45 protein-coding genes and 1 pseudogene (2 of these 46 cut by a window edge) are annotated in these 57,671 nt (G+C 52.5%); 35 read left to right on the top strand and 11 right to left on the bottom strand.

Annotation, left to right across the window (positions count from 1 at the left end):
• From ACMHXH_RS08685 to ACMHXH_RS08655, 7 genes are all read left to right on the top strand, one after another.
• Window positions 1-229 carry the final stretch of an HlyD family secretion protein gene (locus ACMHXH_RS08685; protein WP_082014192.1) on the top strand. 848 nt of this gene lie to the left of the window's left edge, so 229 of the gene's 1,077 nt are visible here — the last part of the coding sequence; the start codon falls outside the window, past its left edge; it ends in the stop codon at window positions 227-229.
• On the top strand, window positions 216-1,379 hold the full coding sequence (locus ACMHXH_RS08680; RefSeq protein WP_413737967.1) for an efflux RND transporter periplasmic adaptor subunit: 1,164 nt from the start codon (window positions 216-218) through the stop codon (window positions 1,377-1,379). The genes ACMHXH_RS08685 and ACMHXH_RS08680 overlap by 14 nt, the downstream gene beginning before the upstream one ends.
• Complete coding sequence (locus tag ACMHXH_RS08675) at window positions 1,376-2,596, top strand: efflux RND transporter periplasmic adaptor subunit (protein WP_039032757.1); 1,221 nt, start codon at window positions 1,376-1,378, stop codon at window positions 2,594-2,596. The genes ACMHXH_RS08680 and ACMHXH_RS08675 overlap by 4 nt, the downstream gene beginning before the upstream one ends.
• Window positions 2,593-3,840 carry an ABC transporter permease gene (locus ACMHXH_RS08670; protein WP_039032758.1) on the top strand — a complete coding sequence of 416 codons (1,248 nt, stop codon included), beginning with the start codon at window positions 2,593-2,595 and terminating at the stop codon, window positions 3,838-3,840. Before ACMHXH_RS08675 ends, ACMHXH_RS08670 begins: the two co-directional genes overlap by 4 nt.
• 232 nt (window positions 3,841-4,072) lie before the next feature.
• Window positions 4,073-6,289, top strand: a complete 2,217-nt coding sequence (locus ACMHXH_RS08665; RefSeq protein ID WP_052247892.1) for a DUF2157 domain-containing protein — start codon at window positions 4,073-4,075, stop codon at window positions 6,287-6,289.
• Window positions 6,286-6,804, top strand: a complete 519-nt coding sequence (locus ACMHXH_RS08660) for a GDYXXLXY domain-containing protein (RefSeq protein ID WP_071475967.1) — start codon at window positions 6,286-6,288, stop codon at window positions 6,802-6,804. The genes ACMHXH_RS08665 and ACMHXH_RS08660 overlap by 4 nt, the downstream gene beginning before the upstream one ends.
• 254 nt (window positions 6,805-7,058) lie before the next feature.
• On the top strand, window positions 7,059-9,896 hold the full coding sequence (locus ACMHXH_RS08655) for an ExeM/NucH family extracellular endonuclease (protein ID WP_039032760.1): 2,838 nt from the start codon (window positions 7,059-7,061) through the stop codon (window positions 9,894-9,896).
• Window positions 9,897-9,986: 90 nt separating this feature from the next.
• Here ACMHXH_RS08655 and ACMHXH_RS08650 read toward each other — a convergent pair whose 3' ends face one another.
• Window positions 9,987-10,880 carry a TIGR01777 family oxidoreductase gene (locus ACMHXH_RS08650; RefSeq protein WP_039032761.1) on the bottom strand — a complete coding sequence of 298 codons (894 nt, stop codon included), beginning with the start codon at window positions 10,878-10,880 and terminating at the stop codon, window positions 9,987-9,989.
• Window positions 10,881-10,926: 46 nt separating this feature from the next.
• Complete coding sequence (gene folX, locus ACMHXH_RS08645; RefSeq protein ID WP_039032879.1) at window positions 10,927-11,295, bottom strand: dihydroneopterin triphosphate 2'-epimerase; 369 nt, start codon at window positions 11,293-11,295, stop codon at window positions 10,927-10,929.
• 67 nt (window positions 11,296-11,362) lie between these two features.
• Here folX and ACMHXH_RS08640 point away from each other — a divergent pair, with 67 nt between their 5' ends.
• Together ACMHXH_RS08640 and ACMHXH_RS08635 are read left to right on the top strand one after the other, a co-directional pair.
• Complete coding sequence (locus tag ACMHXH_RS08640; protein ID WP_335911581.1) at window positions 11,363-12,442, top strand: AI-2E family transporter; 1,080 nt, start codon at window positions 11,363-11,365, stop codon at window positions 12,440-12,442.
• A 27-nt stretch (window positions 12,443-12,469) separates the two neighbouring features.
• Window positions 12,470-13,396 carry a class I SAM-dependent methyltransferase gene (locus ACMHXH_RS08635; RefSeq protein WP_335911579.1) on the top strand — a complete coding sequence of 309 codons (927 nt, stop codon included), beginning with the start codon at window positions 12,470-12,472 and terminating at the stop codon, window positions 13,394-13,396.
• Here the strand turns inward: ACMHXH_RS08635 and ACMHXH_RS08630 are convergent.
• Window positions 13,390-13,614 (bottom strand): hypothetical protein, encoded by a 225-nt coding sequence (locus ACMHXH_RS08630; protein WP_071475964.1) that lies wholly within the window; start codon window positions 13,612-13,614, stop codon window positions 13,390-13,392. The two genes, ACMHXH_RS08635 and ACMHXH_RS08630, sit on opposite strands and share 7 nt — an antisense overlap.
• A gap of 561 nt (window positions 13,615-14,175) precedes the next feature.
• The gene (locus ACMHXH_RS08625) at window positions 14,176-15,246 is read right to left on the bottom strand and encodes an alpha/beta hydrolase (protein WP_335911577.1); all 1,071 of its coding nucleotides are present in this window, start codon (window positions 15,244-15,246) and stop codon (window positions 14,176-14,178) included.
• Between the two features lie 234 nt (window positions 15,247-15,480).
• Between ACMHXH_RS08625 and ACMHXH_RS08620 the strand changes: the two genes are divergently transcribed.
• Both ACMHXH_RS08620 and tadA read left to right on the top strand, forming a co-directional pair.
• Window positions 15,481-17,394: a TonB-dependent receptor domain-containing protein gene (locus tag ACMHXH_RS08620; RefSeq protein ID WP_335911575.1), complete on the top strand. Its 1,914-nt coding sequence runs from the start codon at window positions 15,481-15,483 to the stop codon at window positions 17,392-17,394.
• A 363-nt stretch (window positions 17,395-17,757) separates the two neighbouring features.
• The gene (gene tadA, locus ACMHXH_RS08615; protein ID WP_039032766.1) at window positions 17,758-18,270 is read left to right on the top strand and encodes a tRNA adenosine(34) deaminase TadA; all 513 of its coding nucleotides are present in this window, start codon (window positions 17,758-17,760) and stop codon (window positions 18,268-18,270) included.
• 235 nt (window positions 18,271-18,505) lie between these two features.
• Here tadA and mltF read toward each other — a convergent pair whose 3' ends face one another.
• Window positions 18,506-19,954 (bottom strand): membrane-bound lytic murein transglycosylase MltF, encoded by a 1,449-nt coding sequence (gene mltF, locus ACMHXH_RS08610; RefSeq protein WP_071475962.1) that lies wholly within the window; start codon window positions 19,952-19,954, stop codon window positions 18,506-18,508.
• A gap of 290 nt (window positions 19,955-20,244) precedes the next feature.
• Between mltF and purL the strand changes: the two genes are divergently transcribed.
• The 6 genes from purL (at window position 20,245) to ompW (ending at window position 30,031) form a co-directional block, all read left to right on the top strand.
• Complete coding sequence (purL, locus tag ACMHXH_RS08605; RefSeq protein ID WP_071475961.1) at window positions 20,245-24,126, top strand: phosphoribosylformylglycinamidine synthase; 3,882 nt, start codon at window positions 20,245-20,247, stop codon at window positions 24,124-24,126.
• Window positions 24,127-25,303: 1,177 nt separating this feature from the next.
• Window positions 25,304-26,878 (top strand): cytochrome ubiquinol oxidase subunit I, encoded by a 1,575-nt coding sequence (locus ACMHXH_RS08600; RefSeq protein WP_039032769.1) that lies wholly within the window; start codon window positions 25,304-25,306, stop codon window positions 26,876-26,878.
• A gap of 16 nt (window positions 26,879-26,894) precedes the next feature.
• Complete coding sequence (gene cydB, locus ACMHXH_RS08595) at window positions 26,895-28,034, top strand: cytochrome d ubiquinol oxidase subunit II (protein WP_039032770.1); 1,140 nt, start codon at window positions 26,895-26,897, stop codon at window positions 28,032-28,034.
• Window positions 28,035-28,046: 12 nt separating this feature from the next.
• Complete coding sequence (cydX, locus tag ACMHXH_RS08590) at window positions 28,047-28,160, top strand: cytochrome bd-I oxidase subunit CydX (protein ID WP_039032771.1); 114 nt, start codon at window positions 28,047-28,049, stop codon at window positions 28,158-28,160.
• Window positions 28,161-28,226: 66 nt separating this feature from the next.
• On the top strand, window positions 28,227-28,853 hold the full coding sequence (locus ACMHXH_RS08585; protein ID WP_256213879.1) for a nucleotidyltransferase family protein: 627 nt from the start codon (window positions 28,227-28,229) through the stop codon (window positions 28,851-28,853).
• Window positions 28,854-29,350: 497 nt separating this feature from the next.
• On the top strand, window positions 29,351-30,031 hold the full coding sequence (gene ompW, locus ACMHXH_RS08580; RefSeq protein WP_071475960.1) for an outer membrane protein OmpW: 681 nt from the start codon (window positions 29,351-29,353) through the stop codon (window positions 30,029-30,031).
• A 100-nt stretch (window positions 30,032-30,131) separates the two neighbouring features.
• Here the strand turns inward: ompW and ACMHXH_RS08575 are convergent, their stop codons facing one another.
• On the bottom strand, window positions 30,132-30,878 hold the full coding sequence (locus ACMHXH_RS08575; protein WP_039032773.1) for an SDR family NAD(P)-dependent oxidoreductase: 747 nt from the start codon (window positions 30,876-30,878) through the stop codon (window positions 30,132-30,134).
• Window positions 30,879-30,995: 117 nt separating this feature from the next.
• On the opposite strand from ACMHXH_RS08575, the gene ACMHXH_RS08570 reads away from it, so the two are divergent.
• The 12 genes from ACMHXH_RS08570 (at window position 30,996) to ACMHXH_RS08515 (ending at window position 43,259) form a co-directional block, all read left to right on the top strand.
• A complete protein-coding gene (locus tag ACMHXH_RS08570) occupies window positions 30,996-31,409 on the top strand; it encodes a YbaY family lipoprotein (RefSeq protein ID WP_071475959.1) in 414 nt (137 codons plus the stop codon).
• A gap of 51 nt (window positions 31,410-31,460) precedes the next feature.
• Window positions 31,461-32,405: a homoserine O-acetyltransferase MetA gene (gene metA / locus ACMHXH_RS08565; RefSeq protein WP_071475958.1), complete on the top strand. Its 945-nt coding sequence runs from the start codon at window positions 31,461-31,463 to the stop codon at window positions 32,403-32,405.
• A 362-nt stretch (window positions 32,406-32,767) separates the two neighbouring features.
• Window positions 32,768-33,949 carry an acetyl-CoA C-acyltransferase gene (locus tag ACMHXH_RS08560; RefSeq protein ID WP_319619384.1) on the top strand — a complete coding sequence of 394 codons (1,182 nt, stop codon included), beginning with the start codon at window positions 32,768-32,770 and terminating at the stop codon, window positions 33,947-33,949.
• A gap of 125 nt (window positions 33,950-34,074) precedes the next feature.
• Window positions 34,075-35,568 carry a CoA-acylating methylmalonate-semialdehyde dehydrogenase gene (locus ACMHXH_RS08555; protein WP_025009786.1) on the top strand — a complete coding sequence of 498 codons (1,494 nt, stop codon included), beginning with the start codon at window positions 34,075-34,077 and terminating at the stop codon, window positions 35,566-35,568.
• Between the two features lie 123 nt (window positions 35,569-35,691).
• Entirely contained in the window at window positions 35,692-36,849 is a 1,158-nt protein-coding gene (locus tag ACMHXH_RS08550; RefSeq protein WP_025009787.1) for an acyl-CoA dehydrogenase family protein, read from the top strand.
• Between the two features lie 37 nt (window positions 36,850-36,886).
• Window positions 36,887-37,660 carry an enoyl-CoA hydratase gene (locus ACMHXH_RS08545; protein WP_335911571.1) on the top strand — a complete coding sequence of 258 codons (774 nt, stop codon included), beginning with the start codon at window positions 36,887-36,889 and terminating at the stop codon, window positions 37,658-37,660.
• A 13-nt stretch (window positions 37,661-37,673) separates the two neighbouring features.
• Window positions 37,674-38,786, top strand: a complete 1,113-nt coding sequence (locus ACMHXH_RS08540; protein WP_335911569.1) for an enoyl-CoA hydratase/isomerase family protein — start codon at window positions 37,674-37,676, stop codon at window positions 38,784-38,786.
• A gap of 77 nt (window positions 38,787-38,863) precedes the next feature.
• Window positions 38,864-39,763, top strand: coding sequence for a 3-hydroxyisobutyrate dehydrogenase (gene mmsB / locus ACMHXH_RS08535; RefSeq protein ID WP_039032780.1), 900 nt, complete (start codon window positions 38,864-38,866; stop codon window positions 39,761-39,763).
• Between the two features lie 10 nt (window positions 39,764-39,773).
• Entirely contained in the window at window positions 39,774-40,529 is a 756-nt protein-coding gene (locus ACMHXH_RS08530; RefSeq protein WP_039032781.1) for an SDR family oxidoreductase, read from the top strand.
• Window positions 40,530-40,633: 104 nt separating this feature from the next.
• Window positions 40,634-40,810 (top strand): hypothetical protein, encoded by a 177-nt coding sequence (locus ACMHXH_RS08525; RefSeq protein WP_160289552.1) that lies wholly within the window; start codon window positions 40,634-40,636, stop codon window positions 40,808-40,810.
• A 102-nt stretch (window positions 40,811-40,912) separates the two neighbouring features.
• Complete coding sequence (locus tag ACMHXH_RS08520) at window positions 40,913-41,134, top strand: hypothetical protein (protein ID WP_039032782.1); 222 nt, start codon at window positions 40,913-40,915, stop codon at window positions 41,132-41,134.
• A 67-nt stretch (window positions 41,135-41,201) separates the two neighbouring features.
• Window positions 41,202-43,259, top strand: coding sequence for an alpha/beta hydrolase family protein (locus ACMHXH_RS08515; protein WP_144360744.1), 2,058 nt, complete (start codon window positions 41,202-41,204; stop codon window positions 43,257-43,259).
• A gap of 5 nt (window positions 43,260-43,264) precedes the next feature.
• On the opposite strand, the gene ACMHXH_RS08510 is transcribed toward ACMHXH_RS08515, so the two are convergent.
• Window positions 43,265-43,663 (bottom strand): MerR family DNA-binding protein, encoded by a 399-nt coding sequence (locus tag ACMHXH_RS08510; RefSeq protein WP_144360745.1) that lies wholly within the window; start codon window positions 43,661-43,663, stop codon window positions 43,265-43,267.
• 190 nt (window positions 43,664-43,853) lie between these two features.
• On the opposite strand from ACMHXH_RS08510, the pseudogene ACMHXH_RS08505 reads away from it, so the two are divergent.
• The 5 genes and pseudogenes from ACMHXH_RS08505 to ACMHXH_RS08485 all read left to right on the top strand — a co-directional run.
• Window positions 43,854-44,507: pseudogene (locus tag ACMHXH_RS08505) on the top strand (heavy-metal-associated domain-containing protein); the annotation flags it as partial.
• A 216-nt stretch (window positions 44,508-44,723) separates the two neighbouring features.
• Complete coding sequence (locus ACMHXH_RS08500; protein ID WP_335911644.1) at window positions 44,724-46,928, top strand: heavy metal translocating P-type ATPase; 2,205 nt, start codon at window positions 44,724-44,726, stop codon at window positions 46,926-46,928.
• Between the two features lie 283 nt (window positions 46,929-47,211).
• The gene (locus ACMHXH_RS08495) at window positions 47,212-47,598 is read left to right on the top strand and encodes a hypothetical protein (protein WP_319619387.1); all 387 of its coding nucleotides are present in this window, start codon (window positions 47,212-47,214) and stop codon (window positions 47,596-47,598) included.
• Window positions 47,599-47,802: 204 nt separating this feature from the next.
• Entirely contained in the window at window positions 47,803-49,395 is a 1,593-nt protein-coding gene (locus ACMHXH_RS08490) for an ABC-F family ATPase (RefSeq protein WP_025009796.1), read from the top strand.
• Window positions 49,396-49,761: 366 nt separating this feature from the next.
• The gene (locus tag ACMHXH_RS08485) at window positions 49,762-51,711 is read left to right on the top strand and encodes an acyltransferase family protein (protein ID WP_039032784.1); all 1,950 of its coding nucleotides are present in this window, start codon (window positions 49,762-49,764) and stop codon (window positions 51,709-51,711) included.
• A gap of 147 nt (window positions 51,712-51,858) precedes the next feature.
• Here ACMHXH_RS08485 and ACMHXH_RS08480 read toward each other — a convergent pair whose 3' ends face one another.
• The 4 genes from ACMHXH_RS08480 to ACMHXH_RS08465 all read right to left on the bottom strand — a co-directional run bounded on the left by ACMHXH_RS08480 (window position 51,859) and on the right by ACMHXH_RS08465 (window position 55,638).
• Window positions 51,859-53,583, bottom strand: coding sequence for a SulP family inorganic anion transporter (locus ACMHXH_RS08480; protein WP_162206277.1), 1,725 nt, complete (start codon window positions 53,581-53,583; stop codon window positions 51,859-51,861).
• A gap of 33 nt (window positions 53,584-53,616) precedes the next feature.
• Window positions 53,617-54,027: a TIGR01244 family sulfur transferase gene (locus ACMHXH_RS08475; protein WP_162206276.1), complete on the bottom strand. Its 411-nt coding sequence runs from the start codon at window positions 54,025-54,027 to the stop codon at window positions 53,617-53,619.
• Between the two features lie 15 nt (window positions 54,028-54,042).
• The gene (locus tag ACMHXH_RS08470; RefSeq protein WP_039032787.1) at window positions 54,043-54,906 is read right to left on the bottom strand and encodes an MBL fold metallo-hydrolase; all 864 of its coding nucleotides are present in this window, start codon (window positions 54,904-54,906) and stop codon (window positions 54,043-54,045) included.
• A gap of 117 nt (window positions 54,907-55,023) precedes the next feature.
• Window positions 55,024-55,638 (bottom strand): peroxiredoxin, encoded by a 615-nt coding sequence (locus tag ACMHXH_RS08465; RefSeq protein WP_162206275.1) that lies wholly within the window; start codon window positions 55,636-55,638, stop codon window positions 55,024-55,026.
• Window positions 55,639-55,956: 318 nt separating this feature from the next.
• Between ACMHXH_RS08465 and ACMHXH_RS08460 the strand changes: the two genes are divergently transcribed.
• Window positions 55,957-57,671 carry the 5' portion of a DNA topoisomerase III gene (locus tag ACMHXH_RS08460; protein ID WP_162206274.1) on the top strand. 322 nt of this gene lie beyond the right edge of the window, so 1,715 of the gene's 2,037 nt are visible here — the first part of the coding sequence; it begins with the start codon at window positions 55,957-55,959; the stop codon falls past the right edge of the window.

The raw sequence follows: 57,671 nt of genomic DNA, 5'->3' as shown, positions 1-57,671 counted from the left end.
GGATCGCCTGAAACCCGGGCAAGCCGTGATCATGCGTCTGGATGCGGAAATTGAGCGCGCCTTTCCCGGACAAGTTGCCAGTATCGGTCGCCAGGCCATCAATCTACCGGCCTGGGGCCGCAGTAACTGGTTTGAAGTGGGGATCCGTTTCAAGGCGCCTGATGATATCGCCATGATCCCCGGCATGAGTGTACTGGTGGAAACCGGAGGCAAACATGAAGCGCTTTAGTTTGGCCTGGCTGGCACTGCTTGCGCTGAGCGCGTGCAGTGATGGGGTGAGCACTCAGGTAGTGCAGGGGCCTTTGAGTCAAAAAATAGAAGTCACCGGCGAGCTGGTGGCGGCCGATACCGTGTCTTTAATGCCGCCTGTAATGCGGCGGATCTGGCAATACCAGGTCAAGCAGCTGGCGCCGGAAGGCAGCGAGGTGGAAAGTGGCGAGATGGTGGCTCAGTTGGATACCTCGGAACTGACTCAAAGGCTGTCGGTCAAATCGGCCGAGCTTGAGGCTACGGTGCAGGACTTGCAGACCTCCAAGCTGCGTAATGCCAAGAAGATGGAGGAGCTCAAGTTGCAACTGGCTGAGGCCAAAATGGGTTTGGACAAGGCCGAGCGTAAGTTTGCCCTCTCTGATGACACTGTTGCGGCGCTGGATAAAGAAAAGTACCAGCGTGACGCGGTGATCGCCCGTGACAAGGTGGCTCTGGTGCAGCAGCAACTGGTACTGGAGGCCCAGAGCGCCAGGCAACGGGAAGCCATGCTCGACGGAGACAGGCAGAAGTTCGCCGCCGAAGTGGCGGCGCTGAAAAAGGGTATCGCCTCGATGACCTTGGTGGCGCCCCGTGCCGGTATGGTGGTCTATGGCAACGATCCTCAGGGCAACAAGCTCAAAGAGGGCCAATCTGTGTTTGCCGGTGATGTGATGTTGTCCATTCCTGAACTCGACAGCATGCAGGTCAATATGGCGATCCCTGAGGTAGAAGCCCGCAGAGTCAAACTGGGCCAGCAACTCAAGATCCGTCTGGATGCCAATCCTGATAAAGTCTTTACAGGAAAAATCAAAGAGTTGGGTGCAGTTTTTCGTAACAAAAGCCAGGAGGTTCCTCTGGTGGTGTTCGATGCGGTTGCCAGTATAGACGAGCCGGATACCGAGTTGATGCGCCCGGGAATGACCGCCAAGATCAGCATAGAAATTGCCGATGACAGTCAGCGTACTCTGGTGGCTCAGGATGCGGTGCATTACGAGGCCGGTCATCCTTATGTGCTGCTGGACGGGCTCTTGGGGGCTCGCAAACAGTGGGTGCGGGTCGGTGCCATGGGGGGCGATCAGGTTGAAATACTCACCGGCTTGCAAGTGGGCGATGAGGTATTGCTGCCATGAAGAATCATTTGCTAATCACCTTTGCCTTGATAATGCAGGCCTTGATAGCCTTGGCCTTGAGTGGCTGCCAACCGAGCAGTAATGATGGTGTGCTCACCATGACAGTCAGCCGTGGCGAGTTTCAGGTTAATATCCCCGCCAGCGGTGAGCTGGAAGCGGCGCAGTCCACTCCCGTTGTGGTGCCCACGGGGTTACGTGGGCCTCAGTCCCTGGCCTGGATCCAGAACAACTTTACCCAGGTCAAGGCCGGTGATGTGGTGGCCAGGCTCGATGATACAAGGGAGTCGTTTCGCTTGCAGATGGAAGCCTTCGACTTTGAGCGCCTGGCGCAGGATGCCAAGATCCAGACAGAGAAAGATCTCACCTTGAGCCAGAGTTTGACTTTGGGAAGCAAGGTCACAGGTAATGAGCGGCAGTTGGCCGAGCGCTTTTTCAGTGCGGATGAGCGGGTTTACACCAAAATCAACATCATAGATCAGATGCGCAACAAGGAATATTTGGATGCCAAGCTGGATTATTTCCAGTGGGGCGGCACTCAGCACCAGGCGCAGGCCGATGCCGAGCAGGCGCTTATCAAGCTGAAACAGAAAGGCCATCAGGCCAAGATTGACAGGTATCAGGGTAATCTGACACAGATGGAGATTATCGCGCCGCACGACGGGCTGTTTGTCTATCAGGCAGGCTGGGATGGCGCCTTTCCCGTGGTGGGGGACATGATCTGGTCCGGATTCCCCATAGGCATATTGCCGGATACTTCCGTGATGCAGGCAAGAGTCTATGTGCTTGAATCGGAAGCTGTGGGGCTGGCCATCGGCAAGCAGGCCACAGTGACTCTGGATGCCTATCCTGAGCGACCCTTTAGCGGCACTGTGACCCAGGTCGATGCGCTGGCCAAGCCCAAAGACAGAGATAGCCCGGTGAACTATTTCCAGTTCACCATCAGCCTGGAGCAAACTCTGCCGGCCATTATGCAGCCGGGAAGGCAAGTGAATGCCAAGGTGCAGGTGCTGGATCTCAATGATGTATTGACTGTGCCCAATCAGGCCCTGTTTCAAAAAGACGGCCGCTACTGGGTGTATCTTAAGCAGGGCGGCGGCTTTATGCGCCGGGATGTGACTCCGGGGCACAGATCCCTTAACCGCACCGAAATTATCGCCGGGCTCAATCCCGGTGATGTAATAGCCCTGACAACTCCACCCAAGAGGAGTCAGCTATGAGTTCGATAATAGGACTATGGCAAGGATTTACCCAGGCGTTCGATGAGATGCGCCACCACAAACTGCGTACCGCCTTGACACTGCTGGGGATGATATTCGGTGTCGGCGCCGTTATAGCCATGCTCAGCGTCGGTGAAGGTGCCGAGCGTGAAGCCTTGAAGATGATTGAATCCATGGGGGTTCGCAATCTGGTGGTCAACAGCCGCAGCAATGACGGCGAGGCGCTGAAATCGATTCGTGAACATAGTGTCGGCCTGAGCCTGCGTGATATCGACAGTGCCAGAGACACCTTGCCTTTTATTCAGGATTGGGGCGCCGCCAAGGAAGTAAAAGTCTTCAGTCTGTTTTCCGCCGAAGGGCGTAGCGATGCCAGTGTGATGGGGGTGACTCCCAGCTATTTTGGGTTGACGTCGCTAAAGCTCAATGAAGGGCAGATTTTTACCGAGCAGGATGAGGTCTACTACCGCCAGGTCGCCGTGTTGGGACCAGAGGCGGCTCGCAGCCTGTTTCCCAAGGGCAACGCCCTTGGCAAGCACATCAAGATTAATCATCAATGGTTTACCGTGGTGGGTATCTTGGCCGATGCCAATCGCGGTAAGTCTAAAATCCAGGGCGTCAAGCTTGGGGGCGAGCGCAATCAGGTGTTCATTCCACTGTCGAGCGCCCTGAAAAAGATGCAGTTCAAGGCGCTTGAAGATGAGCTGGACATGATCAAGCTGTCGCTCAGGGAAGAGGTTGAGCCTTCGCTGGCGGCCAAGAGCCTGAATCATTTGTTGCAGCGCCGTCATGGCGGTGAGAAGGACTATGACATAGTGGTGCCGGCCGACCTTTTGGCCCAACATCAGAAGACCCAACAGATCTTCAATATCGTCATGGCCTGTGTCGCCGGGATCTCGCTTCTGGTGGGCGGGATTGGCATTATGAACATTATGCTGGCCACCATTTTGGAGCGTACCGCCGAGATAGGTTTGCTGCGGGCGCTGGGGGCCAGGCGCAAGGATATCGCCCGGCAGTTTTTGATTGAAAGTATCGCTATTTCTGCTACCGGCGGTCTGTTTGGCATAGTTGTGGGGCTGGGACTGGCGCTGCTTATTTCAACAGCGGCCGGTTGGCCTGTGGCTTGGTCTCCCTTTGCGATACTGCTGGCGCTCGGGGTTTGTATGAGTATCGGGGTCGGCTTCGGCCTCTATCCGGCGCAGAAGGCGGCCAAACTGGATCCCATAATTGCCTTGCAACGGGACTGACAGAGGTTTCTTTCTTCGCTGTCAGAGGTTTTGGCGCCATGGCCGGCGCTCGCAAGGGCGTGTTCTGCAAAAGCGGCAACGGTTAGACAGGCGCTTTATTGTCATTGTGTCGATGTTCCTCTGGATAGAAACTGTCGGCACACAGGCTCTGCCTACAACTGTGCTGATCTGTTTGATCTTGTGATTAAATATAGGAACCTAATTCTTTCAAGGAAAGTGGGCAGGTCATTTCATGGATGCTTTGCAACAACACAGAGCCCAGGCCAAGCAGCGACTCTATTTATGGCATTCGCAACATCTTGTCTCGGGGACGGCGTGGCGCAAAGCTTTGGGATTGCTGCCATCACCAGGGGCCAAGCAGAGTCTGAGCTTTTTTAACCCTCTGCTGCTGGGGTGTGCTGCGCTCTGTTTTGCTTCGGCGCTTATCTGCTTTTTTGCCTACAACTGGGCCGCTTTGCCGCGCATGGGCAAGTTGGCGTTATTGGAAACCGGTTTGCTGGGCTGTTTGTTGCTGGCCTTTGCATTGAGCCGATGGTTAAAGTCACCCCTTGCCGACAAGGCACAAGCCGCTTTGCCCTGGCTCCTGTTTGTGGCCTGTGTGTTTGTCGGCGTCTTGCTGGCCTTTATCGGCCAGAGCTATCAGCAAGAGGCCGACAACTGGCAGTTGTTTGCCGTGTGGGCACTGCTTATTCTGCCCTGGGTGGTATTTTTGAAACTGGAAGCCGGTTATCTGCTGCTTATCTTGCTGTTGAACCTGACCCTGTACTTGTTATTGCAGATAACCTCATTGCCGTTTGCAGACCTGTTTAGCTTGCTGGGGGATGACAGGCTCGCCATCCCTTGGTCACTGTTTGCGCTTAATTGGCTGCTGCATCAATGCCTGCTTCGTTTTGCGCTGACAGACAAGCAAGGCATCCCCCTCAGCGAGGTAACCAGCGGGTTGCTCGGTTGGGGCTTTTTGTTGCTGGCGAGTTGTTGGACACTGTTCGACTCCTTGAGCGCAGAGCAGTTTATTGCTGTGGTTCTCTACGGGGTGGTTGCCGCGGCGCAGATACGAGGCTACCACACAAGGCGTAAACTCTACGGCATGGCGCTCGGGCTTTTCAGCACGGCAGCGCTGTTTGATCTCTGGTTGCTGCGCTTGCTGTCTGAAGTGTTTGACGGTGATGCCGTGGTACTGCTGTTTGCCCTGATGACGCTTTGCGTGCTGCTCAGTGCCTCAGTCGCCGCCTTGCTGCTAAAGCGCTTGCAGGCTGACTATCTGGCCGCGGTACCGGAGCAACAGGCCCAAAAACACAAAGATGCGACTGCCGACACAGAGCCTAGGGAGGATGAGCAAATCGTCCCTAATGCGGACAGCCTTTTCTGGCAACGGCTGCAGCAGGCAGGCATTGTCTCGGGGGATGTGGCACAAGAGACTCCAGAGTTGCAAAGTCCCTGGTATCTCAAGGCGATGCTTATCCTGTTTGGCTGGTTAGCCGGGATCTGTTTGCTGGGTTTCATCGGCACCGGCCTGGCGTTATTGTTGGACGATATTCAGCCTGGGTTGCTGCTGAGCCTCGCGCTGGCGGCATCTGCAGTGGCCTTTGGTTTGAGCCGAGGTCAAAGTGGACTGTTTATCTCTCAGTTTGCCTTGAGCTTTGCCGTGGCCGCCTTGGTGCTCTATGGCATCGCCTTTGATGAGCTGCTGTTTGAAGTGGCTTCCTGGCGCTGGTGGTTGATGCTGGCTCTGGCGGCCTCGCTTCATTGGTATCTGCTGCCACCTTATTTGACCCGGTCCAGTTGCGCGCTGCTGGCATTATTGGCCTTGATTGCGCTGCTGCAGACACTTTTATTATTACCCTTGGTGACGCCGGCACTGCTACTGGGCTTTGTGCTGCTCTGGCGCCATGAGGCCGACTGGGGCAAGGCGCCGCTTCGCTGGCGCTCCCTTGCCATGGCCATGACCTTGGCACTGCTCTTTTGTCAAACGCCGCAATTGGTTTGGCTGGAAGGCGTCTGGGAGTTAAAGGATCCCGGTATGAGCCCGGCTATGTTGCAGGGCGCGCAATGGTTACTTGAAGCTTTGCTGCTGTGGCAACTTTGGCGTCTTTTCGGCAGTCGAATGAACGCAATCCGGCATCAATTGGATGGGCGTTCGCAGATGCTGTTGCTACTGGGACTGCTGTCGGCCTTGGTTTGGTTTTGGTGGATCCCCGGGCTTATCGCCGGCGCATTGGTGGCGGTTTTCGGCTTTGTGCTGGCCGAGCGCTTGCTGCTCTGGCTCGGGGTACTGGCGATGCCGGTTTACTGCGGTTATTACTATTACTCGTTGCAGCAAACCTTGTTGGAAAAATCCTTGCTGCTGATGCTGCTTGGCGTGAGCCTGCTACTGCTTTGGTTTGCGCTGAAGCCTTTGAGCGACAGGCCTGAGTGGCTGGCGGCGCAGAATGGGGGTGAGCAGTGGTGAAACCCAAATTGACGCCCAAAATCATGGGGTTGTGCCTCGTGTGGGGGCTGCTTTGTTTGCTGGTCATCAACATTTCCGTGTGGCAGAAAGAGCAACTCTGGCAGCACGGTGAGCCCATCTTACTTGAGCTGGCCCCGGTGGATCCCCGTTCGCTGATGCAGGGGGACTATATGCAACTCGACTATAAATTGGCCCGGCAATTGGCCAATGAGCTGCGCGCAAAAGGGCAGTTTCAGGACAATATGCAGGGCTGGCTCAGAGTGAGTCTCGATGAGCAGCAGCGCGCCGCTTTTGTGGCGCTGGAGAGTGACCCAGAGGCTCCTTTGTTGCAGCAGCAAAGACGCTTGCCGTTTAAAGTCCGTCAGGGAGATGTGCAATTGGCGAGCCAGGCTTTTTTCTTTGAGGAGGGCCAGGCGGAGCATTTCAGTCAGGGACGTTATGGCGAGCTTAGATTGGGCACTGACGGGGAGCTGATGTTAGTGGGCCTGCGTGACGGCCAACTTAAACCGCTTTGAACCTAAGAGTGGTAAGGCCGTGTTCATTAGACCACTAGAGTGACTTAGGTTTTTTTACGGTTTACTCCAAGCTAACTCATTGATAAGACTAATTAACTAACACTAAAGTTTGATAAATATTTTACATATTGCAACTTGATTGTAACCTGTGGCCTTTATAGTGGCTGCTTCTCCGGATGCGGAGATGTGGAAATAACATTACTTATTGATAAATAAGAAAATCACTATAATCAGGATATATTTCAGGGGTCAATATGTTAACCAAGGCAAGTCTGCTTGCCCTGGCCGTGGGCAGTATTGCTGCCCAGGCTCAGGCGAGTGAGCAAGTGATCATTTCCGAATACGTTGAAGGTTCAGGCAATAATAAGGCCATCGAGCTCTTTAACACCGGCAGTCAAGCTGTCGATCTCAGCCAGTATCAGCTGGATATCTTCTTCAATGGCAGTAGCAGTGCAGGCAGCAGCATTGCCCTGAGCGGCATGCTGGCCGCCGGTGGCACTCATGTATTGGCCGACAATGATGCCGACGCTGCAATCCTGGCGTTGGCGCAGCAAACCAGCAGCGCCAGTTTCTTCAACGGTGATGATGCCCTGGTGCTGAGCCGTAATGGTGAGGTGGTCGACAGCCTGGGCCAGGTTGGGGTGGATCCAGGCTCCGAGTGGGGCAGCGGTGATGTTTCCACTCAAAACAATACCATAAGGCGTAAGCTGGACAACTTGAGTGCGGATCTCGACCCCTTCGATGCGGTCGACCTCAGTGGTTGGGACGGCTTTGCCATCGATAATATCGACGATCTGGGGGCCTTTGGCGGTAATGCCGGCGAGCCGGGTGAGCCGACAGATCCCGGTAATGGCGCCCTGGTTTGCGGCGATGCGGCTACACCCATTCATGCATTGCAGGGTAGCGGCGAGGCCAGTCCATTGGCTGGTGAAACCCTGGAAGTGGAAGCAATAGTCACCAGTAACCAGGAAGCGGGTCTCAAGGGATTGTTCCTGCAGATGGCCGATGCCGAAGCGGATGCCGATCCTTTAACCTCGGAAGGGGTGTTCCTGTACACAGGCAATAGCGCCAGTGGTTATCAGGCAGGCGACCGAATTCGGGTGCGGGCTCAGGTCACTGAATATCAAGGCTTGACCGAACTGACCAATGTCAGTGCCAAGGCCTTGTGTGCCACATCACAACCTCTGCCGAGTGCAGCCAGAGTGAGCCTGCCGGTCAATGACAGCAGTGCACTTGAAGCCTTCGAAGGCATGCTGGTCAGCTTTGAGCAGCATCTTACGGTAAACGAAGTCTACAACCTTGGCCGTTATGGTGAGGTGTTGTTGGGTTCAAGCCGTCACTTTATCGGTACTCAGGTAGCCAATCCCGGCGCCGATGCCTTGGCGGTTACGGCAGCCAATGCCCTGGATTCCATAGTGCTTGACGATGGCCTGACGGCACAAAATCCGGATCCTGTTATTTATCCGGCCCCGGGTCTGAGCGCCGCTAACCCGCTCAGAGTCGGTGATACTGTCACAAACCTCACCGCGGTGATGCATTACGGTTTTGGTATTTACCGTTTGATGCCGGTCGATACCGTCAACTTTGTTGCCGCCAATCCCAGAGCGTCCGAGCCTGAGTTGAATCGTCTCGATGCCTTGACAGTTGCCAGTTTCAACGTGCTCAACTATTTTAACGGCGATGGCCAGGGCGGCGGTTTCCCCACCTCCCGTGGCGCCGATACTCAAGCGGAGTTTGAGCGCCAACGAGCCAAGATAATCGCGGCGATGAAAACCATTAACGCCGATGTCTTCGGTTTGATGGAAATCGAGAACGATGGTTTCGACAGTAACTCGGCAATTGCCGATCTGGCCCGCGGTCTCAACGACGCCATTGGCACTGACAGCTATCGCTATCTGGCGCCACAGGTTAATCGCATTGGCAACGATGAGATCAGCGTCGGTATTCTGTATCGTCAGGACAGAGTCACCCCGGAAGGGGTAGCGGCGATTCTGGACAGCAGTAATTCGGCGCTGGATGACAATGGTCAGGTGCTGTTCAACGATGGCAAGAACCGTCCCATGCTGACCCAGAAGTTTAGCGTCAACGACAGTGAGGATAACTTTGTGGTGGCGGTCAACCACCTCAAGTCCAAGGGCAGTGATTGTAATGCGCTGGGCGATCCCGACATGAACGACGGCCAGGGTAACTGTAATTTGACCCGAACCCGCGCTGCCATGGCGATAGGCCAGTTCCTGCAGACTGAATATCAGGGTGACAAGGTACTGGTGATAGGGGATCTCAATGCCTATGCCAAGGAAGATCCACTGACAACCCTGGCCAATGCCGGTTACGCCGAGTTGTTTGGCGAGCTTGGTAAGCCTTCAGCATACTCCTATGTGTTCTCAGGTGAGTCGGGACAGTTAGATCATGCACTGGCCAATGAAGCCATGCTGACCAATGTTCGTGATGTTACCGATTGGCATATCAATACCGATGAACCCAGAGTGCTGGACTATAACACTGAGTTCAAGACGCCGGAGCAACTGCAAAGTTTCTACAGCAACGATGCCTTCCGTTCATCGGATCACGACCCTGTGATCATCGCCCTGGACTTTGCCGCGGCCAATCAGGCACCGGTTGCCGAGTTTTCAGTGCAGCAAAATGGTGCTGCGGTGGCGCTCTCTAGCACGTCGAGTGATAGCGACGGTGAGTTGGTGAGCCAGGAGTGGGATCTGGGGGATGGTACTCAAGCCTTTGGCGAGCAGGTGAGTCATGAATACCAGCAAAGCGGCGTCTACCTCATCACTTTGACCGTGACTGACGACAAAGGTGCCCAGCACAGTGTCAGCCGTGAGGTGACCGTTGAGATAGCCCCTGAGCCGACCGAGCCTGTGGCGGTTATCCGCCATCTGGATCTTTGGTTGCTGCAGGTGTTTATCTCCGAGAGCTATGATCCTGACGGTTATATCAAAAAGCAGCAGTGGCGCTTCAACGATGGGCGAAGATTCAACGGCCCGGTTGCCATGCGTATTGGCGGTCGTGCCAATGAAGTGACCTTGACCGTGACCGACAATGATAAACAAAAGGCCAGCACCAGCCTGAGCTTTTAACCGCTTAAGATGAAAAACGCCCGCAGCAGCGGGCGTTTTTGTTGGTGAATTCAAAGGTTGAGGATACGTTGACCTTAGTCCTTGTCAGTGCTAATCGAATAAGTTCTTCATCGCGTGGTTGATTTCCGGGTAGTTGAATTCGAAACCATCGGCCTGGGCATGAACCGGTAATACAAACTGGCCTTCGGTCAGCAGGGTCGACATCTCACCCATTGCCAGTTGCAGGGCCAATGCCGGTGCCGGCAGACAAGCGGGGCGGTGCAGCGCTTTGCCGAGAGCCTTGCTGAAGTCGCGATTGCTGACAGGCTGCGGCGCGGTGGCATTGTATATGCCGCGGCAGGCTTCATTTTCCAGCAGAAATTCAATAAGGCGCAGCAAGTCTTCGCGCATGATCCAGCTCATTCCCTGACGACCATGGCCAATCGGGCCGCCCAGGCCCAGTTTGAAGGCCGGCAGCATCTTGGCCAAGGCGCCGCCATCTTTGCCAAGTACTATGCCGATGCGAAAGATACAGACCCGAGTGAGATCGGCAACCGCCAGGGCTTTTTGCTCCCATTGGGCACAGACCCTGTGGCTGAACTCATCATGGGGCGTGGCGTTTTCGTCTATGGGCTCCGGCCCCTGACGGCCGTAAAAACCCACCGCCGAGGCGCTGAGAAAAACTTGGGGTTTCTTTTGGCTGTTGCGGACAAGCCTAGCCAACTGCTCTGTGATGTCCCAGCGGCTGTGGCAGATCCGCTGTTTCTGCTTATCGCTCCAGCGTTTAGAAACTATGGGTTCACCGGCGAGGTTGATGATGGCATCTATCTCCTCAAGCAGTCCTGGTGTTTGCAGCGAATCTATGTACCGGGTCTGTGCCAGCGCCAGCTTTTGCTCTGCCGCCGCGGGGTTGCGGCTCAAAATAGTCAGCCTATGACGTTTTGCCAGCCGCTGCGCCAGTTCTGAACCGACAAATCCGGTTGCACCTGTGAGCAAAATATTCATGCCTTCTCCCTGACTTATTGAATGTTTCTCCAGAGTATAGACTGGCTTACGCCGGTTTACGGTAGTTCAGCTGCAGTGAAACCGAGTCGGCGTACCTCAAGGCGTGAGGCTTGTCGATTTCAACGCTGGCGTACTCTACCCATTCATGTTCGCTGGCTATTTCCAGCACTTTACCAGTGAGGTGCTCCAGCAAGGAGAAACGGTTGTCCTCCACCAGGTTAATGATCGCCTTGGTGATGGTGCGATAATTGAGCGCGTGCTCCATATCATCACTCCTGCGCGCCTTGTCGGCGCAGTAATGGATGCAAACATTGATGATCACATCCTGACGGTTGTTGATTTCCTCTTCCTTGATACCGATAAAAGTGCGCAGGCGCAGGTTTTTAATGCGTATAATAGCTAGTTCGGGTTTCATCATGTCACTACTTTTTGTTGTTGATGCAACGGCTGATTGTGACAGAGAACAACAAGGAATTTCAATTATGTCATCAGCCTACCGTCCGTCCATGGCGCTGAAAGGATTCGCTATCATGGCTTGCCTGGTCATAGTACTGGCTGGAATTAAGGCCGCCAGCGCCATAGTGGTGCCCTTTGTGTTGTCGGCTTTTATTGCGGTTATCTGCAGCCCGGCGATCAATGCCTTGAGCCGTTATCGCGTGCCCCGCGCCCTGGCTGTATTTGTGCTGGTGGCGATTATTTTGTTGCTCGGGCTCTGGCTGGCTTCTGTAGTGGGCAGTTCCATCAATGAGTTTTCCCAGCAATTGCCGCAATACCGCTCACAGCTGGTGGAGCAATTTGCCTGGATATTGGACAAGCTCAAGGAGCTGAATATCCATATCTCCAAAGACAAGGTGTTGACCTATTTGGACCCCGGCATGGCCTTGTCTTTGACCACCAATACGCTCTCCGGCGTGGGCAATGTGATGGCCAACCTGTTTCTGATAGTACTCACCATAGTCTTTATGCTGTTTGAGGCACAATCTTTGCCGCGTAAGGTGCATCTGGCGCTGGATGACCCTGATATGCGTTTGTCCCAGATTGAGCGTTTCTTGCACTCGGTGAACCAATATATGGTGATCAAGACCCTGGTCAGCCTGGCAACCGGTATTATTGTCGGTGTCGGTCTGGCACTGATGGGGGTGGATTATGCGCTGCTCTGGGGCGTAGTGGCCTTTTTGTTTAACTATATTCCCAATATCGGCTCTATCATCGCCGCCATTCCTGCCGTACTGCTGGCCTTTGTGCAGCTGGGCACCGCGGGTGCCGGTGGGGTTGCCGTCCTGTATCTTGCGACCAATATGGTGATGGGCAATCTGGTAGAGCCCAGATTTATGGGACGTGGCCTCGGGTTATCTACTCTGGTGGTTTTCCTGTCGTTGATCTTCTGGGGCTGGCTCCTGGGCTCGGTCGGCATGTTGCTGTCCGTGCCGCTTACCATGATAGTCAAGATAGCTCTGGAATCGAGCCAGAGTGGCAACTGGTTGGCAATCTTGCTCTCGGACGAGGCCAGTATTGCCGTGCGGGAAAATGCCGATAATGAAGCGGCAGCCGATGCCGAATAAAGGCAGAAATAAGAAGTTGAGGATTTCATGCAGTTATTTTTGGAAGTCATCACCGACCTGACTCCAGGCGATGAGTGTGGCCGTTTGTTTCATGGTCGCGGCGGCCGTTATCCAGGCAGCGAGCACTTATGCCTGGATTGGTTTGAGCCTGTGGTGTTGCTGACCGCCTTTAAACCCCTGACGCCGGAAGAGCTGGCCTTGGTTACCGAGCGTCTGCAATTACGCTGGCAAGCTTTGGGATTGGCACTGAATCTGGTCTATCAATACCGCGCCGCCGGGCAGACCCGCACCGAGCTCATTGCCGGCGAGATCCCCGAACCACATCTGGCCAGCGAGCTTGGTTGCCGTTATCAGTTGCATCTGCTGCGTGGCCAGAATCATGGTTTATTTCTGGATATGCGAAACGGCCGCGAGTGGGTGATGGCCAACAGTGCTCAGCGGAAAGTATTGAATCTGTTTGCCTATACCTGTGCGTTCTCGGTGGCGGCCCTCAAGGGCGGCGCCGATGAGGTGGTCAATATGGATATGAGTAAAGGGGCGCTGGCCATCGGCAAGCAAAACCATTTGCTCAATGGCCTTACTGCCGGTGCCCGCTTTCTGGGGCATGATATCTTCAAGTCCTGGGGCAAACTCAAAAAACTCGGGCCCTATGACTTGCTGATTGTCGATCCGCCCAGCAATCAAAAGGGCAGCTTTGTGGCAACCAAAGACTATCTGCGATTGCTGCGTCATCTGCCGCAACTCTTGAACCCGGGGGCCGAGCTGTTGCTCTGTCTCAATGCACCTGAGCTGGACAGAGCTTTTTTACAGAACCAGGTCAGTGACGCCGCACCAGAACTTGAGTTTGTTAAACAGCTGGATAACCCACCGGCCTTTGCAGACCGGGATCCTGACAGGGCATTGAAGGTGTTGCTGTATCGCTATGAGGGAGAACCGGGCTCTAACACTCAATAACCGAGCCGTTCAGAGATCAGGGATTGGCCGCCTTCTTCCAACAGGGCGGCTATGCCTTCGGCATCAAAACTGCTCAAGCAGGATACCTGGTGCAGTAGCCTGTCCTGGACATCCAAGGGCATCTGCATCCTTTCCATAAACATGCGCATTCCCAATATATCGCCACTGGCCAGCAGGGTGGCGAGAGTTCGTGCTTCAAAGTCGACAATATGATTCATGGCGTCGTCCTCTTGCTGATTTACGGGCCGGGGAGGCCTCCTTTAAGCTATAGCAGTTGCAGCGCCCGCCGCTAGACCCAATGTGTTTAAAAAATTTCGCCTCAAAACCCAGGGGCATAAAAAACTGAAAGTCTTTCAGTGCTTCCTACATAACTGGTGGATATCTGAGCTTTTTAAGGTGGTTTTACCAGTTTTTGGTAACGAAAGTGAAAGTTTTCTGTAACTCCTTCTCTAGCCCTGTTATACTGGCGCCGCCCTAGGGGAAACACCTAAGGCTCCGAAAAGCCGGAATCGGGCATAAAGTGTCGTCGGAACCTGAACTTAACAGGAATCCAAGAAAAAGATACGCCCTGTACCCTACAGAATAGACTGGAGTTGTTATGGAAATTCATGAGTACCAAGATGCTTACTACCAACTGCAGGATGAAGTGATTGAATCACTTCCGGTAGAGAAAGACGAAGAAGCGTTTTTGGATTAAGCCTCAGCCAGGCAGCTCAAATCTTGAAAAAGCGGCAACCTCAGGGTTGCCGCTTTTTTGTTGCCATTGAATTCCGTATGAGTCATTCGTGGGCGGAGCCGGGGTAATAATGCTCGATAAGCTGGGTCAATATCCGCTGCTGTTGAGCAAGCTTTTGTCTTTGTGTCTGGCGCAGCAAGCCTTTGAGTGCATGATACTGAGGCTTGATTTCAATACCCTGGCTCTCGCTCAAGTGCTTGAAGCGACTGACCACTTCCGTCACGCTGAAATCCTCGGCGTAAATATCCAACTGTTGCGAGTGCATCAGCCAGCGAATACCTTGATAGACACCTATGTGAGGCAGGGAGTGATGATCTTCGTCACTGAAGAACTCACTGTGAAATATAAGTTGCTGAGACGGCTGCGCCGACAGATGTTTGGCCAGCGCCAGATTTCGCTGTTTGTGGTAGTCATTGCGGCCAAGTCCGGGGGTGGTGGCCTGGTTACTTATTGCCATGTACAGGGGCTTGCCTGTTAGCTTGCCCTGAGTGAGTGCCTGCTCGAGCTCATCGGCATAAGTCGGGCTGTCGTACCAGAGACTGGCATCCAGCACCAGGTAAGCATTGAACATAGGCTGTTGTCGGCGCAGCGCCTCCAGTGCCAACAAGCCCCCAAAAGAGTGACCAATAAGCACAGTAGGGCCGGGTTGCCCAAGTCTGGCATTCAGCCAGGGGTTAAGTTCCTGGTCGAGAAAGTCGAGAAAAGCGCCGACATTCCCAGATTGCTGATAAAGCGATCCTGCGGGTCTACCACCGGGTAGTGTTTCCAGTTTCACCGCAGTGAAGTCCCGAATACGGTTACGGTTGATGATGCCAACTATGACGCCTTCAGGTATCGCAGGATTTACCCCCGAAGCCAGATAATCCAGCATGGGCGCAAGATGCTCAAACTGCTGCTCGGCATCCAGAATCACATAACGGGCAAAGCTCTTGCTGTGCCTGGCGTCCCAGTGTTTGGGAAGGCGCAGTAATACTTCCCGCGATTCCCCTAATATGTTGGAGTTCAGCGTCAATCGCTGTTGTTTCCCGGCGCCTTCTTTGTCCAGGCTTTGGGCGCTGCAGCCTACCAGCATACCGAACAATAGCGTCAGAGGGATAAACAGTGTTTTTTTCATCGAAATATTTACTCGGTAAAGGTGATATTTTCAGCTTGAAATTCAGCCCTGATGGGCTTTTGAGTGGCCTGTCTCACATTCGCGCATTACATTGTAAATGATAATCAATATTATTCCTATATTGTAGGGATTATGCTACTTTTTCGCGCTATGGAACCAGGGGCTTTACCTGGATTTACCCAAAAGCAACAAGCTATAGGGCGCAATCTTCGCCGCGATAATCGGGGGAATAGAATGAAACTGGATAAGTGCCGCAAACTGCTTACCTTGAGCCTGGTCGCCATGGCTGTCAGTGGTTATACCCAGGCAGATGAAGGTGAAATGGAGCATATGGTCGTTACTGCCAGTGCCAAGGATCAGCAACTCAGCACTGCACCTGCCTCAATCTCGGTGATCGATGCCGAAGCGATTAAGCTGATGCCGGTCAAAGATCTGGGGGATGTGCTGAGAAACAGTGTCGGCGTGAATGTGGTGACCAACGACTCGGGCCGAAACAGCATCTATATCCGTGGTATGGATGAAGACTATATATTGATGTTGATCAACGGCAAGCGGGTTTCTTCTTCCAATGGTCTGTGGCGCGGCGGTAACTTTGACTTGACCGCTATCCCCATCGACGCCATCTCCCGGGTGGAGATTGTCCGCGGCCCCATGTCGGCTCTCTATGGTTCAGATGCGGTTGGCGGGGTCATCAACGTGATCACCAAGGCGCCAGATGATGACTGGCAACTGGTACTCGACAGCGAGTACAGTTGGATGCAGGACGGCGAGGGCGGTGATCGCAGTCGTACCAACCTGTTTGGCTCGGGCAAACTCACAGATAATCTGGGGCTGATGTTCACCGCAGAGATGGCTGAGCAGGACGCCTGGCTGATGCCCGAGCTGACCCCGAATCAGGACACCATAGAAGAGCGCAAGACTCGCAAGCTCTATGGCTCGCTCACCTGGCAGTTGGCAGACAATCAATCGCTGGACTTGGATTATCAATACGATAATGACAAGGTGCCCTTAACCACCTTTGCCGCCAATTCAACACGCGAGCAGAAGATAGAGCGCAACACCTTTGCTCTGACTCACAAAGGCGAGTGGAGCTGGGGTGGCACTGAGCTTTTGGCCAACCTTGAAAAGTCGGATATCTACGACTATAACAGCCGCTATTCGCTGCAGCCCCCTTTGGGACGCGACATCGAAGAGAAAAACACTACCTTCAGAGGCTCGGCCTTCTTTAACCTGTGGCAGCAGGACTGGACAGTCGGCGCCGAGTACTTTGAAACTGAAGTCGACGATCCCGTGCAATATCCGCTTACCGGTGGTGACAGTGTTGAACAATACTCGCTGTTTATTCAGGATCAGTTCGATTTCCTGGATGATTTCACCCTGACCCTCGGCGGCCGCTACGAAGACAACGAAAAGTACGGCAGCCATTTCAGCCCCAGGGCATATCTGGTTTACCGTGCCTCTGATGCACTGGTGCTTAAAGGCGGTGTTGGCACGGCATTCAGGGCGCCGGCATTGTTTGAATCATCTCCGACTTTCTCTTCAGTCAGTTGCCGCGGCGCTTGTACTGTAGTGGGCAATACGGATCTTGAGCCCGAAACCAGTGTCAACTATGAGCTGGCAGCCTTATGGAGTCAGCCTTCCTACGAGCTGTCAGCAACCCTGTTTCATAACAAGGTGGAAGATCTGATCACTGTTTCGGCTTGGGATGGCTCCAGCCCAACCCGTACTTACTACAACGAGTCCAAGGTGACTTTGCAAGGGGTAGAGTTGACCGCCAGCGTGGATATCACAGCAGATCTCGGCCTCAAGGCAAACTACAGTTATCTCGATACCGAGACAGGTGACGGCGGTGAACTCACCGGTCGCCCACGCCAGAGTGCCAATGTGCAACTGGATTGGTATCTCACCGACGATTGGCAGCTGTATGTTGCCGGTAACTATTTCGGTTCATATCTGGATAGCAGTGCCGTGCGTCAGGATGGCTACAGCCGCTTCGATATCGGCAGCAGTTATCGGCTAAACGATCACCTGAAACTACGTGCCGGGGTTACCAACTTTACCGATGAGCAACCGGCTGAGGAAGACACCAACAGTGATATGATACTGCAAGGGCGCGCCTTCTTTGTCGGTGTCAGTTTGAGTCTCTGAATACCTTGAATTATAAAAGATACTCACTATCACAGGTCTTTTAGTTAAAGCCATTATATTACGGCTGTAACTTTAAGCGGACATGAGTTTGCTGCTTGGGTGTTAATTACTTTGTACTGGTCTCATTGTGGTAACAATTCGGGTTTGCTGTTCATTCATACGGATATGATCTGGTAGGGATAGGTGTTTTTTAGCTAATTCAAGAGAGATTGTCAGCCATATGTTTATTTCACCAAGGTGTTTTGTTGAGTTGGCTCAAAATGATGCCGTTATAGAGTCAACAAAAGGGTGAGTAGGTTAGGCTTAAACTTATAGCAGGAAACGTATTATACTCTGGCGCCGCATTGACGACGGACAGATAGAATGACAGAGAATCGCGATTTACATTGGATGCAATTGGCCATGGAGATGGCGCAAAAGGCGGAAGCTCTCGGTGAAGTACCGGTCGGAGCTGTGTTGGTTAAAGATGACCAGCTTATTGCCTGCGGCTGGAACCAACCTATTGCCGCCAATGATCCCTGTGCCCACGCGGAAATTCTCTGTCTCAGGCAGGCAGGCGGTCAACTGGAAAACTACCGTCTGTTGGATACAACCCTCTATGTGACGCTGGAGCCTTGCGCCATGTGCGCTGGTGCCATGGTACATGCCAGGGTGGGGAGATTGGTATACGGGGCTGCCGATCTTAAAACTGGCGCGGCTGGTTCAGTGTTGGATCTGGTGCGTCATCCCCTGTTCAATCACAAGTTGGCCGTTAGCGGCGGGGTGATGGAACAGGAGTGCAGCGAACAGTTGAGTGCGTTTTTCAGGCGCCGCAGACAAGAGCAAAAAGCGTTGAGGCAAGCAAGAAAGCTTAATCCGCCTGCTGCAGAAAACTGAAGAAGAGTTTGTGACGGTTGAGAATACGCTTGTGACGGGTTTTAACCAGGCTACGACGACGGGCCATTGCATTATTAATAGTCTTTCTTTTCATAAGCTTACCTTAAGGTGTGTTCGTAATTTTTTTGCAGCATTGACAAGCTAACAGCTTATTTAAGCTTGCGCCAGCCCCAAATGGCGCGTTGTGTATAATAGCCAGACTGTTTGACGCGAAAATGAGTGGTCTGCAGGGTTTTCAGTCGGGCTGGGCGCCACTGAGCTCGGTTGCTTCCTCGCTCTGTCGTTGCACCTCAGCCTGGGTTTCTTGCTGGGCCTGTTCTTTAGCCAGCATTTCCTGCTTGGCTTGATTGTCTATCCACACCAGGGTGTCGTAGTAACGGCGGATACTGTCTACATAGTGCACCGCCTCGTTACCTCTGGCATAGCCATAGCGGGTGTGCTGGTAGTATTTGCGCTTTTGCAGCAAGGGTAATACCTGCTTGAGATCTTTCCAGGCGCTGGGATTAAGGCCTCTGGCCTGTGCCAGCTTACGGGCATCCTCCACATGGCCATAGCCTATGTTATATGAGGCGAGGGCAAACCACATCCGCTCCTCCTCAGGAATAGACTCAGGCAGGCGTACCAAAATGTCGCTCAGATAGCGGGCACCGCCACGGATGCTCTGCTCGGGATCGAGGCGATTCTCCACTCCCAACTGTTTGGCGGTTGCCAGGGTCAGCATCATCATACCGCGCACGCCGGTCGGTGAGCGGGCCCTGGGGTTCCAGTGCGACTCCTGATAACTGGTGGCGGCCAGCTTGCGCCAGTCGAGTTCACCGGCATAAGTTTCAAACAGATGGCGGTACTTGGGCAGCTTGCTGTCCACTGCACGGATAAAGGCGCGGGTGTCGACATAGTCGAAACGTTTGACATGGCCGAAGTACTTTTCCACCAGGTGTTCCAGCGTGCCATCTCTTTGTTCCTGATGCCAGAAACGCAGCAGTTGGCTCATCAGTTGATCGCTGCCTCTGGGTGGCAACAGCCAGACCACAGCCTGCTGGCGCTCCAGCACCTGGCCGGATCTCAGCTCAGGCATAAAACGGCGATTGATATTGATGCTGGTGGAGTCAGAGATGGTATAGCTGAGTTCGCCGCTGGCTATCATGCTCAGTAGCTCTTCATTATCTTTATCTGCGACCTGTTGCCACTCCAGGTTGGGATTATCTGTCTTGAGTCGGTTGAGGGTTTCCACAAACGACGAGTCGGCTATTACAGTGACTGGCGCATCCAGGGCGTTGAGATCTCTGGGAACAGGAGTGCCGGCGCGGTAGACCATCACCTGATTGACCCGATAAAGCGGCGGTCCGAGGCGAAATTGCTGTCTGCGACTGCGGGTATCCGACAGCCCGGCGGCAATCAAATCTATCTCGTTTTGCTTCAGCGCCTGGTAAAGCTCACTGATATTGCCGTAGGGCTTCATTTCCAGCGGCTTGCCGAGAAAGTCGGCAAAACGCGCGGCCATCTCATAGTCAAACCCAGTGTTTCCTTGAGTAGAGGAGACAAATATTTGTGGGCCATAAAGGGTACCCACCCTGAGCTCTTTGATTTCTTTCACCGTCGGGCTTACCTGAGCTTCATCCACGACAGGTTGCCGGCAGCCGGCCAGCAAGATGATCAGGGTGAGAGTCGCGGTAATTCGTTTCATTATCTATCGGTAAAAGCCTTTAGCCTGTGGTTTGCTGCCGGGATAGGGCTTATCCCTTATGTCTGATATGTTTGTAAACAAATTCAATGAATTGTGTATTGGTTTTCAGCGCTGTTTCCTGTTGATTTAGTCAGAGGTTTTACGCCGGAGGGTATATTACCCCATAGGATTACTTTATATCACAGGAAACACTGTTTTGAGCAAAGTCTGAGGTGATTTGTAGGGCGCATTTACCTATAATAGCGCCACCTCTGACCCTGTAATTATAAATAATAAGGTGATAAGACGTGATGGAGATCATCCGCGGAGCCCCCGCACTCTCGGCATTCAGAGTGCAAAAGCTGATGCAGGCCTGTGAAGCCGCTCAGCTTCCGGTAAAGCAAATCTATGCCGAATACGTTCATTTGGCTTATTTGAGCGAAGCGCTCACCCCCGATGACCAAGCGCAGTTGAGTAAGATTCTCACCTACGGTCCGGCCATCGAATCCCACGAACCCCAAGGCACTCTCCTTTTTGTTACTCCCCGTCCCGGTACTATTTCTCCCTGGTCTTCCAAAGCCACCGACATTGCCCACAACTGCGGCCTCAAGCAGGTAAAACGTTTGGAGCGCGGTCTGGCTTACTATGTGGAATCCGATACTCTGAGCGGCGAACAGCTCAAGAGCCTCAAGGCGCTGCTGCACGACCGCATGATGGAAGTGGTTCTGGACAGCTTTGAAGCGGCCGATATGCTGTTTGCCCGTACTGAGCCCAAGCCTTTTGTCAGCGTCAACATTCTCGGCGAAGGCCGCCGGGCGCTGGAAATCGCCAACCGCGAAATGGGCCTGGCCCTGGCCGATGATGAAATCGACTACCTGGTCACCAATTTCCTGCGCCTTGAGCGCAACCCCAACGATATTGAACTTATGATGTTCGCCCAGGCGAACTCAGAACACTGTCGTCACAAGATCTTCAACGCCGATTGGACCATTGACGGCGAAGTGCAGCCCAAGTCGCTGTTCAAGATGATCAAGAATACCTATGAGAAGACCCCGGACTATGTGTTGTCGGCCTATAAAGACAACGCCGCGGTAATGACAGGTTTTGAAGCCGGGCGTTTCTTCCCCGACAGTGACGGCGTTTATCGCTATCACACAGAGCCGATGCATATTCTGATGAAGGTGGAGACCCACAACCACCCGACCGCCATCAGTCCTTATCCTGGTGCTGCCACAGGCTCGGGCGGTGAAATCCGTGACGAAGGCGCTACCGGCCGCGGCTCTAAGCCCAAGGCGGGTTTGACCGGCTTCAGCGTATCCAACCTCAAGATCCCGGGCTTTGTGCAGCCTTGGGAAGGGGACTACGGCAAGCCGGACCGGATTGTGACCGCTTTTGACATCATGATCGACGGCCCTCTTGGCGGCGCCGCTTTCAACAACGAATTCGGTCGTCCGGCCCTGTTGGGTTACTTCCGCACCTATGAGCAGCAGGTTTGCAGCCACAACGGTGTCGAGGTGCGCGGTTATCACAAGCCTATTATGCTGGCCGGCGGCCTTGGCAACATTCGTGAAGAGCACGTACAGAAAGGGGAGATCTCCTTAGGCGCCAAGCTGATTGTACTGGGTGGTCCGGCGATGAACATTGGCCTTGGCGGCGGCGCGGCTTCCTCCATGGCGTCCGGCCAGTCCAGTGAAGATCTGGACTTTGCCTCGGTGCAGCGGGAAAACCCGGAAATGGAACGCCGCTGTCAGGAGGTTATCGACCGCTGCTGGCAGATGGGTGATGCCAACCCAATTCAGTTTATTCACGATGTGGGCGCCGGTGGTTTGTCCAACGCCTTCCCTGAGCTGGTCAGCGATGCCGGTCGCGGCGGTAAGTTTGAGCTGCGTAATGTACCTTCCGATGAGCCAGGCATGAGCCCGCTGGAGATCTGGTGTAACGAATCCCAGGAGCGTTATGTGCTGTCTGTGGCAGCCGAAAACATCGATACCTTCGCCGCCATTTGTGAGCGCGAGCGTGCGCCATTTGCCGTGGTGGGCGAGGCGGTTGCCGAGCAGCACCTGAGCCTGAGCGACGAGCACTTTGACAACAAGCCTATCGACTTGCCACTGGAAGTTTTGCTGGGCAAGCCGCCGAAGATGAGCCGTGATGTAGTGAGTCAAAAGGCGCAGTCTGCGGCGCTGGATGAAGCGTCCATCGATCTGGCGGAAGCCGTTAAGCGGGTGCTGACTCTGCCAACCGTTGCCGACAAGAGCTTCTTGATCACCATAGGCGATCGCACGGTAACCGGCTTGGTGAACCGCGATCAGATGGTCGGCCCCTGGCAGGTACCTGTGGCGGATTGCGCCGTTACCGCCGCCTCGTTCGACAGTTATGTGGGCGAAGCCATGTCCATGGGTGAGCGCACTCCGTTGGCCTTGCTGGATTTTGGTGCCTCGGCGCGGATGGCCGTGGCCGAATCCTTGCTGAACATGGCCGGTGCCGATATCGGCTCACTGAAGCGCATTAAGCTTTCGGCCAACTGGATGTCTGCAGCCGGTCACCCGGGTGAAGATGCCGGCCTCTATGAGGCGGTCAAGGCAGTGGGCGAAGAGCTGTGCCCTGAGCTTGAACTGACCATCCCTGTGGGCAAAGACTCGATGTCGATGAAGACCGCCTGGGAAGACAAGGGCGAGCAGAAGGCGGTTACCGCACCTATGTCGCTGATCATCACCGCCTTCGGTGCGGTGCGCGACATTCGCAATACCGTGACTCCTGAGCTGCGTACCGACAAGGGCGAAACCGTATTGCTGCTGGCCGATCTGGCCAAGGGCAAGACTCGTCTGGGCGGTTCCTGCCTGGCGCAGGTGTTCGGTGAGCTGGGCGATATCGCGCCGGATCTGGATCAGGCAGCCGTATTGAAAGCTTTCTTCGAGGTGACTCAGCAGTTGGTGGCCGAGCGGAGTTTGCTGGCTTACCACGACAAGAGTGACGGAGGTTTGTTCACCACCTTGGTGGAAATGGCCTTCGCCGGTCACACTGGTCTGAAGGTGGATATTTCTGCGCTGGCCGGCAGCGCCCTGGCGCGCCTGTTCAACGAAGAGTTGGGCGCCGTGCTGCAGGTGAGTAAGGGCCAAGCCGCCGAGATTATCAAGGCTTACACTGATGCCGGTGTGGATTGTCATCCGATAGCAGAGCTGAGCGACGATGGCCGCATCTATATCCAGGATCAGGGCGCCGAAATCTACAGTGCTTTACGTACCGAGCTGCGTAAGCTCTGGTCTGAAACCACCTACAGAATGCAGGCGCTCAGGGACAACCCTGAGTGTGCCCGTGAAGAGTTTGACCTCAAGCTGGATGAAAACGATCCCGGCCTCACGGTTAACTTAAGCTTTGATCCGGCAGAAGATGTTGCAGCGCCTTATATCCTCAAGGGCGCAGCGCCCAAGATGGCGATCTTGCGTGAGCAAGGGGTCAACTCGCATATTGAGATGGCAGCTGCGTTCGAGCGCGCCGGTTTTGAAAGCCGCGATGTGCATATGTCGGATATCCTCAGTGGCCGTATTAGCCTGGAAGAGTTCCAGGGACTGGTGGCCTGTGGTGGCTTCTCTTACGGTGATGTATTGGGCGCCGGTGAAGGTTGGGCCAAGTCCATCCTGTTCAATAGCCGTGCCCGTGAGGACTTCAGCCGCTTCTTCGAGCGCGCCGACAGCTTTGCTCTGGGTGTTTGTAATGGTTGCCAGATGCTCTCCAATCTCAAGGAGATCATTCCGGGTACCGAGCATTGGCCGCACTTTGTCCGTAACCGCTCTGAACGCTTTGAAGCGCGTTTCAGCCTGGTGGAAGTGCAGCCAAGCCCATCGCTGTTCTTCAGCGGTATGGCTGGTTCCAGAATGCCGATTGCTGTTTCCCACGGGGAAGGGCGTGCCGAGTTTGCTTCAGCTGCTGCCATGGCAGCAGCCGAGCAGAGCGGCACTGTGGCGCTGCGTTATGTCAACGGTAAAGGTGAGGTGGCTAGCTTGTATCCACAGAACCCCAACGGCTCGCCCAACGGCTTGTCCGGGATCTGTAGCCTGGATGGCAAAGTCACCATCATGATGCCTCACCCTGAGCGGGTGTTCCGTACAGTCGCCAACTCCTGGCATCCGGAAAACTGGGGTGAAGATAGCCCTTGGATGAGAATGTTCCGTAACGCCAGAGTGAAGCTGGGATAAGGTTGAAAATCATCCTATAAAAGGGAAAAAAAGGCGGGTATTTATAACCCGCCTTTTTTATTTAACTTTTGTTTCATAGTAAAAAGCACAAACCTTCAATAGCTTACATTTTGTTCAGTACATCCTTATGTAATGAAGTGTCAAAATGTAGACTTTACATCACTTAATAGGCTAAAGCCGGACTAAGACGGTAATCTCTTTTTATTAATTGCAGATATGAAAAAGCCCCATAGGGTTACCTACGGGGCTGTTTTGCGCTAACAAAACTTCAAGACAAACAATTGTTCAATTGTGATTAATAAACCAGTTGAGACTTATAAAGTTCAGCAAAAACAGGCTTATACCAGTTAACCAGACGTTCGAAAAATTTTTTCATAGCAATATCTCCACACAAAGTTCAATCATTGTGCGCGGAGGAAGGTCTGCAGATATCGATATCGACCGACCTGAGCGTCTCCTTAACACAGGCTATATAGTAGTCAATTACATCGAACTTATCAAACGAGAAATAATACATAATAAGATTAGTAAAACTAATCCGATTTATGGCTGTGTTTTTCGTTGGTTTTTATATGTTTAATTTTGTGTATTTAAAACAGTTATTTATTCCTGGTTGTGTGTGGGGTTTTATTTTTGTTGTTAGTATATTTAACTTTCGAAATTGTTAAAAAGTTTGTTTTATCAGGTTTTTGATTAAATCTTGGTGAAGCTTCCAAAAGTTGTTGTTATATCATATTGAAGTAAAGTGTCTAGCACATATCTGGTGATTGGTCAATGTATTTTATTGGTGCCTGTGTCCCTCACCGCAAAACCCAGCTAAAGGCCGGAGTTTGATTGATTTGCGTCAAATTCAAGTGGTATAAAATCAGGGCAAATCTTAGCTGAACTAATAGCGCAAGTGACTGATATTAAATAATTTGCAAATATTGGAACACTGGCAAATGCTGATGCTGATCGCATAAGTCTGCAAAAGCGTGATTCGCCTCTCGCTCTGGCTGAAAAAAGCCGATTTTTGAGCCTTTGGAAAGCTGGGGAGAGGCAAGGCGGATCATTTGGGTGGTTTATCCGGATATCCGGGTAGATAAGAAATTAATGAACTAAGCTATCCAACTCACCACCCGCTGTCTTTGATGGGGATCTAAAGGCAGTGGGCGGAGCACCATGTAAGGAGTCACAAATGATAGTTGAAGAAGTCGTCGAGCTATCGCGCTTTCAATTTGCGCTGACAGCCATGTATCACTTCTTGTTTGTTCCTTTGACTTTGGGTCTGGCCTTTCTGCTGGCAATCATGGAATCACTTTATGTGATGACTGATAAGCAGATTTATAAGGACATGACCAAATTCTGGGGCAAGCTTTTTGGTATTAACTTTGCCCTGGGGGTTACCACAGGTCTGGCAATGGAGTTCCAGTTTGGTACCAACTGGTCTTATTACTCACACTATGTGGGTGACATTTTTGGTGCTCCTCTCGCCATCGAGGGTTTGATGGCATTCTTCCTGGAATCCACTTTCGTGGGTATGTTCTTCTTCGGTTGGGACAGATTCTCCAAGCGTCAACACCTGGCAGTAACCTGGTTGGTGGCCTTGGGAAGTAACTTGTCTGCGCTGTGGATCCTGGTTGCCAACGGCTGGATGCAAAACCCTGTGGGTAGCGTGTTCAACTATGAAACCATGCGTATGGAAATGACCAGTTTCGCAGACGTGGTACTTAACCCTGTTGCCCAGGTTAAATTTGTTCACACTGTGGCCTCCGGTTATGTGGCCGGTGCCATGTTTGTTCTGGCTATCAGTGCCTACTACATCCTCAAGAAGCGTGACTTACCTTTTGCCCGCCGTTCTTTCGCTATTGCAGCTAGCTTCGGTATGGCTTCTATCCTGTCCGTTATCGTTCTGGGTGACGAATCCGGCTACAAGGTTGGTGAAGCTCAGCGGGTTAAGCTGGCAGCAATCGAAGCTGAATGGCATACAGAACCTGCTCCGGCAGCCTTTACTGCCGTTGGTTTCCCTAATCAGGAAACTATGCATACTGACTATGCCATCAAGATCCCATACGCCATGGGTATTATCGCCACTCGCTCTATTGATGAAGAAGTGACAGGTATCAAGGATCTGGTTGCCGAGCACGAAGTTCGTATCCGTAACGGTATGAAGGCATATGCTCTGCTTGAGCAACTGCGTGCTGCCAAGGCCGACCCTGCTATTGAAGAAGACCCTGCGGTTCGCGCAGCCTTTGAAGAGCAGAAAGTTGACCTGGGTTATGGCCTGCTGCTGAAGCGTTACACAGACAAAGTGGTTGATGCCACCGAAGAGCAAATTAAGGCTGCCGCGCTGGATTCTATCCCAAGTGTTGCACCACTGTTCTGGACTTTCCGTATCATGGTTGCCCTGGGTGTTGTGATGTTGGTGGTGTTTGCTGCCGCATTCTGGCAGAGCACTCGTCACCAGATTGAAGAGAAGAAGTGGGTCCTCAAGGCCGCGCTTTACAGCTTGCCTCTGCCTTGGATTGCCATCGAGTGTGGTTGGTTTGTCGCTGAGTATGGTCGCCAGCCTTGGACCATTTCAGAAGTGTTGCCGACCTTTGTGTCTGCATCCAGTCTGACCGTGAGTGATCTCTGGTTCAGTATCATCAGCATTACTTTGTTCTACACTGTGCTGCTGGTTATCGAACTCTTCCTGATGTTCAAGTTTGCGCGCCTGGGTCCCAGCAGTCTCAAGACCGGCCGTTATCACTTTGAAAAACTAGAAGCCTGAGCAGAGGGATTTCATTATGTTTGATTATGAAATAGTAAGATTTGTCTGGTGGTTGTTGGTTGGCGTTTTGCTTATTGGCTTCGCTGTGACCGATGGCTTTGATATGGGGGTTGGTGCCTTGTTGCCAATCCTCGGTAAAGACGACACTGAACGTCGGATCATGATTAACACGGTTGCTCCTCATTGGGATGGTAACCAAGTATGGTTGATTACCGGTGCCGGTGCTCTGTTCGCCGCTTGGCCAACAGTTTACGCCGTATCATTCTCCGGCTTTTATGTCGCCATGATCTTAGTGTTATTGGCGCTGTATCTACGTCCTGTGGGTTTTGACTATCGCTCCAAGATAGAAGATCCACGCTGGCGCAAGAGCTGGGACTGGGCCTTGTTTGTGGCCGGTTTTGTACCGCCACTCATCATAGGTGTTGCCTTCGGTAACCTGCTGCAAGGTGTACCGTTCAGCTTTGATGAATATATGCGTGCCCATTATGATGGCGGCCTGCTGGGTCTGCTCAATGGCTTTGGCTTGTTGGCCGGTCTGGTCAGTGCCTGTATGTTCATGATGCAGGGTGCTTGCTGGCTGCAGATGAAGACCGAAGGTGAGCTACGCCATCGCGCCGCTGCTGCCGCTCAGTTGACTGCTGTATTGCTGATAGTACTGTTTGGTGCTGCCGGTGTGTGGTTGGCTTATGGCATTGACGGCTATGTGGTGACTTCGGTTCTGGATACTAACGCCGTATCTGATCCAACTCAGAAGACAGTTGAAGTGGTAGCCGGTGCTTGGCTGGCCAACTATGACAAGTATCCAGTGACTATGCTGTTCCCGGCTCTGGGCCTGTTGGCTCCTGCCTTGGTACTGCTGACCAGCCGTTTCGGCCGTAGTGGTTTCGCCTTCCTGTTCAGCTCACTGGCCATTGCCGGTATCATACTGACTTGTGGTGCAGCTATGTTCCCATTCGTGATGCCTTCATCACAGGATCCTAACGTCAGCCTGACCATGTGGGATGCCACTGCCAGTCAGATGGCACTGAACGTTATGACTTGGGTGGCAATTATCTTTGTTCCTATTGTGCTTAGTTATACTTGTTGGACCTACTTCAAAATGTATGGTCGCTTGAATCGCAAGCACATTGAAAACAACAGCGCATCACTGTACTAAGGAGCCTGAATTATGTGGTATTTCACTTGGATACTCGGCATTTTATTGGCTTGTTCTTTCGGCATCATCAATGCTCTCTGGCTGGAAAATACAGAGAACATGGATAGAGATACTGAAGATAAGTGATAGCTTGAGTTAAACTCAAAGGCCTCCGCTCTGCGGGGGCTTTTGTCTTTTTAAGGGGGACTATGGGTGATATACGATGAGTTCGAGCCCAGAGGGTCGCTGCAAGTCAGTGAAACCGAGGCGACTGAGCTGATTGAAAACTGGCTCAGGCAAGACAGGATGCGGATGCAGGCACTTGAGTGTGTTGCAAACCTTGGGCCTATTGATGCCTGGCTGGCGGCGGGGTTTGTTCGTAACCTGGTGTGGGACAAGTTGCACGGCACTGTATCCAGGCTCAGCGATATAGATGTGATCTACTTTGAGCCAAGCGACCACTCGGAAGTCACCGACAGGGCCTATGAGGCCAAGTTGGTCGCCGCGCTCGACTTACCATGGTCGGTAAAGAACCAAGCCAGGATGCACCTTAAAAACAATCATCAGCCCTATGTTTCAGTGTCTGATGCCATGAGTTACTGGCCTGAGCAGCAAACGGCCCTGGCTGTCAGGTTGAGAGCAGGGGAGTTGCAACTGCTTAATCTATTCCCGCTAGGCCCTTTGCTGGCGTTGGAACTCAGCCCTAATCCTAAGAGCACTCCCGGAGTATTCGAGAGTCGGCACAAGGCCAAGAACTGGTTGGCAGACTATCCGTTATTAAAGACTCCGTTATTAAAGACTCCGTTATTAAAAACTCCATTACTCGAAACATTGTTCTAGGCTCACACACTCAAACGCCTGTGGCTCCATTATTTTCGTTGAATCCCTCCTCACTTGAACAATTGGCTTGCCGTTATTGCAGATGAATATCTTCTGTCGAGTGGCCTCCATTTTTGATTTCTGTTCTCAAATATTCGTTGAACTCTCCGACATGTTTTAGTTGAAAATACCGCTTAAATAGTATTTTTTAGCATTTATATCTGACACCAGTTGTTAAGTTTTGGTTGCTTTTCGCTTGGGCGCGTCTGTTCGAAAAATGTACTTTTATTTCACTTTAGGGATAGTGAAGTTTTGAGCTGGCTCACTTAATTTAAAGGTGCAATATCAATAAATCTTTAGTTTGTGTGATCTGTTTCGCGCTTGTGCTATCTCAAACTGGGTATCACTCGAAACGCTTGATGCAGATCAAAAATGTGAAGGGTTAAATCTGGCAGTGTGGCCTCAGTTGTTATGGATGTAATAAAAAACAAAGCGCTGTGTTGTCGCTACGGAGTGAGATGATGAAAAAAAATATCGTATCAGGATTGATTGCCGCCGCCCTTTTTTCTACTGTTGCTGCCCCTGCACTGGCCCACAAGGCCGGTGACTTTATCGTTCGTGCCGGTGCTGTTGTAGTCGCCCCGGATGAATCCAGCCAAAATGTTGTTACCCCGGATCTGGGAAACCTTGGCACCTTTAGTGTGGACAATAACACCCAGTTGGGTCTGAACTTTGGTTATATGCTGACAGATAACTTTGGTATCGAACTGCTGGCCGCGACCCCATTCAGCCATGATGTTTCTCTCGGAGAGCTGGGCAAGATTGCTGAAACCAAACACCTGCCACCTACCTTGGTAGCCCAGTACTATTTCGGTAATGCCGAGTCCAAGCTGCGTCCTTACGTGGGTGTCGGTGTTAACTACACCAACTTCTTCGACAATGAATTTACCAATGATGTCGGTGGCAAACTCTCGGATCTGAGTATGAGTAACTCCTGGGGCTGGGCCGCACAAGTGGGTCTGGATTACCAAATCAATGATAATTGGTTGGTGAACGCTTCAGTTTGGTATGCCGAGATCAGTACTGATGTTAAGTTCAACTATCACTATGGCACCAGCAATAGTGAAGTTGCTGCTGTGACTATCGAAACCGATATCGATCCTTGGGTCTATATGGTCAGCATAGGTTACACTTTCTAACGTCTTCCAAGCCCAAGCTCCCAACCCAAGAGCTCTCAACCATAAAAAAGGCGCCTCCGGCGCCTTTTTTATGGTCAACAATGAGAAGTTTATTTTATCTCTATTGCCCTCTGCGTTTCTTCACCTTCCAGTGGCGGGTATTGTAGATAAACTCAGGCAGTAGTTTGGTGAGCCAGGCAACCGTCGCCCAGCGTTTGGTGACATAGACCCGGCGTTTGCCTTTTTGCAGGGCGCGGATGATTTGCCCGGCTACCACATCTACGGGTGATAACCACAGCTTACTTTGTTGCAGCGCTGCTTTATCCAGCAACCCCAATTGAATATCCGTAATGGTGATCGGTAGCTTGAGCCTTTGAGCATGCATGGACAACCCCTCGAGATAGTTGATTCCAAAGGCTTTGGAGGCATGAAAAGCCACGCTGGGGCCACCGCGAAGACCGGCAATGGAGTTGATGGCAGCGAGTTGGCCATAACCCTGTTCGCGAAACAGCCTGAAAGCTGTGTTGCAGACGGCGGCAAAGCCACGGACATTGACACTGATGATCTCATCTTCAAGCTGCCAGGGCAGATCCGGATGATAGGAGTTGAGTCCGGTATTGACCAACACCAGATGTGCGCCCCCTAACTGTTGCCAAATCTGTTCCAGCTCGGCTATCAAGGTTTGCGGTTTATCTATGTCCAGGCCAAACACTTGAGCCTCGGTTGCCAGGGTGGCGGCAAACTCTTTCAATGAGTCGGGATCCTGTGCCAGCAATGCCAGTTTAGTGCCTTCATCGGCCAGGCGGCGGGCTATTTCACGGCTGAGGAGTGAGCTGGCGCCCACAATAATCGCAGTTGCTTGTGTCATAAGGATATTTGAACTCAAAAATGGAGTCCTATGATAGGATTATCCTCACAGGTTCTCAATGATTAAACTTGGATGTATAGACATCCAGAAGTCTTTGTGTATGATTAGGAGCTAGCAATGAAAATGACAGGCAACTGGCTGCGCATGCCAATGATGGCGGCTGTAGCAGGAATGATGGCACTCACAGGTTGTGCAACCCCGAATGCCACAGTCGAAATTGATGGCGATGTCTGGTACCGCGAGCGCATTGCGCTGCCACCGGAGGCCTTATTGACGGTTCAGGTTCAGGACGTTTCCAAGGCGGATGCTCCGGCAGAAGTGCTGGCGGTTATTCAGCGCGACAGCGTAACCAGTCCAACGCCTTTTAAGTTCATTCTTGCCCGGGATCAGTTCCAGAGTGGCCACAGCTACAGTGTCAGCGCCAGGATCACCCTCAAGGATGACTTACTCTTTATCAATACCCAGGCCTATCCTGTCAATATCGACAAGGTTGAGCCTGTATCAATCATGGTGCAAAAGGTAGGGCGCTAACAGGAATAACGAGCCAAGCGCCTTGCCCTGAAAGTTCAGGAGAGGCGCTTTATGCCCGTAAGAATACCCGATAACCTGCCAGCCGCCGGTGTGCTTGAGTCGGAGAACATTTTTGTTATGTCCGAGAGCCGGGCGGCGATGCAGGATATACGGCCGATGAAGGTGTTGATCCTCAATCTGATGCCCAACAAGATTGAGACAGAAACCCAGTTGCTGCGGCTGTTGGGCAACACTCCGTTGCAGGTGGATATCGATCTGCTCAGGATCCACGACAAAGAGTCGAAACATACGCCGAGCGATCACCTCAATACCTTTTACCGTGACTTTGAAGATGTGCGCCATCGCAACTATGATGGCCTGATCATCACTGGCGCCCCCCTGGGGCAGCTCGATTTCGAGGAGGTCACCTATTGGGATCATATCCGCGAGATTATCGATTGGTCACAGGAGCATGTCACCTCGGTACTGTTTCTCTGCTGGGCGGCCCACGCCGGTTTTTATCACCTGTATCAACTTGAGCGCAAGATCCTCACTGAAAAATGCTCCGGGGTATATCAGCATAGGCGTATTCGCGCCCACGTGCCCTTGCTGCGCGGCTTTGATGATGAGTTTTATGCTCCGCACTCCCGTTATGCCCAGATGGATGTGGACGAGCTTAAGGCGCATCCTGAACTGACTGTCCTGGCCGAGTCAGACCAAGCCGGTGCCTATCTGGTGATCAGTAAGGATAATCGCAACCTGTTTGTGATAGGGCATCCGGAGTATCGCAAGTCGACCCTTAAAGATGAGTATCAAAGAGATCTGGCGGCCGGTTTGGCGCCCAAGATCCCGCAAAACTATTTTCGCAACGATGACCCAGAGGCAGAAGCGATTGCCCGTTGGTATAGTCATGGCAGTCTACTGATCAGCAACTGGCTCAACTATTATGTCTACCAGTTGACCCCTTATGACTTATCGGATCTCAGTGCTATTACGCCCTGGGAACAGAGTGGCTGAGCTGTAACATCAAATGTTTTGTTGGCGGGAGTCGCAGTCTTGTGACTCCTGTCAGGGCTTAGCTCATATCAAGCCAGATGGCGTCAGCCTCTACTGCTTATGCTTCCTTAAACTGATATTTCCTTCTCTAATATTTTCTAAGCCGTAGTGTTTTGGCTTTCTTTCAGGGCACGCGCTGTCATCCTGCTGTAAATCCTCCCTGACAAAAATACCTATAAACAGAGCCTGTATTAGACTAATTATTACTTGCCTTACGTTCGCGTAAACGTCAAAGTGGCAGCAACAGAGTGCAAATTTGCTGCACCTAACACCGCCGGCCTGCTGTTGGGCCGGTGTTTGGGTGCCCAACAAGGGAGTCAACAATGAGTCGTCCTCAGGATATTGTTATCGTCGCCGCCAAACGAACCGCCATGGGCGGTTTTCAGGGCTGTCTTTCCACTGTGCCTTCTCCTCAGCTGGCGGCTTCCAGCATCAAGGCCTTGGTGGAAACTACAGGAGTGAAGGGCGAACAGGTCGATGAAGTGCTGATGGGATGTGTATTGCCGGCCGGCCTCGGTCAGGCCCCTGCCAGACAGGCGGTTTTAGGGGCAGGTTTGCCCCAGTCTGTTGGCGCAACCACAGTCAACAAGGTGTGCGGCTCAGGGATGAAAACCGTGATGCTGGCGCACGATCTTATCAAGGCCGGCAGTGCCAATATCGTGATTGCCGGAGGTATGGAGAGCATGAGTCAGGCGCCATATTTGCTGGATAAGGCTCGCGGCGGCATGCGTATGGGCCACGGTAAGATGCTGGATCATATGTTCCTCGATGGGCTGGAAGATGCCTATACAGGGGGCGCCATGGGAACCTTCGCCCAGAAAACCGCCGACGATTTTGGCCTGACCCGTGAAGCCATGGACGCTTTCGCCCTGAGCTCACTGGAAAAAGCCAATGCGGCCATCACCTCAGGTGCCTTCAAGGAGGAGATAGTCCCGGTAACCGTAAGCAGCCGCCGCGGCGATACTCTGATTGATACCGATGAGCAGCCCGGCAATGCCCGCCCTGACAAGATCCCGGCGCTACGTCCCGCTTTTGCCAAAGACGGCACCATTACCGCCGCCAACTCCAGTTCGATTTCCGACGGTGCCGCCAGTTTGATGCTGATGAGCCGTGAACAGGCTGAAAACCTGGGGCTGGCAGTGATGGCTACCATCAAGGGCCATGCTACCCATTCCCAAGAGCCGGCCATGTTTACCACGGCGCCTGTGGGCGCCATGCAAAAACTCTTGGCACAGACCGGCTGGAGCAAGGATGAGGTCGACCTTTTCGAAATCAACGAAGCCTTCGCCATGGTGACCATGTTGGCCATCAGCGAGTTGGGGCTGGATGCCGCCAAGGTCAACGTCAATGGCGGTGCCTGTGCGCTTGGTCATCCGATAGGTTGCTCCGGCGCCCGTCTGTTGGTGACTCTCATTCATGCGCTCAAGGCCCGAGGCCTCAAGCGTGGTATGGCATCGCTGTGCATAGGTGGTGGTGAAGCCACAGCTATGGCGATTGAGATCTGATATCCCGTCGGCCGCGACAGCGGCCGGCAACAAATTAAAGTAATCAACAAGACAGGACACGGCGCCATCAAAAAGCAGCCACAAGAGCTGTAGGTGCGTCGTCCCACTACCTACAAGGAATTCTTATGAGCACACAAGTCAAGCACTACATAGATGGCGAATTCGTCAACGGTTCCGGCAGCAAGCAGATCAATGTTACCAATCCGGCCAACAATGAGACCATCGCCTTTATCAACTGTGCGACCCAGCCGGAAGTTGAGCGCGCCATCGCCAGCGCCAAGGAAGCCTTCAAGAGCTGGAAGGAAGTGGCCGTTTCCGAACGCGCTCGGGTAATGCTGCGTTATCAGCACCTTTTGAAAGAGCACCATGACGAGCTGGCCACCATTTTGGCCCAGGAAACGGGTAAAACCTTTGAAGATGCCAAGGGTGATGTCTGGCGCGGCATTGAAGTGGCCGAGCATGCCTGCAACATCGCCTCCTTGCTGATGGGTGAAACGGTTGAGAACGTGGCCCGCAGCATAGATACCTACTCCTACACTCAGCCGCTGGGTGTCTGTGCCGGGATTACGCCATTCAACTTCCCGGCGATGATCCCGCTGTGGATGTTCCCGCTGGCTATCGCCTGCGGCAACACCTTCGTTCTCAAGCCGTCTGAGCAGGACCCAATGACGCCGCAGCGTCTGGTGGAGTTGTTTGAACAGGCCGGGGCTCCCAAGGGGGTGCTGCAGCTGGTTCATGGTGATAAAACGGCGGTTGATGTACTGCTGTCTCACCCGGATATCAAGGCGATTTCCTTTGTGGGCTCTGTGGGCGTGGGTCAGTACATCTACAAGACAGGCACTGACAACCTCAAGCGGGTGCAGGCCTTTGCCGGTGCCAAGAACCACTGCGTGATCATGCCTGATGCCAACAAGCAGCAAGTGATCAATAACCTGGTGGGCGCCTCGGTTGGCGCTGCCGGTCAACGCTGTATGGCGCTGTCGGTCGCTGTGTTTGTCGGCGCCGCCAAAGAGTGGATCCCTGAGCTGAAAGAAGCCCTGTCCAAGGTGCGTCCCGGTCTTTGGGATGACAAGGAAGCCGGTTACGGCCCACTCATCAGCCCGGCCGCCAAAGAGCGGGTGCTCAAGCTTATCGCCGAGGGCAAGGCCGAAGGCGCCGAGTGTCTGCTCGATGGTTCCGACTGCACTGTACCTGGTTATGAGTCAGGCAACTGGGTCGGTCCGACCATGTTCGACAAGGTAACCACGGACATGAGCATCTACAAGGAAGAGATCTTCGGCCCTGTGCTCTGCTGTATGGAAGCCGAGTCGCTGGAAGATGCCATTGAGCTGGTTAACGCCAGTCCTTACGGCAACGGCACCTCTATCTTTACTGCCAGCGGCGCCGCGGCGCGTAAGTACCAGCATGAAATCGAAGTGGGTCAGGTGGGTATCAACGTGCCCATTCCAGTGCCGCTGCCATTTTTCTCTTTCACGGGTTGGAAGGGCAGCTTCTACGGCGATCAGCACGCTTACGGCAAGCAGGCGGTGCGTTTCTACACAGAAACCAAGACCATCACCAGCCGTTGGTTCGAGTCTGATATCGCCTCTGGTCCCAACATGACTATCGCACTCAAGTAACAGTGTGAGCCCAAGGGCACCGGCAATGGCCGGTGCCCCTTTTTAATCGCAACAGTAAATAACAAGAGATCCGGCATCACCGGATCACCGCAAGACGCAGAGATCTGCGCACAGGAGTCAAGCATGGATTTCAATCTCAACGAAGATCAGCGCCAATTCGCCGAGCTGGCCCGCCAGTTTGCCGCCGATGAACTGGCCCCATTTGCCGCCAAATGGGATGAGGAGCATCACTTTCCCAAAGACGTGATCCAAAGAGCCGGGGAGCTGGGATTCTGTTCACTCTATTCTCCCGAGTCGGAAGGCGGCATGGGCCTGTCGCGTCTGGATGCCTCAATTATTTTTGAAGAGCTGGCCAAGGGCTGCACTGCCACCACAGCCATGCTGACCATTCACAACATGGCCACCTGGATGGTGACGACCTGGGGCCAGCAAAGTCTGCGGGCCGAGTGGTCTGAAGCACTGACCACAGGCAGTAAGCTGGCTTCTTACTGCCTGACCGAGCCGGGTTCAGGCAGTGACGCCGCTTCACTTGCTACCCGCGCCGAGCGCGACGGCGATGAGTATGTGATTAACGGCTCCAAGATGTTTATCTCGGGCGCCGGCGCCACCGAGCTTTTGGTGGTGATGTGCCGCACCGGCGAGGCCGGCCCCAAGGGAATTTCGGCGATTGCCATCCCGGCTGATGCCAAGGGCGTTATCTACGGCAAGGCCGAGGACAAGATGGGCTGGAACGCCCAGCCAACCAGACTCATTACTTTTGAAAACGTGCGGGTGCCGGTTAATCATCTGTTGGGTGAGGAAGGCCAGGGCTTTACCTTCGCCATGAAGGGCCTGGATGGCGGCCGCATCAATATCGCCACCTGCTCTGTGGGTACTGCTCAGGCTGCGCTTGAGCGCGCCACCGAATATATGCATGAGCGCAAGCAGTTCGGCAAACCACTGGCCGCCTTCCAGGCGCTGCAGTTCAAGCTGGCCGACATGGCCACAGAACTGGTCGCCGCGCGGCAGATGGTGCGTCTGGCGGCATTTAAGCTGGACAGCGGCGATCCCGAAGCCACGGCTTATTGCGCCATGGCCAAGCGTTTTGCCACAGACATAGGGTTTGCCGTGTGTGACAGCGCGCTGCAAATTCACGGCGGTTACGGCTACATCCGCGAATACCCGCTGGAGCGACATTTCCGTGATGTACGGGTACACCAGATCCTGGAAGGAACCAATGAGATTATGCGCCTTATCATCGCCCGCCGTCTGCTGGATGAGCATGCCGGCGAGATCCTCTAAGGCCACACCCATTTAACCGAATTGCAAGGAGTCATTCATGTCTTTTTTGATTGAGCATATCGAAGGCCATACGGCTGTTCTGACCATCAATAATCCACCGGCCAACACCTGGACGGCCGAGAGCCTCAATGAACTGCGCCTCAAGGTGGAAGAGCTCAACAATGATCCCGATATCTATGCCTTGGTATTGACAGGGGAAGGGGAGAAATTCTTCTCGGCCGGCGCCGATCTCAAGCTGTTTGCCGACGGTGATAAAGGCAATGCCGCCACCATGGCACGCTGTTTTGGCGAAGCATTTGAAACCCTGAGCGCCTTTCGTGGTGTGTCTATTGCCGCCATTAACGGCTATGCCATGGGCGGCGGTTTGGAAGTGGCACTGGCCTGTGATATCCGTATCGCCGAAGAGCAGGCACAGCTGGCATTACCCGAGGCTACAGTTGGCCTGCTGCCTTGTGCCGGCGGCACCCAGAATCTGACCGCTCTGGTCGGTGAGGGCTGGGCCAAGCGGATGATCCTGTGCGGTGAGCGAATCGATGCCGCCAAGGCCCGTGAGATTGGCCTGGTCGAAGAGGTGGTTGGTAAGGGTGAGGCCCTAAGCGCCGCCATTGCGCTGGCGACCAAGGCCGCCAGGCAGAGCCCATCGAGCGTAACCGTTTGCAAGCAGTTGATCCAGGCCGGACGTAATATGCCAAGAGCTCAGGCGCTGCCGCTGGAGCGTGAGCTGTTTGTGGCTCTGTTTGACACCCAAGATCAGAAAGAAGGAGTCAATGCCTTCCTGGAGAAGCGCGCAGCCAACTGGAAAAACGCATAAGGAGGGCGGTGATATGAGTCATGAAGTGGTATTTCAGACCCTGGGAACCGCCAGCGGCAAGTTGATTGGTGTGGCGACACTCAATGTGGAAAAAGCACTCAATGCACTGAATCTCAACATGGTGCGTTTGCTGGCCAAGCAGTTGGCTGCCTGGAAGCGGGATGAGCAGATTGCCTGCGTGATCCTCGACGGCAGCGGCGACAAAGCCTTCTGCGCCGGTGGAGATGTGCGGGCGCTGTATCAGGCGCAGCAGGCCAATCCCGGCAGTTACACCCAGGAAGCCCGGGTGTTTTTCGAAGAGGAGTATCGGCTCGACTTTCAGCTGCACACCTTCGGCAAGCCGGTATTGGTTTGGGGCGACGGCATAGTGATGGGTGGTGGTCTGGGGCTGATGATAGGTGCCAGCCACAGGGTATTGACCGAGCGCTCGCGCATCGCCATGCCTGAGGTCACCATAGGCCTTTACCCGGATGTCGGCGGCAGTTATTTTCTTGGCCGCATGCCGGGCAAGACTGGGCTGTTTCTCGGCCTGACTGCCTACAATATGAATGCGGCCGATGCCCGTTATACCGGCATTGGCAATCATTTTCTGGCCTCAACGGATAAAGAGCGCATGCTCGATGCCATGGCGACGGTGAACTGGGGCAATAACACCAGTCTCAACCAGCAGAAGCTGCATGATCTGCTCAATGAACTGGAAACCCAGAGTGAAGAGCGTCCCGGCAGCAGTCGCTTGAAGGGCCATCAGGCTCAGATTGATGAGCTGATGACCGGAGATATGGCCGAAATTCTCGCCAAGATGCAGGCCCTGGAAACCCAAGAGAGCTGGTTGCAGCGCGCCTGTGACACCATGCTGAGCGGCAGCCCGCTTAGCTGGGCGCTGGCCTACGAGCAGTCAAGGCTTGGGACCGACATGAGCCTGGCGGATTGTTTCCGCTTCGAGCTGGGGCTCAGCCTCAACTGCTGCGCCATAGGTGATTTTTGTGAGGGTGTCAGGGCGCTGCTTATCGACAAGGACCGTAATCCCAGCTGGCGTTACGGCAAGGGCAAGATAGCACCGCAAGAAGCGGTATCTGCCTTGCTCGAGTCGCCATTTGAACATGAACACCCATTGGCCGATCTGTAACAGGCCTAACTGCGAGATTGACCGGTGTCTTTGGTTAAGGCGTCGGCAAACAAGATTCCAACAGGGAGAGCAAACAGATGACAACAGTGGCTTTTATTGGTTTGGGCAACATGGGTGGGCCGATGGCGGTCAACCTGATCAAGGCCGGGATGACTGTTAGGGTATTCGATCTGGTGCCGGCGGCGATGCAGAGCCTGGCAGAGCAGGGGGCTATAACTGCCCAGAGCGCCTGTGGCGCAGCGGCGGGTGCCGATGTGGTGGTAACCATGTTGCCGGCTGGCAAGCATGTGCGTAGTCTGTACCTCGGTAGCGAGCAGCAGCAAGGGCTGCTGGATGTTGTGGCCGAGGGAACCTTGCTTATCGATTCGTCGACCATAGATGCCGACAGTGCCCGCGCAGTGGCGGCTGGGGCGGCCGCCAAAGGGCTTGAGTTTGTTGATGCGCCGGTTTCCGGTGGCACCGCCGGGGCCGCGGCCGGTACGCTGACCTTTATCTGCGGCGGCAGCGACGCAGGTTTTGCCAAGGCCAAACCCGTTCTCGAGTGCATGGGCGCCAATATTTTCCATGCAGGCAGTGCCGGAGCCGGTCAGGTTGCCAAAATCTGCAACAACATGCTGTTGTCTGTCTTGATGGTAGGTACCAGCGAGGCGCTGAGTCTGGGGATAGATAATGGTTTGGATCCCAAGGTGCTGTCAGATATCATGAAAGTTTCGAGCGGCGGCAACTGGACCTTGGAGAAATACAACCCCTGTCCCGGGGTGATGCCAAGCGTGCCATCGTCCAATGACTATCAGGGCGGGTTTATGGTGGATCTTATGGTTAAGGACCTCGGTCTGTCCCAGGAAGCAGCGCTGTCCAGTCAGTCGAGCACCCCCATGGGCGCACTGGCGCGCAGCCTCTATGTCAATCATGCCCGCAAGGGTAATGGTCGTCGCGATTTTTCCAGTATTTTTGAACAATTCAAGCAAGAGAAATAAGGATAACCCAATGGATGTAAAAGGTAAGGTAGTCGCCATCACAGGTGGAGCCGGTGGACTGGGTCTGGCGATGGCGCAGGAGCTGGCCGCAGCCGGTGCCCGTCTGGCGCTGATCGATGTGGATCAGGACCGTCTGGAGCAAGCCTGTGCTCTGCTGGGTGAGACCGAAGTGCAGGGTTATGCGGTGGACATCACAGATGAAGAAGATGTGATGGCAACCTTTCAGTACATTCTGGAAGATTTTGGTCAGCTTAATGTGCTGGTAAACAACGCGGGTATTTTGCGTGACGGCATGTTGATCAAAGCCAAAGAGGGTCAGGTGACAGACCGTATGTCGCTGGAGCAGTTCCAGTCGGTTATCAATGTAAACCTGAGCGGCAGTTTCCTCTGTGGCCGTGAAGCCGCCGCCGCCATGATAAGCTCTGGTCAGGAAGGGGTGATTATCAATATCTCCAGCCTGGCTCGGGCCGGCAATGTGGGGCAGAGCAACTATGCCGCCTCCAAGGCAGGTGTCGCTGCCATGGCGGTGGGCTGGGCCAAGGAGCTGGCGCGCTACAAGATCCGGGCCGCTGCTGTTGCACCCGGGGTTATTGCCACCGAAATGACCGCCGCCATGAAACCGGAAGCGCTGGAGCGCCTGGAGAAAATGGTACCGGTCGGCCGTCTGGGGGATGCCGCTGAAATCGCCTCGACAGTTAAATTCATCATTGAAAACGACTATGTCAATGGCCGGGTATTTGAAATTGACGGCGGTATCCGCCTGTAATTAAATGCCTTGAGATCAAGGCCAAAATAGATATCATCCCTGTTCTTTACCGGGTTTCAAACAAAGGCAGGGATGATGTTTTCTTCCTCCACCGGGCAGCTTGTTTGTTAATTTTCTTTTGCCATGATGCGCCGCAGCTCTATGTGAACGACGGCGATAAGTTGGTGAATATCTTCTCTGAACTTATGTACTTCTATGAGGATTTGGCCGGTGAGCGGGATGAAACCGGCGAACGCGCCAGGGTCTTGCAAAAGTTATCATTCTGCAATGGTGAGGGGTAGATACTTGTCCGCTTTGTATTACAGACGTTGACAATTCTTGTCTCGGATTGAACAATCCCCCCTAATAAAAGTTAAAAGTACCAGAGGTATCGACACTCACCCATGCATTGGTTGGAGAAACAGATTAAGCGCCTGCTTTTGTTGGTGGGAATTGCGGGTGTCATGGTAATCTATTTCGGATTCTTCTATCTGCTTCTCAGCGGTCGCTCTACTGAACCCATCACCTGGTACTATTTGCTTTCACCTTGGATCTGCATCTTTTTTGGATTATCCAGTTTGCAGCAGTACAGGGTGTTGCAGTGGTTCTGCGCCAAATTTAAATAACAACACAAGACTTAAGTTGTAGTAGTTTCAATCTGCCTGAGGGTGGGTGTTGGGGGGAAACGAAACCATGATTTTCAATCCCGGAAAGCAAATTTTGGCCGTAGCGCTGATGGTGTTCGTGCTGCAGGGTTGCGGTCAACCTGCGCAGGAGCAACAAGCGCCTGCCGACAATGAGCAGAGGATTAGCGCCGCTTATGGCAGCTGGGCCTCGCCTTTGGGGGCCGCCGAAGTCTACGGCAGTGCCTCGGCAATAGGTGAGCTGCAGAGTGTCGGTGATGCGATTTATTTCTCGGAATCCAGCCCGGCCGAAGGCGGCAAGGTGGGGATAAAGCGTCTTGAAAAAGATGGCAGCATTACCAGTGTGGTGGCACCGGCCTTTGGTGTTGGCAGTCGCGTTCACGAGTATGGCGGTGGCGATTTTCTCGGTATAGGTCAGAGCCTGTTTGTCACCAAGGGGCAGGATCAGCTGTTTTACCGGATAGCGCCGAATCAGGAGGCGCTGGCTCTGACTCCCAATGGCACCCGTCACGGGGAATGTATCTCTTACCCCAAGGGCTCACGGATTATTTGTGTTCGGGAAGATCATCGCCAACCGGGTGAGCCCAAGGCCAGTTTGGTGACCATTAACCTGAATTTCTCCGGTGAAGGGGATATCTTTGTCGATGGGCACGATTTTATCAGTTCTCCGGCAATCAATGCCGACAATACTCAGCTTGCCTGGATCACCTGGGAACATCCCAACATGCCTTGGGATAATACTCAGTTGTGGCTTGGGGATCTCAATCGCAAGGGGCAGTTGACTAACATTCGCCAAATCGCACCCGAGCGCAAGGGCGCACTGATGCAACCCCTGTTTAGCCCAAACGGCGTGCTCTACTTTATTGCCGACTATGACAACTGGTGGAACCTCTATCGACTTGATGGCAAAGGCGATATCGAACAGGTTACCCAACTCAAGGCTGAAATTGGCGGCCCTGCCTGGAAGTTGGGGCAGCACGCTTACGCCTTTGAAAATGAAAATACCCTGATAGCCAGCTTCAACAAGGAAGGGGATGCCGGATTGCTGCGACTGGATCTGCAGACCGGGGTTATTGAAGTGCTGGCTGCTGACTTTGCCGATATCAAACAGGTGGTGCAGGGGGCCGACGGGGTTTATTTCGTTGGCAGTAGGCCAACACCCGAGCGCGGCATCTATAAGGTTTCCGGCCGCGGCACAGAACTTGTGTATGCACCTAAAATTTGTGGTCTGGATCCCAGATACATCTCCCGCGCCGTCAATGTTGAGTTCACCACCAAGGGGGGAGGCAAGGCTCACGGCTATTTTTATCCGCCGGTAAATGGTGATTACCAACCTCTGCCGGATACCCGGCCGCCTCTTTTGATGATGTTGCATGGTGGGCCGACCGCCAGCGCAAATAGGGCATACGACAGCGCCATTCAATACTGGACCAGCCGCGGCTTTGCCGTGTTTGAACTCAATTATCGCGGCAGTACCGGCTTTGGCCGCCAATATCGCCAGAGCCTCTATGGCAACTGGGGCAAGGCAGATGTTGAGGATGCTGTCTGGGCTGCAGGTTTTTTAGTTGACCAAGGCTGGGTCAATGCTGAGAAATTGGCGATTCGCGGCGGTAGTGCCGGTGGCTTGAGCGTGCTCTCGGCCTTAGCCTTCCATGATAAGTTTAAGGCCGGGGTGAGCTATTTCGGGATCAGTGATATCGAGGTGCTGGGCAAGGAAACCCATAAGTTTGAGTCAAGATACCTAGATCAACTGATAGGCCCTTACCCCAAAATGAAGGCTGTATATCGTGAACGCTCGCCCCTGTACCACCTGCAGGGCTTCAACGAACCCTTGCTGCTGTTGCAAGGGCTCGAAGATAAGGTGGTGCCACCGAGTCAGTCGCAGCATATCTACAAGGCGCTGAAAGACAAGGGGGTGCCCACAGCATTTATCGGCATAGAGGGAGAAGGACATGGCTTCCGCCAGCCTCACAACAAGATACTGGCGTTGGAATCAGAGCTGGTGTTCTATGGTATGGTGTTTGATTTCACCCCGGCGGGCACACTACCGGCACTGAAGCTGGACAATGCCGCAGCCTTGGCGCGGCCCGGACAACAAGTTGAGTGATAGCTTCAGGCCTGTTTGGCTTCGCTGGACAGGCCATCTATGATGGCGCATTCAGACTGATTGCCGCCGCGGCACTGGGATACCAGTTCGCTCAGTTGGGCATGCAGCGACGCCAGTCTGGCCATTTTGTCTTCCAACGCCTGCAGGTGCCCTTTGGCCAGACGTTTGACATCCTCGGCGCAGCGCTTGGGATTGTGTTTCAGTTGCAACAGATCCCGGCATTCATCCAAGGTAAAGCCCAGCTCGCGGCAGTGCTGCAAAAACTTGAGCGCCTCGATTTCAGCCGCCCGATACTCACGATACCCATTGTCGCCTCTGTGGGCCTCAACCAAGCCTATGTCATGGTAATAGCGGATACTCTTGATACTCAGACCTGTTGCCTTGGCCACTTCGCCTATTTTCATCGCTGAACTCCTGCCCTGTTGGGACTCTTGTGGGCTATTTTGTCGCGCCGCAAGCGCATTGTTGAGAGTCAGAGCACCTTTTCTGTTATGGATAATTATCCGGGCTTGACTCTCCCGTTACTGGAGACTTTAACCTTTATCTCAGTGTTGAGCCAGCCTCGCTTGCGAGGGGCACAGATGGGAGTTTCCAATGGACCAGATACAATTCACCATAGCGAATATGAAGTGCGGCGGCTGCGCCCGCAAGATAAAGGCCCTGTTCGCCGATGATACCGGCGTAGAAGCCGCTACTGAGGTGGCAGATAAGTCGTTGACGCTGACATTCGCCCCGGGCGCTGAGCTTACCCCCGCCGCGGCGTTGGCGAAACTGAAAGACGCAGGTTATGACGCCGAGCAGGCCGAGATTGCTGCTCCCGGCGCCAGTGACAGCGCGCAAGAGCCCAGCCCTGAACCTAGCCCTGAAGCCCCTGGCCGCTTTAGTTTCCATGTTGCCGATATGAACTGCGGCCACTGTGAGAGTAAGCTTCGCAAGGCGCTGGCTGATGAGCTTGAGGTAGAAGTCGACCTTAAAGACAAACAGCTACGGGTGAATAGTCACAAGAGCGCGGCCGAACTGGCCGAATTGATAACCGGCGCAGGCTTTACCCCGCAAGCGCTTGCGCCTGGCAATACAAGTGAGCCGGAAAACTTCCGCTTTTATGTTGGCGATATGACCTGTGGCCATTGTGAGGCCAGTATTCGTAAGGCACTCAGCGATGAAGCTGAGGTGACGGTCAATCTGAACCAGAAACAGCTTGCACTGAAAAGCCATAAAACCGCCGCCGAGTTGACCGAACTGTTAAAGGCCGCCGGGTTTACCGCCGAGCCTTGGCGCGATGAGCATGCCGAGACTGATACTGATACTGATACTGATACCGAGACTGAGATTGAGACAGAAGCTCAGGCTGACGCTTCGAAACCGGCAGTGGCTGCAACTACAACTGAAGCTGAAACTGGCAAGCATGCCGATAAAGCCGTCAAGCACAAGGCCGCCACGGCTTATCCTGCCAGCCCCACACTACTGTTTGTGCCGGATATGAGCTGCGCCAGCTGCGTGGCCAAGATAGAAAAAGCCTTTGCCGCCAAAGAGGTCGAGGCCAGAGTCAACTTGGCCGACAAGCAGGTTAGCGTAGCCGCTGGGCTGCCTGTGGCTGAAGCCGTTGCGCTGCTGCTCTCGGCCGGGTATCGCGCCGAGCCGATAACGGATGCCGCCAGTGCCATGGCCGACAAGGCCGAGCATGATGCCAGGGAATATCGCACCCGGATCAGGCAGGCCATTGCTGGTCTTGGGCTGGGGATCCCCTTGATGATCTGGGGCCTAGCCGGTGGTGACATGATGATCCACGATAGCCAAAGCCAACTTATCTGGGGCGCCATGGGGCTGCTGACCTTGTTGCTGCTGGTCACCACAGGGGGGCATTTCTTCAGTGGTATGTGGCGTTCACTCAAGGCCAAGAGTGCCAATATGGATACGTTGATCGCCTTGGGTACGGGCACGGCCTGGCTTTACTCCATGCTGGTGGTGCTTATTCCCGGCTTTTTCCCCGACGGCACCCGTCATGTGTACTTTGAGGCCAGTGTGATGATCCTCGGCTTGATTAACCTTGGGCACGCATTGGAGCTGAGAGCCCGCGGCAAGACCAGTGAAGCGGTGCAGAAGCTTATTGGCCTGCAGAGCAATACGGCTATCAAGATCACCGAAAACGGCGATGAAACCGTGGCCATAGCGGCGCTGGTGGTGGGTGACAAGCTGAGACTGCGCCCGGGTGACAGAGTGGCGCTCGACGGTGAAGTGCTTTCAGGCAATTCGTTGCTCGATGAGTCCATGCTCACAGGCGAACCCATTCCTGTGGCTAAATCCGTGGGCGACAGTCTGAGCGCCGGCACAGTTAATGGTAACGGCAGCCTTATTTACCAAGTTACTGCCGGGCCTGCCGATACCCGCCTGGCGAAGATTATCGCCCTGGTTCAGGAGGCCCAGACCTCCAAGATGCCCATAGGGCGATTGACAGACAAGATAGCCGCCGTGTTTGTGCCTGTGGTGGTGGTTATTGCGCTGCTGGCGGCCATCATCTGGTATTTTGCCGGTCCTGAGCCCGCGCTGTCCCATGCGCTGGTGGTGCTGACCAGTGTACTGATTATCGCCTGTCCCTGCGCCTTGGGGCTGGCGACGCCTATGTCCATCATGGTATCTGTCGGCCGCGCCGCTTCCATGGGGGTGTTGGTGAAAAACGGTGAGGCGCTGCAAACCGCCAGCAAGGTCAGCTGTGTGGTGCTGGATAAAACCGGCACCATCACAGAAGGTAAGCCCGCCGTCACTCAGGTAGATATTTTCGATGATGCCTTTGATGAGCGCGAGCTGCTGCGTGCCGTGGCGAGCCTTGAGCAACACTCAGGCCACCCCTTGGCGGCGGCGCTGCTGGATGCCGCCAAAGCCAAAGAGGTTGTGCTGAGTGAACCGCAGGGGTTTGACTATCGCCAGGGGCAAGGGCTGCTGGGGCAGTTTGAAGGCCGGCAGTGGGCGGTCGGCAACAGCAAGCTAATGGACGCACTGGGCATTAGGCTGACCGAGGCGCACCAGGCAAGGCTGGAGCAGGGGGCGGCGCTTGGACACACCCAGGTGCTGGTGGCCCGAGATAATCAACTGCTGGCGTTGGTGGGGATCAGTGATCCAATCAAAGCCGATGCCAAAGAAGCCATGGCCGCGCTCAAGGCCCAGGGCAAGCGCTTGGTATTGCTCAGTGGTGATAACCAGGCCACAGCCGAAGCCGTGGCGCGTCAGGTGGGGATAGAGGAAGTCATCGCCGGGGTGTTGCCGGATGAAAAGCAATCCTGGGTCAGTAAGTTTCAAGCGCAGGGTGAAGTGGTGGCCATGGTCGGTGATGGGATCAATGACGCCCCGGCGCTGATGGCCGCCGATGTCGGCATTGCCATGGGCTCGGGCACAGAGATTGCTATAGAGAGCGCCGACCTGACCTTGCTTAACCCAAGGCTGGGCAGCTTGGCCGGGGCATTTGCCCTGTCGCGGGCGACGCTTGGCAACATCAAGCAGAACCTGTTCGGCGCCTTTATCTATAACACTCTGGGGATCCCGATTGCTGCCGGGGTGCTGTACCCGCTGACAGGGATCTTGCTGAGCCCTGTGGTGGCCGGCGCGGCAATGGCGCTGTCTTCCTTGACTGTGGTGACCAACGCCAACCGCTTGCGGCGTCAGTCTTTGGATTAAGCTTTTTCAGCGTTCGAGCCGGGGAAATTGCCCCGGCTTTTTCTTGTTTTATCGCCTTGTTTTTCCTATTTAAATAAGGGGTTTGCCTTTGCTCAGCAATAATGCCTGCCGAAAAGAGAGCCTGCGGTCACGGCCTTAGCCAGTTAGAGCCTTTAGTCTAAAGAGCCTTTGGTCAATATAAGCTTGGGGCTGGATATCGCGGGCCAAGCGAGTCACAGCAAGGACAACAGGGAATAAGAAAAGAAATGGGAAAGGAGAAAAGGAATGGGGAAGGAGCCGGAAAATGCAATCCAGAAAATTCACCGCGGCAGCTAAGCTGAGTCTGCTAGGCGGCGCCTTACTGCTTAGTGCCGTCTCTGTACCTGCTCAGGCGGGCTGCGGCGTGAAAAGCACTGAGTGCATAGTGATCAAGGGCGACAGCCAAAAGACCCTGGAGTGTGAAATCACGGTTTGTGCCAATGTGCACTCATTTCTCAGTCGCTGGCAGTTGGCCGATGGCACCACGCTGAGCACGGATTACACCGAGGACAGCGAGAGCATCACTATCAATGGTGAGCCGGGATATGCCTTGCCGGCGGATATTTTGCGCCCCGAACTTGGCTGTTACAGCACTTTTGCAACAAACAAGACGGAAACTACCTTGGTGTGTGGCCGCGATCTGGATTTTTAATCTGCTTGCAGAATATTTTTAAAGTCTTTTATAAACAGCTGGTTGCATTTTTTTATCTCGATGATCGACCGCGAGTTTGGTTGATAATTCACGCAGGAATGTTATAGTGCCCGGCTTTATTTACCCGGCCAATCATAGGCCTTGGGCTCTTGGACGCGGCTTTACATAGCCCGGTCCCGCATCTGGATATTTTGGAATCATACAGTGATAACGACAGCTAACATCACCATGCAGTTTGGCGCCAAGCCGCTGTTTGAAAACATCTCGGTTAAATTCGGCGAAGGCAACAGATACGGCCTTATCGGCGCCAATGGCTGCGGTAAGTCTACTTTTATGAAGATCCTTTCCGGTGAGTTGGAGCCAACCTCGGGTAATGTTTCGCTGGATCCCAACGAGCGTCTGGGTAAGCTGAACCAGGATCAGTTCGCCTATGAAGAGCACAGCGTTATCGACACAGTGATCATGGGCCACAAAGAGCTGTGGGCGGTGAAGCAGGAGCGCGATCGCATCTACTCCTTACCGGAAATGAGCGAAGAAGACGGCATTAAAGTGGCCGATCTTGAGATGCAGTTTGCCGAAATGGACGGTTATACCGCAGAAAGCCGCGCCGGTGAGTTGCTGCTCGGGGTGGGTATTCCGCTGGAGCAACATTTTGGCCCTATGAGTGAAGTGGCACCGGGTTGGAAACTCAGGGTGCTGCTGGCACAGGCCTTGTTCTCTGATCCCGATGTATTGCTGCTCGACGAACCGACCAACAACTTGGATATCGATACCATTCGCTGGCTGCAGGAGATGCTTAACCAGCGTAACAGCACCATGATCATCATTTCCCACGACAGATACTTCCTCAACTCTGTCTGTACCCATATGGCGGATCTGGACTATGGTGAGCTGCGGGTCTATCCGGGCAACTATGATGAATACATGACAGCCGCCTCACAGGCCCGCGAGCGCCTGGTGGCTGAAAACGCCAAGAAGAAGGCACAGATTGCCGAGCTGCAAACCTTCGTGGCGCGCTTCTCTGCCAACGCTTCCAAGGCCAAGCAGGCCACATCCCGTGCCCGTCAAATCGACAAGATCAAGCTGGATGAGATCAAGGCCTCCAGCCGGGTTAACCCCTACATTCGTTTCGAGCAGGAGAAGAAACTGTTCCGTAACGCTTTGATTGTTGAGAACATGAGCAATGGTTACGATGAGCTGCTGTTCAAGGATGTGAACTTTATCGCAGAAGTGGGCGAGCGTATTGCGATTCTGGGTGAAAACGGTGTGGGTAAGACCACCTTGCTGCGTACACTGATCCATGAGTTGCCACAAAAGAGCGGTACCATTCAGTGGTCTGAAAACCATCGTATCGGCTACTACGCCCAGGATCATGCCAGCGACTTTGAAAATGATATGAACCTGTTCGACTGGATGGGTCAGTGGCGTCTGGAAGGTGATGACGATCAGGCGGTGCGTTCAGTGCTGGGCCGTATGCTGTTCAGCGCCGACGACATCAAGAAATCTGTCAAGGTACTGTCCGGTGGTGAGCAGGGTCGTATGCTGTTTGGCAAGCTGATGCTGCAAAAGCCCAATATTCTGGTGATGGACGAACCAACCAACCACCTGGATATGGAATCGATAGAGTCGCTGAACAACGCTCTCGAGCTCTATGAAGGCACCTTGCTGTTTGTCAGCCATGACCGCGCCTTCGTGTCATCTCTGGCCAACCGTATCATAGAGATAAGCGCTGATGGCGTGAGCGACTTCAAGGGCACTTATGATGAGTTCCTGGCCAGCAAAGGCATTGAAGCCTAAGTCTTTTATGGCAGGCTTGGTGTAACACCCAGTGAAAAAATCACAATAAACAAGGCCGGTTCATTGAACCGGCCTTGTTGTTTTTTAAAGGCTTGGATCAGAGGCGCGCTGACTTATTCTTCTGAGGAGTCAAGCTTCTGACTGTGGCCATATTGCTGGTGCAGATCAAAAATCTGCGACCATTGCCTTCCTTAACTAGTAATACCGCAACAATATTGTGTGAACTATATAATCTATTCACTTGAGTTGTCTTTTTTTGCGTTGATTTCCAATAGTTCAATATGAGTCGCTGCCGTTAGCCAAGGTTTAGGTATACAATTGCCGGCTTTCTTGCCTCAAAGGGCGTGTTGTAGGAAATGCTTATATATGTCGGTTGTATTGCCTAAAAAGTTTCGTTATGACATTAACGGACTAAGAGCTTGGGCTGTTGTTGCAGTTATTTTATTTCATTTTAAGGTGCTAGGATTTGCTGGAGGGTTTGTAGGAGTCGATATTTTTTTTGTTATTTCGGGTCTGTTAATGACAAAAATAATAGTGACAGGCTTAGAAAGTAACAGTTTCTCCTATAGCCGTTTTATGTTTGCAAGAGCCAAACGAATTTTTCCCGTATTGGCCGTATTATGTGTAGCATTATTGGTTTTCGGTTGGTTTTGGTTGTCAACGATCGATTATCAAAAATTAGGTACTCATATTGTTGGTGCGGCTTTATTCATTTCTAATCATAAGCTTTACAGTGAGGCTGGTTATTTCGATGCGGCATCTTATGAAAAATGGTTGCTTCATTCTTGGTCGCTGTCAGTTGAGTGGCAGTTTTATTTATTGTTGCCACTGGTATTGATGTTGGCTTGGCGCTGGCGCGGTAAACAAGCTGTATTACTCTCTTTGTTAGCTATTGCGCTGGTTTCCTTTATGTTGTCTGTGTATGCCGTGGAGACTAACCCTAGTGCGGCATTCTATCTTTTACCTTTTAGGGCATGGGAGATGGTAACAGGTGGACTTATTTGGTGGGTGATGAGACATAAGCAACTGGGACAGATGGCCAGTAAAGTCATAGAGTTGCTCGGGTTTACGTTAATTCTAATGGCTATCTTCGGTTTTAATGAGGCAACGCCATGGCCTGGAGGATATGCTTTAGTGCCGGTGCTTGGGGCTGTATTGGTGTTAGCTGCCAACCGTCAAGAGTCTCCTTTGACTGCTAATCCACTTATCGCACGTGTGGGATTGATTTCTTATTCACTTTATTTATGGCACTGGCCTATTGTCGTGTTTCTTGCTTATGCGGGGGAGCAAAATAATCCTACTTGGATTGTTGCTGGTATCTTGCTTACGTTTGCATTCGGAGAACTATCGTATCGATTTATTGAAACTCGCTCTAGTTATTACCTAGGTCAACTTAGCTTTAAAAAGGCTACATGGGTATTATTTTGCGTTTTATTATTGGTTGAGTTATTAGCAGTAACCGCACGACATTTAGAGGTTGAAGGACGGTTACCTAAAAAAGTTGAAAAAGCAAGTCAAGGGTCATTTGATCGTAACCCTAGATTAAATGAATGTCTTCTTGGACCTGGACGAGATATTCCCGAATCTAGCTGTATACATGGCACAGGAAAAGTACAAGCTGTGGTTGTTGGCGATAGCCATGCCAATGCGGTGATATCGAGTGTGGTATTAGCTGCTGAAGACAAAGGAAGTGTTGTGGAGATGACCTATAATGGCTGCTCAACCCTAATTGGAGCCAAGAGTCATATACCTAAATCACAATGTGATCTGTTTAATCAACATGTGCTTGATACCTTATCTACCACCAGTGATATACCTGTAATTTTAATTTCTCGATTAACAGGTAGTGTTTTTGGTTATAACGAACGGCACAAATTCCAAAATAGACCAGTGATCTACTTTGGTGATAATCCTGAACAGACTAGTGACGAGGTATATAAAGACTTTGTGATGAAACAGATCGAAACTGTGTGTCAATTAAGTCAATATCGTCCGGTATACCTGGTTCGTCCGTTGCCTGAAATGGATGTTGATGTACCAACTACTGTTTATCGTAACTTAATGTTTAACAATGGGTTACAAGATGTTTTTATTACTGATCAAGATTATATGCAACGTCATACCCTGATTTGGCAAGCACAGGATAAAGCTGCGGCCGCTTGTGGTGCTAAAGTGCTTAATCCATTGCCTTACCTTTGCGTTAATGGGCGTTGTATGGGAAGTAAGGATGGACTTTCTCTGTATTATGATACTAACCATTTGAGTGAATATGGGAATAAGTTTTTAACACCCATGTTTAAACCTTTATTTCAATAGTAAGACTAATTTTCGCATTGTTCCTAGTATACATGGTAGTGCTCATATGAGCTTGGGGGATTACATCGGATAGATGTAATCCCCTTTTTGATATAATAATGGAACTGTTCGGCATTAGAGGTTTGCAGTATTTTTTAAGCTAATAAGTTAGTGAACTATCGAACTATCCAGATCAATTATCGCTTCATACTGACTAATATAAACTTTGCCTTTGAAGTGTTCAAAGAAGTCCGATTTTTTAATATTATCCATGACCGGGCCTTTAACTTCTGATAAGTGTAGTTGAATATCGGAATCTTTCAGGCGGTCGTGAATTAACGTCAAGCTTTCCAGCGCACTGGCATCGACTGTGTTTACCCCGGATAACATCAATACCAGATGTTGGGTCTTAGGATACTGTTGCAAATATTCCATTATCTGATCTTCCAGATAACGAGCATTGGCAAAATATAAGCTTTCGTCAATCCGCAGGCTGAGTACCGTTTTACTTTGGATTACATTAAAACGAAGAATATTGCGAAAATGTTGGCTTCCCTCGATTAAACCAACCACTGCAATATGTGGCCGACTGGTGCGCCATAGAAATAGCGCTAGAGATGTAGCCAATCCTGCTAATACGCCAATCTCAACATTAAATGCCAGTAAACCGATAATGGTGAGAAACATGGCGATGGCATCACTCTTGGCACTTTTCCAGGTATGGATAATGGCTTGCACATCAATCAGTGCCGATACAGCAACGATAATAGTTGCCGCTAACACCGCATGTGGCAAATAGGTAAACAGCGGGGTGAAGTAAAGTACGGTAATGCCGATTCCAATTGCGGTAAATGTCCCCGCCATTGGCGTTTCAGCGCCGGCATCATAATTAACGACTGAGCGCGACAGACCACCTGTAACTGGAAATCCCCCATTAATAGCTGATGCGATGTTGGCACCACTTAAGGCAATCAGCTCCTGATTCGGCTCAATTCTCTGGCGACGTTTCGCCGCTAATGTCTGCCCAACTGAAGCTGACTCGACGAAACCGATAACACTCAGCAGAATCGAGGCCGGAAGCAGGTCTCCGATTAGTGCGAGGTCGAGCGAAGGCAGTGAAAAGCTAGGCAAACCGCTTGGGATCTGGCCAACTACGCTGACGCCTTTTTTGTCCAGATCAAATAGGGCTACTAACACAATACTCAATATCATCACTATCACAGGAGCCAGTTTGATTGCATGACCTGCCAGTTCTGATGAAAGTCCTAGTTTGATTAAATTGGGTTTGAGGCTTTTGCGTGCATAGATAAGGGCAATCAAACTGAATGCCCCAATCATCAGGGTATAGAGATTAGTTTGGGGTAACGCAAGAATCAGATTCGCCACGCGCTGCAGCACATTTTCTCCATGCAGTGGCAAGCCAAAAATATGTTTAAGCTGGCCAATAGAGATAAGAATACCAGAAGCAGTCATAAAGCCAGAAAGCACCGGATGGCTTAAAAATGTGGTCAGAAATCCCAGTCTTAGTACCGACATCAGCAATAGCACGATACCGGAAAGAAATGCCAAGGTTGCAGCGGCGGTGATATAACCCTGGCTACCAGTTTCAAACAGTGGAGCAACGGCCTCTGCGGTCATTAACGAGATCACCGCTACCGGGCCCACGGCCAGTGTTTTACTGGTGCCAAGCATAGTATAAACAATCAGCGGCAGGATACTGGCGTACAGACCAACAACGGGGGGCAGACCAGCAACCATCGCGTATGCAAGGCTTTGTGGGATAAGCATCAAAGTCACGATAATAGCAGCTAAGCCATCTTTCGTGGCGTCATGACGCGAATAATCAGGCAACCAAGATGAAATCGGCAACCATTCCAACCAAGAATTTTTCATGCTTTGGCTATCCTAAGCAATGTGTGAATTCGGTTAATCGGGTTGCTTAACCCAACTAAGATCAAAACCCATTTTGGTAGCTTGGGCAATACGTCGATCAAATGAACCCAATTCGGTGCAGCTTATCGACCAGAGTGCGCTGCAACGTGTTCCCGTGCGACAGAAAGCCAAAATAGGTTTAGGGGCGTGCATAAAGAACTGACCAAACTGCTTTCCCTGATCCTGAGTAATATTTCCGGAAATAACCGGCAGGTGAAAATAGGTCATCCCCTGTTCTTTAGCCAGTCGTTCAATTTCTCTATTCAGTGGCTGATCATTTTCTTCCCCATCTGGACGGTTATTGATGATCGACTTAAATCCCATTGATGCCAGACGTGGTATGTCGCTGGGTAAAATTTGTGGTGAAACGGTAATTGATTCCGTTAAATAGATTGGTATTAGCATAATCGCAACTCAGTTTCAGACTTTATTCAATGGTATTTTCAGATAGCGCACACCATTATCTTCTTCCGGTGGTAACTCTCCGGCACGCATATTGACCTGAACCGAAGGCAAAATCAGGGTTGGCATATTCAGTGTGGCATCACGTCCTCTGCGCATCTCAACAAATTGCTGCTCAGAAATATTCTGTTTGACGTGAATATTGTATAGGCGTTCATCACCAATCGTAGTTTCAAACAGGTACTCTTCGCGATTTGGTGCTTTGTAGTCATGACACATAAAGACGCGTGTTTCATCAGGCAGAGCGAACAATTTCTGAATTGAGCGATAGAGGGTTGCTGCATCTCCTCCGGGGAAATCGCAACGGGCGGTGCCGTAATCGGGCATAAATAAAGTGTCGCCAACAAATACGCAGTTACCAATCACATAAGCCATACAGGCAGGAGTGTGGCCCGGAGTATGAATTGCGTGCGCTTCAATATTACCAAGAGTAAAAGTCTCTTGATCGGCAAACAAATGATCAAACTGACTGCCGTCCATCGCGAAATCACTACCGGCATTAAATAGCTTGCCGAACGTATCTTGTATCACAGTGATTTTTTCACCAATACCCAGTTCGCCACCAAGTTTCTGCTTGATATAGGGGGCCGCACTTAGATGATCAGCATGAACATGAGTTTCAAGGATCCACTCGACCTTTAAGCCACTTTTCGTTACAAACTCAATCAGTTTATCTGCTGTTTCGTAAGAAGTCCTGCCTGAAGCGGGGTCGTAGTCTAGTACCGAATCGATAACGGCACATTGCTGGCTGTTTGGATCTACGACTACATAGCTGTAGGTGAATGTTTTCGGATCGAAAAATTCGTAAACGCTGGGGGTCATATTTCCTCCTTGATTCCATAAAAGATGATTAACGTCACGTGGGCCGGATAGCATCCGTTTACATAGCAACTCGCATGGTTTGCGGATTACAGCTTTTTTACTGAAGCACCAGTCAACCTAGTTATAACCTTGAACTTTAAGTACTTCGGCTTCTTGAGTGGTTGCCGGTGGTGGAACAATCACTTCATTGCCTGGGATCCAGCTTTCTGGAGTTGCACATACGTTTGCATCGCTAGTTTGTAGTGTTTCAGCTAGACCTAAAATTTCTGCCACAGAACGGCCATTGCTCATTGGGTAGTAAAGCATTGCGCGGAGTACGGCTTCAGGGGCGATAACAAAAGTGGCACGAACCGCAGAAGTATTACTCGCACCTGGCTGAACCATGCCGTAAGCACCAGCGATTTTTATATTTAGGTCAGCAATAATCGGGAAGTTAATTTCAACACCCAAGTTATCTTTAATGCTACGAGCCCATGCGATGTGTGCATGAATACCTTCGATAGACAGCCCCATCGGTTCACAATTAAGAGCTGTAAAATCTGCACTTACCTGAGTAAACGCCATAAATTCAGTGGTACATACCGGGGTAAAGTCTGCCGGATCAGAGAAAAGAACCAACCATTTACCTTTGGAGTCTTCCAGGCTAAGCGTACCCTGGGTGGTTTTTGCGGTGAAAGGCGGAGCTGCTTCATTTAGACCTGGCATCGCAACTACAGTTGTCTGTTCAGTCATATAGCGTTTCTTACTTGCATCAGGATTTTGTCAATAAGATTTTTCTAATAGATATACTATAATAGCATTCGCTACTAAGTACAAATAGAAATTCTCAATTAGTCCGAGAGGGTATAGCGATTAGGGAAGCAGGAATTCAGATAATAAGCACCGGAACAAAAGTGCGTTAAACAGCGCGGCTTCAAACCAAGAACTACGGCTCCGGAGTTACCATAGGGAAGCATATGAAGGATAATTTGCAGCCTAAAGCTGACTTGGCTAAAATTACTGTAATTTTATCCAGTAATACTGTTCAGTGACAGTCAAAGGACGCAGTGGATGATCCTCTATATCGCCGAAAAGCCCAGCCTTGGGCGCGCCATCGCCGAGGTGCTCCCTAAACCCCATCGCAAACATGAGGGCTATATCGAGCTTGGCAATGGTGATTGTGTTTCCTGGTGTATAGGTCATCTGCTGGAGCAAGTTGAGCCGGATGCCTACGATCCCGCCTACAAGTCCTGGCAGTTGGAGCATCTGCCTATTGTCCCGTCCGATTGGCAGGTTAAACCCAAAGCCAGCAGTCGCGGGCAACTTAGTGTCTTGCGTAAATTGGTCAAGCAGGCCAGTGAGTTGGTCAATGCCGGCGATCCGGATCGGGAAGGACAGTTGTTGGTAGATGAAGTGATTGCTCACCTTGGGGTCAAGGGCGATAAGCTGGCGGCGGTCAAACGCTTGTTGATAAGCGACCTCAACCCGCAGGCGGTAAAACGCGCCCTGGGACAGATGCGCAGCAACCGCGAGTTTGTGCCATTGTCGACTTCGGCACTGGCACGCAGCCGAGCAGATTGGCTCTACGGCATGAATATGACCCGTGCCTATACCCTGCAGGGGCGCAAGGTGGGCTATCAGGGCGTGCTTTCGGTCGGTCGGGTGCAAACTCCTGTGCTTGGTTTGGTTGTCCGGCGCGATCAGGAAATCGCCGCCTTTGTGCCCAAACCTTTTTATGAAGTGCTGGCCCATCTTAGTACCCAAGAGGGCAGCTGTTTCAGCGCCCGCTGGCAGCCCAGTGAGGCCTGTCAACCTTGGATGGATGAGGAGGGGCGGGTGCTCTCCCGCGGTTTGGCGATGAATGTGGTCGGCAGGATCACCGGCCAACCCGGCCGGGTAGATGAGCTGGAGCGCAAGCAAAGACACCAGGCGCCGCCTTTGCTCTATAGTCTATCGGCGCTGCAGATTGATTGTGCCAAACGCTTCGGCATGAGCGCCAAAGAGGTGCTGGATACGGCGCAGTCTCTGTATGAACGGCATAAATTGATAACCTATCCGCGATCCGATAGCCGCCATTTGCCCAAGGCGCAGTTACAGCTGGCCCCGGTAGTCTTGAATGCTATTACCCAAGGGGTAGCAGAGCTGCTGCAAGGCTGTGAAGCGCCTAATCCCGCCCTTAAGTCCAAGGCCTGGAACGATGCCAAGGTAGACGCCCATCATGCAATAGTGCCTACGGAAAAGACGGCTAACCTCGGTGTGTTGTCACAGCGTGAGCGTCAGGTGTATTTGCAGATTGCCCGTCAGTATTTGGCGCAGTTTTACCCCAATTATGAATACCTTGAAACCCGCGTTGTGATCGACATTGCCGGAGGTTGCTTCGTGGCTAAGGCCAAACAGCCATTAAAACAGGGTTGGAAGCAATTGTTTGGCAAACAAAAAGCCGACGATGAAGCGGAAGATATTCAAACTGTTTTGCCTGAGCTGACTCAGGGGCAGATGCTGGATTGCCTCAAGGGTGAATTAGTGGAGAAGATGACCCAGGCGCCCAAGCATTTTACCGATGCCACACTGCTGGCGGCGATGACAGGCATAAGCCGCTATGTGAAAGACACTGAGATCCGCAAAATTCTCAAGGAAACCGATGGGCTGGGGACAGAAGCAACCCGAGCCGGGATCATTGAACTCTTGTTTAAACGTGGCTTTTTGAAACGTCAGGGCAAGAGTATTTTGGCTACCGAGGCCGGCAGCGGGCTTATTCAAAGCCTGCCCGAAGTGGCCACCACGCC

It is taken from the genome of Shewanella sp. BJSY2023SW001 (assembly GCF_047314685.1).
In the GTDB taxonomy this organism is placed as follows: domain Bacteria; phylum Pseudomonadota; class Gammaproteobacteria; order Enterobacterales; family Shewanellaceae; genus Shewanella; species Shewanella indica.
The sequence above is the reverse complement of the archived record's forward strand: the minus strand, read 5'-3'. Positions and strand labels throughout refer to the sequence as shown.

Excerpts from the sequence above, each read along its gene's own strand:
- ACMHXH_RS08680 (WP_413737967.1), top strand. The coding sequence starts at position 216 with ATGAAGCGCTTTAGTTTGGCCTGGCTGGCACTGCTTGCGCTGAGCGCG.
- ACMHXH_RS08675 (WP_039032757.1), top strand. The coding sequence starts at position 1,376 with ATGAAGAATCATTTGCTAATCACCTTTGCCTTGATAATGCAGGCCTTG.
- ACMHXH_RS08670 (WP_039032758.1), top strand. The coding sequence starts at position 2,593 with ATGAGTTCGATAATAGGACTATGGCAAGGATTTACCCAGGCGTTCGAT.
- ACMHXH_RS08665 (WP_052247892.1), top strand. The coding sequence starts at position 4,073 with ATGGATGCTTTGCAACAACACAGAGCCCAGGCCAAGCAGCGACTCTAT.
- ACMHXH_RS08655 (WP_039032760.1), top strand. The coding sequence starts at position 7,059 with ATGTTAACCAAGGCAAGTCTGCTTGCCCTGGCCGTGGGCAGTATTGCT.
- ACMHXH_RS08650 (WP_039032761.1), bottom strand. The coding sequence starts at position 10,880 with ATGAATATTTTGCTCACAGGTGCAACCGGATTTGTCGGTTCAGAACTG.
- folX (WP_039032879.1), bottom strand. The coding sequence starts at position 11,295 with ATGAAACCCGAACTAGCTATTATACGCATTAAAAACCTGCGCCTGCGC.
- ACMHXH_RS08640 (WP_335911581.1), top strand. The coding sequence starts at position 11,363 with ATGTCATCAGCCTACCGTCCGTCCATGGCGCTGAAAGGATTCGCTATC.
- ACMHXH_RS08635 (WP_335911579.1), top strand. The coding sequence starts at position 12,470 with ATGCAGTTATTTTTGGAAGTCATCACCGACCTGACTCCAGGCGATGAG.
- ACMHXH_RS08630 (WP_071475964.1), bottom strand. The coding sequence starts at position 13,614 with ATGAATCATATTGTCGACTTTGAAGCACGAACTCTCGCCACCCTGCTG.
- ACMHXH_RS08625 (WP_335911577.1), bottom strand. The coding sequence starts at position 15,246 with ATGAAAAAAACACTGTTTATCCCTCTGACGCTATTGTTCGGTATGCTG.
- ACMHXH_RS08620 (WP_335911575.1), top strand. The coding sequence starts at position 15,481 with ATGAAACTGGATAAGTGCCGCAAACTGCTTACCTTGAGCCTGGTCGCC.
- tadA (WP_039032766.1), top strand. The coding sequence starts at position 17,758 with ATGACAGAGAATCGCGATTTACATTGGATGCAATTGGCCATGGAGATG.
- mltF (WP_071475962.1), bottom strand. The coding sequence starts at position 19,954 with ATGAAACGAATTACCGCGACTCTCACCCTGATCATCTTGCTGGCCGGC.
- purL (WP_071475961.1), top strand. The coding sequence starts at position 20,245 with ATGGAGATCATCCGCGGAGCCCCCGCACTCTCGGCATTCAGAGTGCAA.
- ACMHXH_RS08600 (WP_039032769.1), top strand. The coding sequence starts at position 25,304 with ATGATAGTTGAAGAAGTCGTCGAGCTATCGCGCTTTCAATTTGCGCTG.
- cydB (WP_039032770.1), top strand. The coding sequence starts at position 26,895 with ATGTTTGATTATGAAATAGTAAGATTTGTCTGGTGGTTGTTGGTTGGC.
- cydX (WP_039032771.1), top strand. The coding sequence starts at position 28,047 with ATGTGGTATTTCACTTGGATACTCGGCATTTTATTGGCTTGTTCTTTC.
- ompW (WP_071475960.1), top strand. The coding sequence starts at position 29,351 with ATGATGAAAAAAAATATCGTATCAGGATTGATTGCCGCCGCCCTTTTT.
- ACMHXH_RS08575 (WP_039032773.1), bottom strand. The coding sequence starts at position 30,878 with ATGACACAAGCAACTGCGATTATTGTGGGCGCCAGCTCACTCCTCAGC.
- ACMHXH_RS08570 (WP_071475959.1), top strand. The coding sequence starts at position 30,996 with ATGAAAATGACAGGCAACTGGCTGCGCATGCCAATGATGGCGGCTGTA.
- metA (WP_071475958.1), top strand. The coding sequence starts at position 31,461 with ATGCCCGTAAGAATACCCGATAACCTGCCAGCCGCCGGTGTGCTTGAG.
- ACMHXH_RS08560 (WP_319619384.1), top strand. The coding sequence starts at position 32,768 with ATGAGTCGTCCTCAGGATATTGTTATCGTCGCCGCCAAACGAACCGCC.
- ACMHXH_RS08555 (WP_025009786.1), top strand. The coding sequence starts at position 34,075 with ATGAGCACACAAGTCAAGCACTACATAGATGGCGAATTCGTCAACGGT.
- ACMHXH_RS08550 (WP_025009787.1), top strand. The coding sequence starts at position 35,692 with ATGGATTTCAATCTCAACGAAGATCAGCGCCAATTCGCCGAGCTGGCC.
- ACMHXH_RS08545 (WP_335911571.1), top strand. The coding sequence starts at position 36,887 with ATGTCTTTTTTGATTGAGCATATCGAAGGCCATACGGCTGTTCTGACC.
- ACMHXH_RS08540 (WP_335911569.1), top strand. The coding sequence starts at position 37,674 with ATGAGTCATGAAGTGGTATTTCAGACCCTGGGAACCGCCAGCGGCAAG.
- mmsB (WP_039032780.1), top strand. The coding sequence starts at position 38,864 with ATGACAACAGTGGCTTTTATTGGTTTGGGCAACATGGGTGGGCCGATG.
- ACMHXH_RS08530 (WP_039032781.1), top strand. The coding sequence starts at position 39,774 with ATGGATGTAAAAGGTAAGGTAGTCGCCATCACAGGTGGAGCCGGTGGA.
- ACMHXH_RS08520 (WP_039032782.1), top strand. The coding sequence starts at position 40,913 with ATGCATTGGTTGGAGAAACAGATTAAGCGCCTGCTTTTGTTGGTGGGA.
- ACMHXH_RS08515 (WP_144360744.1), top strand. The coding sequence starts at position 41,202 with ATGATTTTCAATCCCGGAAAGCAAATTTTGGCCGTAGCGCTGATGGTG.
- ACMHXH_RS08510 (WP_144360745.1), bottom strand. The coding sequence starts at position 43,663 with ATGAAAATAGGCGAAGTGGCCAAGGCAACAGGTCTGAGTATCAAGAGT.
- ACMHXH_RS08495 (WP_319619387.1), top strand. The coding sequence starts at position 47,212 with ATGCAATCCAGAAAATTCACCGCGGCAGCTAAGCTGAGTCTGCTAGGC.
- ACMHXH_RS08485 (WP_039032784.1), top strand. The coding sequence starts at position 49,762 with ATGTCGGTTGTATTGCCTAAAAAGTTTCGTTATGACATTAACGGACTA.
- ACMHXH_RS08480 (WP_162206277.1), bottom strand. The coding sequence starts at position 53,583 with ATGAAAAATTCTTGGTTGGAATGGTTGCCGATTTCATCTTGGTTGCCT.
- ACMHXH_RS08475 (WP_162206276.1), bottom strand. The coding sequence starts at position 54,027 with ATGCTAATACCAATCTATTTAACGGAATCAATTACCGTTTCACCACAA.
- ACMHXH_RS08470 (WP_039032787.1), bottom strand. The coding sequence starts at position 54,906 with ATGACCCCCAGCGTTTACGAATTTTTCGATCCGAAAACATTCACCTAC.
- ACMHXH_RS08465 (WP_162206275.1), bottom strand. The coding sequence starts at position 55,638 with ATGACTGAACAGACAACTGTAGTTGCGATGCCAGGTCTAAATGAAGCA.